At 72.8% G+C, this 49027-nt stretch carries 40 protein-coding genes; 24 read left to right on the top strand and 16 right to left on the bottom strand.

Annotated elements, in window-relative coordinates:
• Together CLV70_RS35850 and CLV70_RS35845 are read left to right on the top strand one after the other, a co-directional pair.
• Positions 1-1520 (top strand): transketolase-like TK C-terminal-containing protein (locus CLV70_RS35850; protein WP_425440269.1); only part of this gene is annotated, 1520 nt, incomplete at its 5' end.
• A gap of 81 nt (positions 1521-1601) precedes the next feature.
• Entirely contained in the window at positions 1602-3725 is a 2124-nt protein-coding gene (locus CLV70_RS35845) for a methyl-accepting chemotaxis protein (protein WP_106131070.1), read from the top strand.
• Between the two features lie 12 nt (positions 3726-3737).
• Here CLV70_RS35845 and CLV70_RS35840 read toward each other — a convergent pair whose 3' ends face one another.
• Together CLV70_RS35840 and CLV70_RS35835 are read right to left on the bottom strand one after the other, a co-directional pair.
• Positions 3738-4271 (bottom strand): dihydrofolate reductase family protein, encoded by a 534-nt coding sequence (locus CLV70_RS35840; RefSeq protein WP_106131069.1) that lies wholly within the window; start codon positions 4269-4271, stop codon positions 3738-3740.
• 61 nt (positions 4272-4332) lie between these two features.
• Positions 4333-5715, bottom strand: a complete 1383-nt coding sequence (locus tag CLV70_RS35835) for a glycosyl hydrolase family 18 protein (protein WP_106131068.1) — start codon at positions 5713-5715, stop codon at positions 4333-4335.
• Positions 5716-5859: 144 nt separating this feature from the next.
• On the opposite strand from CLV70_RS35835, the gene gltX reads away from it, so the two are divergent.
• Both gltX and CLV70_RS35825 read left to right on the top strand, forming a co-directional pair.
• Positions 5860-7269, top strand: a complete 1410-nt coding sequence (gltX, locus tag CLV70_RS35830) for a glutamate--tRNA ligase (RefSeq protein WP_106131067.1) — start codon at positions 5860-5862, stop codon at positions 7267-7269.
• A 340-nt stretch (positions 7270-7609) separates the two neighbouring features.
• Entirely contained in the window at positions 7610-8320 is a 711-nt protein-coding gene (locus CLV70_RS35825) for a hypothetical protein (protein WP_245908712.1), read from the top strand.
• Positions 8321-8351: 31 nt separating this feature from the next.
• Here the strand turns inward: CLV70_RS35825 and CLV70_RS35820 are convergent, their stop codons facing one another.
• From CLV70_RS35820 to CLV70_RS35805, 4 genes are all read right to left on the bottom strand, one after another.
• Entirely contained in the window at positions 8352-9104 is a 753-nt protein-coding gene (locus tag CLV70_RS35820) for a hypothetical protein (protein ID WP_146164294.1), read from the bottom strand.
• Between the two features lie 8 nt (positions 9105-9112).
• On the bottom strand, positions 9113-9631 hold the full coding sequence (locus CLV70_RS35815; RefSeq protein WP_106131064.1) for a sigma factor-like helix-turn-helix DNA-binding protein: 519 nt from the start codon (positions 9629-9631) through the stop codon (positions 9113-9115).
• Between the two features lie 66 nt (positions 9632-9697).
• The gene (locus tag CLV70_RS35810) at positions 9698-10303 is read right to left on the bottom strand and encodes a TetR/AcrR family transcriptional regulator (RefSeq protein WP_106131063.1); all 606 of its coding nucleotides are present in this window, start codon (positions 10301-10303) and stop codon (positions 9698-9700) included.
• 104 nt (positions 10304-10407) lie between these two features.
• Positions 10408-10647, bottom strand: a complete 240-nt coding sequence (locus tag CLV70_RS35805) for a hypothetical protein (protein ID WP_106131062.1) — start codon at positions 10645-10647, stop codon at positions 10408-10410.
• Positions 10648-11006: 359 nt separating this feature from the next.
• Here CLV70_RS35805 and CLV70_RS35800 point away from each other — a divergent pair, with 359 nt between their 5' ends.
• The 5 genes from CLV70_RS35800 to fabF all read left to right on the top strand — a co-directional run bounded on the left by CLV70_RS35800 (position 11007) and on the right by fabF (position 15799).
• Positions 11007-12203 (top strand): PucR family transcriptional regulator, encoded by a 1197-nt coding sequence (locus CLV70_RS35800; protein ID WP_106131061.1) that lies wholly within the window; start codon positions 11007-11009, stop codon positions 12201-12203.
• 164 nt (positions 12204-12367) lie between these two features.
• Complete coding sequence (locus CLV70_RS35795; RefSeq protein WP_106131060.1) at positions 12368-13291, top strand: ACP S-malonyltransferase; 924 nt, start codon at positions 12368-12370, stop codon at positions 13289-13291.
• Between the two features lie 34 nt (positions 13292-13325).
• Positions 13326-14276 (top strand): beta-ketoacyl-ACP synthase III, encoded by a 951-nt coding sequence (locus tag CLV70_RS35790; RefSeq protein WP_106131059.1) that lies wholly within the window; start codon positions 13326-13328, stop codon positions 14274-14276.
• Positions 14277-14328: 52 nt separating this feature from the next.
• Positions 14329-14571, top strand: a complete 243-nt coding sequence (locus CLV70_RS35785) for an acyl carrier protein (protein WP_023359558.1) — start codon at positions 14329-14331, stop codon at positions 14569-14571.
• Between the two features lies 1 nt (position 14572).
• Entirely contained in the window at positions 14573-15799 is a 1227-nt protein-coding gene (gene fabF, locus CLV70_RS35780; protein WP_106131058.1) for a beta-ketoacyl-ACP synthase II, read from the top strand.
• 52 nt (positions 15800-15851) lie between these two features.
• On the opposite strand, the gene CLV70_RS35775 is transcribed toward fabF, so the two are convergent.
• The 3 genes from CLV70_RS35775 to CLV70_RS35765 all read right to left on the bottom strand — a co-directional run bounded on the left by CLV70_RS35775 (position 15852) and on the right by CLV70_RS35765 (position 19257).
• Positions 15852-17576, bottom strand: a complete 1725-nt coding sequence (locus tag CLV70_RS35775) for a glycoside hydrolase family 3 protein (RefSeq protein WP_106131057.1) — start codon at positions 17574-17576, stop codon at positions 15852-15854.
• Between the two features lie 47 nt (positions 17577-17623).
• Positions 17624-18391, bottom strand: a complete 768-nt coding sequence (locus CLV70_RS35770) for a S1 family peptidase (RefSeq protein WP_106131056.1) — start codon at positions 18389-18391, stop codon at positions 17624-17626.
• Between the two features lie 374 nt (positions 18392-18765).
• The gene (locus CLV70_RS35765) at positions 18766-19257 is read right to left on the bottom strand and encodes a DUF3145 domain-containing protein (protein WP_106131055.1); all 492 of its coding nucleotides are present in this window, start codon (positions 19255-19257) and stop codon (positions 18766-18768) included.
• Between the two features lie 244 nt (positions 19258-19501).
• On the opposite strand from CLV70_RS35765, the gene CLV70_RS35760 reads away from it, so the two are divergent.
• Entirely contained in the window at positions 19502-19831 is a 330-nt protein-coding gene (locus CLV70_RS35760) for a hypothetical protein (protein ID WP_106131054.1), read from the top strand.
• Between the two features lie 222 nt (positions 19832-20053).
• Here CLV70_RS35760 and CLV70_RS35755 read toward each other — a convergent pair whose 3' ends face one another.
• Positions 20054-20635: a carbonic anhydrase gene (locus CLV70_RS35755; protein WP_245908710.1), complete on the bottom strand. Its 582-nt coding sequence runs from the start codon at positions 20633-20635 to the stop codon at positions 20054-20056.
• A 340-nt stretch (positions 20636-20975) separates the two neighbouring features.
• Here CLV70_RS35755 and CLV70_RS35750 point away from each other — a divergent pair, with 340 nt between their 5' ends.
• Both CLV70_RS35750 and CLV70_RS35745 read left to right on the top strand, forming a co-directional pair.
• On the top strand, positions 20976-21923 hold the full coding sequence (locus tag CLV70_RS35750; protein WP_106131053.1) for an alpha/beta fold hydrolase: 948 nt from the start codon (positions 20976-20978) through the stop codon (positions 21921-21923).
• Between the two features lie 198 nt (positions 21924-22121).
• Positions 22122-24272 (top strand): HelD family protein, encoded by a 2151-nt coding sequence (locus CLV70_RS35745; protein ID WP_106131072.1) that lies wholly within the window; start codon positions 22122-22124, stop codon positions 24270-24272.
• Here CLV70_RS35745 and CLV70_RS35740 read toward each other — a convergent pair.
• Positions 24242-25177 (bottom strand): SMP-30/gluconolactonase/LRE family protein, encoded by a 936-nt coding sequence (locus CLV70_RS35740; RefSeq protein ID WP_106131052.1) that lies wholly within the window; start codon positions 25175-25177, stop codon positions 24242-24244. The two genes, CLV70_RS35745 and CLV70_RS35740, sit on opposite strands and share 31 nt — an antisense overlap.
• 130 nt (positions 25178-25307) lie before the next feature.
• Between CLV70_RS35740 and CLV70_RS35735 the strand changes: the two genes are divergently transcribed.
• The 5 genes from CLV70_RS35735 (at position 25308) to surE (ending at position 29783) form a co-directional block, all read left to right on the top strand.
• Positions 25308-26225, top strand: a complete 918-nt coding sequence (locus CLV70_RS35735) for a cation diffusion facilitator family transporter (RefSeq protein WP_106131051.1) — start codon at positions 25308-25310, stop codon at positions 26223-26225.
• 112 nt (positions 26226-26337) lie between these two features.
• Positions 26338-26661, top strand: coding sequence for a hypothetical protein (locus CLV70_RS35730; protein ID WP_106131050.1), 324 nt, complete (start codon positions 26338-26340; stop codon positions 26659-26661).
• Between the two features lie 154 nt (positions 26662-26815).
• Complete coding sequence (locus tag CLV70_RS35725; RefSeq protein ID WP_106131071.1) at positions 26816-27832, top strand: methyltransferase; 1017 nt, start codon at positions 26816-26818, stop codon at positions 27830-27832.
• Between the two features lie 48 nt (positions 27833-27880).
• Positions 27881-28819: a 1-phosphofructokinase family hexose kinase gene (locus CLV70_RS35720; protein WP_245908708.1), complete on the top strand. Its 939-nt coding sequence runs from the start codon at positions 27881-27883 to the stop codon at positions 28817-28819.
• Positions 28820-28940: 121 nt separating this feature from the next.
• Positions 28941-29783: a 5'/3'-nucleotidase SurE gene (gene surE, locus CLV70_RS35715; protein ID WP_106131048.1), complete on the top strand. Its 843-nt coding sequence runs from the start codon at positions 28941-28943 to the stop codon at positions 29781-29783.
• A gap of 340 nt (positions 29784-30123) precedes the next feature.
• Here the strand turns inward: surE and CLV70_RS35710 are convergent, their stop codons facing one another.
• Positions 30124-31083, bottom strand: a complete 960-nt coding sequence (locus CLV70_RS35710; RefSeq protein ID WP_146164293.1) for a serine/threonine-protein kinase — start codon at positions 31081-31083, stop codon at positions 30124-30126.
• Positions 31084-31406: 323 nt separating this feature from the next.
• On the bottom strand, positions 31407-31775 hold the full coding sequence (locus CLV70_RS35705; protein ID WP_106131046.1) for an STAS domain-containing protein: 369 nt from the start codon (positions 31773-31775) through the stop codon (positions 31407-31409).
• Between the two features lie 454 nt (positions 31776-32229).
• On the opposite strand from CLV70_RS35705, the gene CLV70_RS35700 reads away from it, so the two are divergent.
• The 5 genes from CLV70_RS35700 to CLV70_RS35675 all read left to right on the top strand — a co-directional run bounded on the left by CLV70_RS35700 (position 32230) and on the right by CLV70_RS35675 (position 38497).
• Positions 32230-32781: a hypothetical protein gene (locus CLV70_RS35700; RefSeq protein ID WP_106131045.1), complete on the top strand. Its 552-nt coding sequence runs from the start codon at positions 32230-32232 to the stop codon at positions 32779-32781.
• A gap of 315 nt (positions 32782-33096) precedes the next feature.
• The gene (locus tag CLV70_RS35695; RefSeq protein ID WP_106131044.1) at positions 33097-33672 is read left to right on the top strand and encodes a YdeI/OmpD-associated family protein; all 576 of its coding nucleotides are present in this window, start codon (positions 33097-33099) and stop codon (positions 33670-33672) included.
• A gap of 553 nt (positions 33673-34225) precedes the next feature.
• Positions 34226-35728, top strand: a complete 1503-nt coding sequence (locus CLV70_RS35685) for a serine/threonine-protein kinase (protein ID WP_106131042.1) — start codon at positions 34226-34228, stop codon at positions 35726-35728.
• A gap of 166 nt (positions 35729-35894) precedes the next feature.
• Positions 35895-36737: a MerR family transcriptional regulator gene (locus CLV70_RS35680; RefSeq protein ID WP_106131041.1), complete on the top strand. Its 843-nt coding sequence runs from the start codon at positions 35895-35897 to the stop codon at positions 36735-36737.
• Positions 36738-37363: 626 nt separating this feature from the next.
• Entirely contained in the window at positions 37364-38497 is a 1134-nt protein-coding gene (locus CLV70_RS35675) for a hypothetical protein (protein ID WP_106131040.1), read from the top strand.
• 178 nt (positions 38498-38675) lie between these two features.
• On the opposite strand, the gene CLV70_RS35670 is transcribed toward CLV70_RS35675, so the two are convergent.
• The 3 genes from CLV70_RS35670 to CLV70_RS35660 form a co-directional block, all read right to left on the bottom strand.
• Positions 38676-40469: a bifunctional metallophosphatase/5'-nucleotidase gene (locus CLV70_RS35670; protein WP_106131039.1), complete on the bottom strand. Its 1794-nt coding sequence runs from the start codon at positions 40467-40469 to the stop codon at positions 38676-38678.
• An 88-nt stretch (positions 40470-40557) separates the two neighbouring features.
• The gene (locus tag CLV70_RS35665; protein WP_106131038.1) at positions 40558-44526 is read right to left on the bottom strand and encodes a trypsin-like peptidase domain-containing protein; all 3969 of its coding nucleotides are present in this window, start codon (positions 44524-44526) and stop codon (positions 40558-40560) included.
• A 14-nt stretch (positions 44527-44540) separates the two neighbouring features.
• Complete coding sequence (locus tag CLV70_RS35660; protein ID WP_106131037.1) at positions 44541-44855, bottom strand: CU044_2847 family protein; 315 nt, start codon at positions 44853-44855, stop codon at positions 44541-44543.
• 300 nt (positions 44856-45155) lie between these two features.
• Between CLV70_RS35660 and CLV70_RS35655 the strand changes: the two genes are divergently transcribed.
• Together CLV70_RS35655 and CLV70_RS35650 are read left to right on the top strand one after the other, a co-directional pair.
• Positions 45156-45803 (top strand): hypothetical protein, encoded by a 648-nt coding sequence (locus CLV70_RS35655; RefSeq protein ID WP_106131036.1) that lies wholly within the window; start codon positions 45156-45158, stop codon positions 45801-45803.
• Positions 45800-48898 carry a helicase HerA domain-containing protein gene (locus CLV70_RS35650; RefSeq protein WP_106131035.1) on the top strand — a complete coding sequence of 1033 codons (3099 nt, stop codon included), beginning with the start codon at positions 45800-45802 and terminating at the stop codon, positions 48896-48898. Before CLV70_RS35655 ends, CLV70_RS35650 begins: the two co-directional genes overlap by 4 nt.
• The last annotated feature ends 129 nt before the right edge of the window (positions 48899-49027 follow it).

Below are 49027 nucleotides of genomic sequence, written 5' to 3'. Positions count from 1 at the left end.
GCTGGACGCTGGGTTCGCACTTCGAGGCCCGCAACGCCACGCACCAGATGAAGAAGCTGACCCTGGACGACCTGAAGGGCTTCCGGGACCGCCTCTACCTGGACATTCCGGACAAGCAGCTCGAGGACAACCCGTACCTCCCGCCGTACTTCCACCCCGGCGAGAAGTCCGACGAGATCGCGTACCTGCAGGAGCGGCGCAAGGAGCTCGGCGGTTACCTGCCCTCCCGGCGGACCACCACGATCCCGCTGAACATTCCCGACTCGGCCAGGTTCGGCGACGTCAAGCGCGGCTCGGGCAAGCAGAAGGTGGCCACCACGATGGCCTTCGTCCGCCTGCTCAAGGACATCATGAAGGACAAGGAGTTCGGCGCCCGCTGGGTGCCGATCATCCCGGACGAGGCCCGTACGTTCGGCATGGACTCGTTGTTCCCGACCAAGAAGATCTACTCGCCGCACGGCCAGACGTACACCTCGGTGGACCGCGAGCTGTTCCTGTCCTACAAGGAAGCCACCAACGGGCAGATCCTGCACGAGGGCATCAACGAGGCCGGCTCGACCGCCAGCTTCATCGCCGCGGGTACGTCGTACGCGACGCACGCCGAGCCGATGATCCCGTTGTACATCTTCTACTCGATGTTCGGCTTCCAGCGCACCGCGGACGAGCTGTGGGCGGCGGGCGACCAGATGGCGCGCGGCTTCCTGCTCGGGGCGACCGCCGGGCGGACCACGCTCAACGGTGAGGGCCTGCAGCACGAGGACGGCCACTCGCTGCTGATCGCGGCGACGAACCCGGCCGTGGTGGCGTACGACCCGGCGTTCGCGTTCGAGATCGCGCACATCGTGGAGAACGGCCTGCACCGCATGTACGGCGAGCAGCAGGAGAACATCTTCTACTACCTGACGGTCTACAACGAGCCGATCGTGCAGCCCGCCGAGCCGTCCGGGGTGGACGTCGAGGGCCTGCTCAAGGGCATCTACCGGTATTCGCCGGCACCGCAGGCCACGGGTCCGAAGGCGCAGCTGCTCGCCTCCGGCACGGGCATGCAGTGGGCGCTCAAGGCCCAGCAGCTGCTCGCCCAGGACTGGGGGGTCGCGGCGGACGTGTGGTCGGTCACCTCGTGGACCGAGCTGCGCCGGGACGCGGTCGAGGCCGAGGAGCACAACCTGCTCAACCCGGGCGACCAGCCGCGCAAGCCGTACATCCAGACCAAGCTGGAGGACACCGAGGGCCCGGTGGTCGCGGTCAGCGACTGGATGCGTGCGGTGCCCGACCTGGTCAGCCGCTGGGTGCCGAACGACTACACGTCGCTGGGCACCGACGGCTACGGCATGAGCGACACCCGGCACGCGCTGCGCCGCCATTTCCATGTGGACGCGGAGTCGGTGACGGTGGCGACGCTGCGCCAGCTCGCGCTGCGCGGCAAGGTGCCGTCGCACGTGCCCGCCGAGGCGGCCAAGAAGTACGCCATCGACGACGTGAACGCCGCACCCGTGGGCGAGACCGGCGGCGACAGCTGAGCCGGTGACCGGCTGACCGAGGGATGCGCCCTGTTGTGGCGCATCCCTCAGTTATTTCCCGTTCCGGCCGACATGGCTGGCATGGCGAATGTCCAGATCAGTCACAAGCTGCTCGCCCTGGGGCTCGGCGGCGTCCTCAGCACGGCGGCCGTCCTCGTCGGCGTGGGTGCCTGGCAGAGCGATGCATTCGCCGACCGGACCCGGGCGCAGGTGGAGCGGCTGGCGAGCGAGGACCTGGACCGCACCACCGGCGACGTGACCCGGCTGGTCAGCTCGGTCGGCGACGAGATCCAGCGGGCCGTCAACGGCGACATGACCGCCGCCGGCCGGATGCTCGAGCAGCGCGGCGGGGCCCGGCTGGACGACGGCACCGCCACCTGGACCGCGACGAACCAGCTCACCCAGGACAAGCAGTCGGTGACCCTGCCCCGGCTGACCGTGGGCGGCCGGTGGCTGGGCCAGAACACCGACCTGGAGAAGCGGACCCCGTTCATCGACGACGTGGTGTCCCTGCTCGGCGGCACGGTGACGGTCTTCCAGCGGATGAACGACGCCGGCGACCTGCTCCGCGTGGGCACCAACGTCCGGGCCAAGACGGGCAAGCGGGCCATCGGCACGTTCATCCCGGCGCTGACGCCCGAGGGCACGCCCAACGCCGTGGCCGCGGCGATCAAGGACGGCAAGTCGTACCGGGGCGTCGCGCTCGTGGTCGACTCCTGGTACATCACCGCGTACGACCCGGTGAAGGACGCCTCCGGCAAGGTCATCGGCGCGTTGTACGTGGGCGTGCCGCAGTCCGAGGCGCTCAAGGAGCTGACCGACGCGATCGCCGGCAGCAGGGTACGGGAGAACGGCTGGGTCACCGTCTACAGCACCGCGAAGGCGGACGCCGGGCGGATCATCGCCTCCAGCCTGTCCGGGGCGGTCGGCCGTACCGACCTCGACGCCGCCGACCAGGCGGGCACCAAGTACGTCCAGCAGATCGTGACCGAGGCGCCCAAGCTCACCGGCGGTGCCACCTGGCGGGCCACGTACCGGCTGCCGGGCGCCGCGGGAGCGCCCGCCGGGGACACGTCGACGACGGTGGCGTCCTACCCGCCGTACTCGTGGGCCATCGCCGTGGGCGGCTACGACGCCGACACCGCGGGCGCCGTACGGGCGGTGCAGGACGGCCGCCGGGACATGCTCATCGCCTTCCTCGTCGCCGCCCTGCTGCTGGCCGTGGCCGGCGGCATCATCGCCGCCTGGCAGGCCCGCCGGATCTCGGGCCGGCTGAGCGCCCTCACCGCGGCGCTCACCCGGCTGGCCCGGCGCGACCTGACGGTGACCGTGCCGGCCGGCGGCCAGGACGAGATCGGCCGCGCGGGGGCGGCACTCACCACCGCGGCCGGCGAACTCCGCGGCGTCATGGTGGAGGTGACCGAGGCCTCGCGGGGCGTGTCCCGCTCCGCCGGCCGGGTGGCCGGCACCGGCGGCGAGCTCACCGCCTCGGCGGAGGCGGCGTCGGCGCAGGCCGGCGCGGCGGGCCGGGCCGCCGAGGAGATCTCCACCGTGGTGCAGACGGTCGCGGCCGGCGCCGAGGAGATGGGCGCCTCGATCGGCGAGATCTCCGGCAACGCCCAGGAGGCGGCGCGGGCCGGGCGCGAGGGCGTGGACCTGACCGCCACCGCGACCGGGGTCATCGACGAACTGCGGCTCTCCACGGGCAAGATCGCCGACGTGGTCCGGCTGATCGCGGGGATCGCGGAGCAGACCAACCTGCTGGCCCTGAACGCCACGATCGAGGCGGCCCGCGCCGGCGACGCCGGGAAGGGCTTCGCCGTGGTCGCCGGCGAGGTGAAGGACCTCGCCCAGGAGACCGCCAAGGCGACCGGGGACGTCACCGCCCGGGTGACCGCGATCGAGGGCGACACCGCCAAGGCGGTCGAGGCGATCACCGCGATCACCGCCGCGATCGGCCGGGTCAACGACTACCAGCACGCCATCGCGGCGGCGGTGGAGCAGCAGGCCGCGACGACCGCGGAGATGTCGCGCAACATCACCGAGGTGGCCGGCGGCAGCCGGGAGATCGCCGGGAACATCGGCGAGGTCAGCGGCGCGGTGAACAGCACCCGCTCGGCGGCGGCCGACTCGCACCACGCGGCCGACGAGTTGGAGGCCACCGCGCGGCGGCTGACCGAGCTGGTCGACCGGTTCACCGTGTGACCCCGGCCCCGGTCAGGCCGGGACGTACGTGACGACCTCTACCCCGGTGGTGGTCGTCCACGTGCCCGTGTGCCGCAGCGCGACCTTGGTGCCCTCGTGCCACAGCCTGCGGCCCTCGCCCACCACGACCGGGTAGACCATGATCCGGTACTCGTCGACCAGGTTGTGCCGGGTCAGGTAGTTGAGCAGCTCGGCGCTGCCGTTGAGCAGCAGGGAGCCGGGCCCGGCCTTCAGCTCCGCGACGGCGCCGGCCACTTCACCCCGGAGGAAGGTCGCGTTCCACTCCGGCTCGGCGAGCGTGGTCGTGGCGACGTACTTGGGCATGGTGTTCATCCGCTTGCCGAAGTCGCCGGTCGAGGCCTCCATCTGCGGCCAGGCGGCCTTGAAGCCCTCGTACGTCCTGCGCCCCAGCAGCAGGGCGTCCGCCTCCCGGAGGTTGCCGTCCTGCCAGGCGCCCAGCTCGTCGTTGAAGTAGGGACCGCTCCAGGCGGGTTCCTCGAAGACCCCGTCGAGGGTCACGTACGAGACCGCTACCAGCTTTCCCATGTGCCTCAGGGTAGGCCATGGATCCGCGCGGGGCCGCAGCCCCGCGCGGACCGGCGGGGTGTTACGGCAGGGTCCAGCGCTGGTTCGCGCCGGCGGAGCAGTCCCAGATCTGCAGCCGGGTGCCGTTGGCGGAGCTGTTGTTCGACGCGTCGAGGCAGCGGCCGCTGGCCGGGTTCCGCAGGGTTCCGTCGCCCTGACCCTGCCACGTCTGTGCGCCCGTACCGTTGCAGTCGTAGATCTGGACGAGCGAACCGTTGGCGGTCCCGGCAGCCGCGACGTCCAGGCATTTGCCCAGCGCACGCACCGTGCCGTCGGTGGCGACCGTCCAGGTCTGGGCCGCCGTGCCGTTGCAGTCGTAGAGCTGCACCGCGGTGCCGTTGGCCGGCGAGGCCGCGGCGATGTCGACGCACTTGCCGGCGATGCCGGTGATCCGCCCGGTGCGCCCGGACGGCGGGTCGGTCGGCGGCGTGGTGCCGCCGGTCGCCGTGGCGTAGATGGCGCTGACCAGCGAGTTGGCGCCGGTCGCGTCCTGGGAGAGCTCCCAGTTCATGATGCCGCCGGCGTTGGCCATGGCCCACTGGGTCTTGCGCCGGATCGTCGGCAGGCCGTTGTAGCACTCGTTGACGCCGCTGATCGTGGCGCAGTCCTGGTTGGCGAAGGCCGGGTTGGCCGCCACGATCTGCGCGAACGTCCGGTAGCCGGGGCGGCTGTAGAACGGCACGCCCAGGACCGCCTTCGAGGCGGGGAGGCCGCGGCCCTTCCAGAAGTTCACGCTGTTGATCGACCAGTCGTAGTTGGCGTGCGGGCTGCCGCCGTCGTACGCCATGATGTTCAGCCAGTCGACCACGCCGAACACCGCGGGCTGCACGCCGTTCGCGGTGCCGCCCTCGGAGACGACGGCCGCGGTCAGCAGCTTGCCCTGGTTGTGCAGGGCGGTGCCGAGCTGCTGCATCAGCGCGGTGTAGTTGTTGCCGGACGCGCCCGGGTCGGGGTATTCCCAGTCGATGTCGATGCCGTCGAGGCCGTACTGGCCGACGACGCTCATGACGCTGTTGATGAACGTCGTGCGGCTGCCGGAGCCGGCCGCGAGGGACTCGAAGGCGGAGTCGTTGCCGTCGTTCCAGCCGCCGATGGCCAGCGACACCTTGACGTTGTTCTGGTGACCGAGCGAGACCAGCTGGGACAGCTTGGCGGTGTTCTCGATCGGCTGCAGCGTGCCGTTCGCGTTGGGGAGCGCGAAGGCGTAGTTGATGTGGGTCAGCTTGCTGTACTGGATGCTCGTCACGTTGCCGGCCCAGGACGGCATGTAGCCGACGCTCCTGAAGTTGTTCGGCAGGACGGCCGCCTCGGAGGTGCCCGGGACGGCGAGCGCGGCGACGAGGCCGCCGCCGGCGGCGGTGAGCAGGGCGGCTGCCGCGGAGGCGAGCCTTCTTCTGGTGGGCATGGGGTGGGGACCTTTCCGTCCGGCCCGGGGGAGCCGTGGGGGACCTGGCCGCCAGATCTTAAGAAGGCTTACTAATAGTCGTCAATATAAGACCTGATAAAAGGTGCCCGACAATGGGCTCGACGGGCGCCGTACGCTGGGTCCGTGACTGTACGAGTACGCTTCGCCCCTTCTCCGACCGGAATGTTCCATGTCGGCGGTGCCCGCTCGGCGCTGCAGAACTGGATCGTCGCCCAGCAGACCGGCGGCGCCTTCGTCCTGCGCATCGAGGACACCGACGCGGCCCGCAACCGCCCGGAATGGACCGAGGGGATCATCTCGGCGCTCGACTGGATCGGCATCGAGCGCGGCACCTACGAAGGGCCCTACTTCCAGTCCTCCTACGCGAGCGAGCACACCGCCGCCGCCACCCGCCTCTACGGCGAAGGACGGGCCTACTACTGCGACTGCACCCGCGACGACGTGACCGCACGCAGGGGAAACACCCACACCGGCTACGACGGATTCTGCCGGGAGCGCGGGCTCGGGCCGGGTGAGGGCAGGGCACTTCGCTTCCGTACGCCGGACGAGGGCGCGACCGTGGTCGCCGACCTGGTCCGCGGCGAGCCGACGTTCGAGAACAAGCTGATCGAGGACTTCATCATCGCCCGCAGCGACGGCACGGCGGTGTTCCTGCTCGCCAACGTCGTCGACGACATGACCATGGGCATCACCCACGTCATCCGGGCCGAGGAGCACCTGCCCAACACCCCCAAGCAGCAGCTGCTCTGGGAGGCGCTCGGGGTCAAGCCGCCGGTCTGGGCGCACGTGCCGGTCATCGTCAACGAGAAGCGCCAGAAGCTGTCCAAGCGCCGCGACAAGGTGGCCCTGGAGTCGTACCGCGACGAGGGCTACCTCGCCGCCGCCATGCGCAACTACCTGCTGCTGCTCGGCTGGGCGCCGAGCGGCGACCGCGAGATCGTGCCGTGGCAGGTCATCGAGGACGAGTTCCGCCTCGAGGACGTCAATCACTCCCCCGCGTTCTTCGACGTCAAGAAGCTCCGCGCGTTCAACGGCGAGTACATCCGCGCGCTGTCGGCGGAGGACTTCGCGGCGGTGTGCGCGCCCTGGCTCGGCGGCACCGCCACGATCCCCGCGCCGCCGTGGGACCCGGCCAAGTTCGACTCCGAGGTGTTCGCGGCCGTCGCGCCGCTCGCCCAGACCCGCATCGCGGTGCTCAGCGAGATCGTCGACTACGTGGACTTCCTCTTCCTCGACGAGCCGGTCGCCGACGAGCAGTCCTGGAACAAGGCGATGAAGGAGGGCGCCGCCGAGATCCTCGACGCGGCCGCGGCCGCCTTCGGCGCCCTCGAGCAGTGGACCGCCGAGCCGTTGAAGGCGGCGCTGGAGCGGGTCGGCGAGGAGCGCGGGCTCAAGCTCGGCAAGACCCAGGCTCCGGTACGGGTCGCGGCCACCGGGCGTACGGTCGGGCTGCCGCTGTTCGAGTCGCTCGAGATGCTGGGGCGGGAGCGGACGCTGAGCCGGCTCGCGACGGCTCGGGCGAAGCTCGGCTGATCCGGGACCCCGCCCGCCGGGTTTCGTAACCATTTCGGTATGCGCGCGCCGGGATTTCGGCGCGCGCCTGCCGGACGAAGCAACGCGCAGGTCAGGGCGTTGCGTCAGTAGGGGTATGAGCGTCAGCTGCACGGGTGACGCGGTGATCCGCGGCTTGCACCTGCTGGGTACTATTCGCGCGCTGATCAGCGTTCGTCGTACACCCTCACCACCGATTCCGGATAGCTCCAAAGGTCCTCGTCCCGGGATGCGCCGGGACCGGGTTCCGTGGAGGCTGTGGGTACGCGCACAGCGGAGCAGTGTCCATGACGTAGGCGGGGGAGGCCGGACGGTGGCTCGAGTGAGGTTCAGACGGCTGATGGTGGCGGCGGGCGCGCTGGCCGCCGCGGTGGCGCTCGGCGCCGGGCTCGCACCGGCGGCGCAGGCCGCGCCGTCAGGTCGGGTCCCGGCTGCTTCTCCGGTGCTCCGTGAGGATTCGACGGTGGCGGCGCCGAAGGCTCCGGCCAAGGCGACCGCCGTGCAGATCTCCGGCAAGTTCCCCGGCGGCAAGATCGTCGTCCAGCAGACCGAGCGGCCGGAGCTGTTCCAGCGCCTGCTGAGCGAGGTCGGCTGGCTGTCCAGCACCCAGCCGACGACCACCCGGCCCAAGGCGGACAAGCTCGGCGCCAAGTTCACGGTCACCGTGCTGGCCAAGGACAAGTCCACCCAGGTGTACGACCTCTACCCGCTCGCCGCCGGCGGCCCCCGGGCGTACCGGCCGGCGAAGCAGCCGACGGGCAAGAAGACGCCCGGCTGGTTCTACGGCCGCCTCACCATGTCGGAGTCGCTGCGCCTCAGCGGCGTCCCGCTCAAGGAGAAGCCGGATGTGGTCAGCGGCGGCATCGGCGGAGGCGTCGGCGAGGACGTCGGCCGGGAGGAGCTCGACCCGCTCGCGGTCGGCGAGGACGTCCTCAGCCAGATGCGCCAGCTCTTCCTCATCAACGGTGCGGTCCTGGTGATCGTGCTCGCCGGCCTGGCCGGCGTCGCCTACCTGATCCGCCGCCGGGTCTGACCCGCACCGCCGCCCTCCACGGGCGGCGGGGTCAGCCCGCCGGGCGGACCGCGATCTTGAGGATCGGGCAGGACGGGGCCGGGGCGTTGCAGTGCTCCCCCAGCCCGAACGCGTCGATCAGGCGCGGGTTGGTGGCCGCCTGGGCCACCTCGCGGGTCGTCAGCGGCGGGCTGCCCCGGTCGGTGTCGCCCGTGCCCCGCGCGCCCGTGGCCTGGACCGCCACCGTGCGGCCGTCCACCACGCGGCGGGCTATCACCTGGCGGACCTGCCAGTCGACGTCGGCGGTGTCGGCGTAGCGGGCGTACTCGATGCCGGCCCGGGTGCGGTCCGGCTGGGCGCAGGCGGACGGGTCGGCCAGGACCGGGAGGCACAGCCCGGCCGGTGCGTCGAAGACGGCGACCTCGATCATGCCGCGCGGGCGCCCGTCGCGGTCCGTCACCGTGTACTGCCGCCAGCCCGGGCCCGACGACGGCTCGCTCGGGACCACGCGGTAGGCCTTCGCGTCCACCGGCGGGGCGAGCACCGCGAGGACCGGATCGAGGACCGCGGACGGCCGGGGCTGGGCGACGGCCACCGCGGCGGCCGAGCGGGGTTTCGGGCCGGGCAGCAGGACGGTCGTCAGGGCGTACCCGAGAAGGATGACGATCACGACCGCGACCAGACCGGCCAGGATGACGGTGCGCGCGCGGCGGCGGCGCAGCCGGTCCGCCCGCCGGAAGATGTCCTCGACGGCGTCGCCGACGGGCGGCTCGCTCTCGCACGCCCGCTCGAGGACGGCGGTCATCGCCGCGCTCATTGCGCCACCGCCGGGCGGGCGAGGCGGAGCAGACCGTCGAAGGCGGCCAGGCCCTCCGCCTCGTGGTCGGTCACCTTGCTGCCGTCTATGCCGAGGACGTCGGCGGTGTCGTTGACGGACAGGTGGCAGAAGTGGTGCAGCACCAGCACGGCCCGGCACTTTGGGGAGAGGCGGCGCAGCGCGTCGAGGACCAGCACCGTGTAGACGTCGCCGAGGGCGGCATCCGCGTCCGCTGCCCCCTGCGCGAGGCCCTCGGCCTCCTCGTCGGCCGCTCCCCCGGGCCGCACCGTCTCGGGCGGTGCCACGAAGACGTGCTCGCGGCGGCTGTGGGTGGGCTTGAACGCCGCCATCAGGTCGCCGTACGCCCACAGGTCCAGGTCGCCCACGTCCGGATCGGTCAGCGCGCGGGCGAGCGTGGCGCGCGCCAGTTCGCCCGCGCGCACCCAGTCGCCGCACATCAGGAAGGCGGCGCGGCGCAGGTGCACGTACCGCTGGGCCACGTAGTCGTCGGTCATCGCGCCTCCCCGTACCTTTTGCACCTTTATAGGCCACGGAACGGCCTCGGCGACGGGGAACGGCGCTCACGCGACCCGGACGGTGACCTCCACGAGCCGGACGAGGTCGTCCAGGTCGGCATCGAACTCCGCATCGGCCGCGGGATCCGGCTCGACCGGCTGTCCCGCCAGGGGAAGCGGCTCGGCGCCGGGGGCGCCCTCGTCGACGGGGGCCGGCAGGCCTCCCGTGACCTCGCCGGTGGTGTATCCGAGAAGGAAGGCGCAGATCATCCGGGTCAGCCGGGGCACCTCGCCGGCCGGGACACCGGCGTCGTGGAGGGTCGCGCGCAGGGCCGCGGTCAGCCAGGAGTTGCCCGGCGAGGGACGGTTCAGCAGCAGCGGGTACGCACCCGGGTGGCGCCGGGAGAGGGCGCGCACCGCCCGGCCGAGGGCGCGGAGGCGCTGCCGCCAGTCGATGCCGGCCGGGTCGGTGCCGTACGCCGAGCCGAGTTCGAGGTGCAGCAGGTCGACCAGGCCGTCGAGCATCGCGTCCTTGCCACCCACGTACGGGTAGAGCGCCATCGAGGTCAGGCCGACCCGTTCCGCCACCGCGCGCATGGACATGGCACCCAGTCCGCGCTCGTCGACGAGGGCCAGGGCCTGGTCGAGGATGAGCCGTCTCTTGTCGTCCACGTGCCCACGGTGTCGGCACCGGGGTGCAGCCGCGTGCCGGACGCGCCGCAGCAGCACCGTCAGTCACCCCCCAGGGTGAGCCCCGCCCCGGGCGGGCGGGCCGTTCAGCACCAGCGGCCGGGAGGACGGCCCCGGCCTGCGGCGCGACGGCGGGGACGGACCGCGCCGTGCAGGTGGGCGCCGGCCCAGCCGCGGAGTTCCGAGCGGCAGCCCACCCGGTGGGGGAAGTCGTCGCCCGGTTCGTCGCCGGCCGGCACCACGGCGAGGACGGCGGCGTCGGAAGCCGTGGTGTCCTCCGCGGCGTCGTGCTCCGCGTCGGGGCGTACGCCCTCGTGGTCCGTCACTCCTGCCCCCTTCCGCCCTCGTTCCGTACCCGCGTTAATCGGCACCGCCGGGCCCGGCTTGACCCTCCGCCGGGCGGCAACGCTAGGCGACACCATGCCAGGTCACCGACCGGAATCGCGGGGAAGGCGCACCGCTATTATGGACAAATTTCCCAAAACACCCAGCGATGTGCCCGCTCCGACACCGGACCCGGGGAGCTTCGACACGGCGCGGCGGCCGGCTCGGCCGCGACCCGGACATAGTGAGCCGTCCGCCGGGCAACGCGATACCGCCGGGCGATGTGCTCCACGACACCCACCACGAGGCGGCGATCCCGGCCGGGCGCGGCGGGCGGGCGCGGCCCTGACATGCTGGTCGGGTGGCAGAGCAGGGCAAGTCCGGGGGTACGGCGAAGCGCCCGCCCCTCGCCGCCACCCTGCGCCGGGTCGAACGCAGCGCCGGCGCCCTCGCCTCCGCCAGCATCACGCGGATGGACGAGACCCTGCCGTGGTTCCGGGCCCTCCCCGCCGACCAGCGGTCCTGGGTCATGCTCGTGGCCCAGGCCGGCGTCCGGTCGCTGGTCGAGTGGCTGCGGTCGGGCGGCACGGCGGCCGGGACGCAGGAGATCTCCGACGAGGTGTTCGCCGCCGCGCCCCGGGCCCTCGCCCGGTCCATCACGCTGACCCAGACCGTACAGCTGATCAAGGTGACCATCGATGTCGCCGAGTCGGAGGTCGCCAACCTCGCCGCCACCGGCGAGGAGGGCGCCCTGACCGAGGCGATCCTCAAGTTCTCGCGGGAGATCGCCTTCTCCGCCGCCCGGGTGTACGCCCGCGCCGCCGAGTCGCGGGGCGCGTGGGACGCCCGCCTCCAGGCCCTGCTCGTCGACGCGCTGCTGCGCGGGGACTCGTCCGACGTGGTCGCCAGCCGCGCCGCCGCGCTGGGCTGGGCCGACGCGCCGCCGGTGGCCGTGGTCGTGGGGCGCTCCCCCGGCGGCGACCACACCGCCGTGCTGCACACCGTCTACCGGGCCGCGCGGCGGGCGCGGGTGGAGGTCGTCGGGGGCGTGCACGGGGACCGGCTCGTGGTGGTGATGGGCGGCGCCGCGGATCCGATGGCGATCGCCGGGCAGCTCGCCGACGCCTTCGGCGAGGGGCCGATCGTGGTGGGGCCGGCCGTACCGTCGCTGGACCAGGCCACCGAGTCCGCGCGGGCGGCCCTCGCCGGGTTCCGGGCCGCGCCGGCCTGGCCGCAGGCGCCGACCCCGGTGGCCGCCGACGCCCTGCTGCCCGAGCGGGCCCTGGCGGGCGACACCGAGGCACGGCGGACGCTGAAGCATGACGCGTACGGGTCGCTGGCCCGGGCCGGCGGCGGGTTGCTGGAGACCCTGGACGCGTTCTTCGCCACCGGCGGCGTCCTGGAGAGCGCTGCCCGCGAGCTGTACGTCCACCCGAACACCGTCCGGTACCGGCTCAAGCGGATCGCCGAAGTGACCGGTTTGTCCCCCCTGGACGGTCGGGACGCGTTCGCGTTGCGGATGGCCCTGACCATCGGCAGACTGGATCCTGCGAGCTAGATCACGCCAACGACGCGACGGTCCGGGCGTGACGGCAGCTCCGATAAATCCCCTCGTACCGGGTCAAACGCGGGGATGGTTTGTAGGAACTCCACAACGCCGATCGTAGGGTTTGGTCCGCTGCGGCACCCCGGAACGGGCCCGCATCCGGAAGAGTCGGGGACGTGCTCGCCGTACTCTCGCCCGGTCAGGGCTCCCAGAAGCCCGGCTTCCTCTCACCGTGGCTCGCCCTCCCCGGCGCCGAGGACCGGCTCCGGGCGTGGTCCGAGCTGGCCGGGGTCGACCTGATCCACCTCGGCACCGAGGCCGACGCCGACGAGATCAAGGACACCGCGCGTACGCAGCCGCTGCTCGTCGCCGCCGCCCTGCTGGCCGGCGCGGAACTGCCGCTGGAGCAGGTCGGCGTCGTCGCCGGCCACAGCGTCGGAGAGCTCGCCGCCACCGCGCTGGCCGGGGTGTTCACGGCCGAGTCGGCGATCACCCTCGCCGGCGTCCGCGGCCGGGAGATGGCTGCCGCGTGCGCGCTGGAGCCGACCGGCATGAGCGCGGTCCTCGGCGGCGACCCGGACACGGTCGTGGCCGCGATCGAGCAGTACGGGCTCCACCCCGCGAACCGCAACGGCGCGGGCCAGATCGTCGCCGCGGGCGCCCTCGACGCGCTCGCCAAGTTCGCCGCCGATCCGCCGGCCCGGGTCCGCCCGCTGGCCGTCGCCGGGGCGTTCCACACGCCGTACATGGCACCGGCCGAGCGGGCGCTGGGCGCGGTCGCCGAGGGCATCGCCGTCGCCGACCCGCGACGCGTCCTGCTGTCGGACCTGGACGGCGGCGCCGTCGCCGAGGGCGCCGAGATGCTGCGGCGCCTCGTCCGCCAGGTCACCGCGCCGGTGCGCTGGGACCTGGTCATGGCGAACCTGCGGGAGCTCGGCGTCACCGGCGTCGTCGAGCTGCCGCCCGCCGGCACCCTGGCCGGCCTGGTCAAACGCGAGCTCAAGGGCGACGGGGCCCCCGAGATCGTCACCCTGAACACCCCGGACGACCTGCCCGCCGTCCGCGACCTCATCGCCCGCCACGGCGGGCACCCGGCGTGACGACGCCTCCGCTCGCGACCGAAGGAGCAGCACCATGACCGCGGGTTCCCGCATCGTCGCGATGGGCCACTACCAGCCCTCGCGCGTGATCACCAACGACGACCTCGCGAAGATCGTCGACACCAACGACGCGTGGATCCGCGACCGGGTCGGCATCGCCGAGCGCCGCATCGCCGACGCCGAGTCGGTCGCCGACATGGCCACCTCCGCCGCGGAGAAGGCGCTGGCGAGCTCCGGGCTGACCGCCGCCGACATCGACATGGTCGTCGTCGCGACGTGCTCGTCCATCGACCGCTGCCCGAACGTCGCGACCCGGGTCGCCGCCCGGCTCGGGGTCACCGCGCCCGCCGCGTTCGACCTCAACACCGCCTGCTCCGGCTTCTCGTACGCGCTCGCCACCGCCGACCACGCCATGCGCGCCGGGGCGGCCCGCAACGCGATCGTCATCGGGGCCGAGAAGCTCTCCGACGTCGTCGACTGGACCGACCGCACCACGGCCGTGCTCTTCGCCGACGGTGCCGGCGCGGCCGTCGTCTCCGCCGTGGCCGACGGCGAGCAGCCCGGCGTCGGCCCGGTCCTCTGGGGCTCCGCGCCGGAGAAGGGCGACGTGCTGAAGATCGAGGGCTGGCACCCGTACATCAAGCAGGAGGGCCAGGCCGTCTTCCGGTGGGCGACCACCGCGCTCGCGCCCTTCGCCCTGCAGGCGTGCGAGCGGGCCGGCATCCAGCCGTCCGAGCTGGCCGCCTTCGTGCCGCACCAGGCCAACACCCGCATCATCGACGGCATCGTGAAGCGGCTGGGCCTCGGCCCGGACGTGGTCATCGCCAAGGACCTCATCGAGTCCGGCAACACCTCCGCGGCGAGCGTGCCGCTGGCCCTGTCCAAGCTCGTCGAGCGCCGCGAGGTGCCCGCGGGCGCCCCGGTCCTGCTCTTCGGCTTCGGCGGCGGCCTCACCTACGCCGGGCAGGTCGTGCGCTGCCCCTGAGCAGCCCGTCCGCCCGTCGACTTTTCCCCACGATCGAGAGGAACCACCGCACATGGCTACCCGCGCTGAGATCACTTCCGGCCTCGCCGAGATTCTCGAGGAGGTCGCCGGGGTGAACCCGGACGACGTCGCCGAGGAGAAGTCCTTCACCGACGACCTGGACGTCGACTCGCTGTCCATGGTCGAGGTCGTGGTGGCCGCCGAGGAGAAGTTCGGCGTCAAGATCCCCGACAACGAGGTCCAGAACCTCAAGACCGTCGGCGACGCCGTCTCCTTCATCGAGGCGAACCACTGACATGAGCACCACAGACGTCGTCGTCACCGGGCTCGGCGCGACGACCCCGCTCGGCGGGGACGTCGCGTCCACCTGGGACGCCATGCTCGCCGGCCGCTCCGGGGTGGATGCGATCACCCAGGAGTGGGCCGCGCAGCTGCCCGTACGCATCGCCGCCCAGCTCGCCGTCGAACCGTCGGAGGTGCTGGAGCGGGTCCGCCTGCGCAAGCTGGACCGTTCCGAGGCGATCGCGCTCATCGCCGCGCACCAGGCCTGGGCCGACTCGGGCCTGGCCGACGCGGGCCTCGACCGGGAACGGCTCGCCGTCAGCTTCGGCAGCGGCATCGGTGGCGCGCAGACCCTGCTCCACCAGGACGACATCCTGGAGGCCTCCGGGCCGCGCCGGGTCAGCCCGCACACCGTGCCGATGCTCATGCCGAACGGCCCGGCCGCCTGGGTCGGCATCGACCTCGGCGCGCAGGGCGGCGTGCACTCGATGGCCAGCGCCTGCGCGACCGGCGCCGAGGCCCTCTCGCTGGGCCTGGACATCATCCGGTCGGGCCGCGCCGACGTGGTCGTCGCGGGCGGCACCGAAGCGGTGGTCCACCCGCTGCCGATCGCCGGCTTCGCCTCGATGCGCGCCATGTCGACGCGCAACGACGACCCGGAGAAGGCGTCCCGGCCGTGGGACAAGGGCCGCGACGGCTTCGTCCTGGGCGAGGGCGCGGGTGCCCTGGTCCTGGAGCGTGCCGACCACGCCGCCGCGCGCGGCGCGACCGTGTACGCCCGGCTCGCCGGCGCCGGCATCACCTCGGACGGCTACGACATCGTCCAGCCGGACCCGGAGTGCCGCGGCGGCATCCGCGCGATGCGGCGGGCGATCCAGGACGCCGGCCTGACCGGCACCGACATCGTCCACGTCAACGCGCACGCCACGTCCACGCCGGTCGGCGACATGGGCGAGATCAAGGGCATCCGGGCGGCGATCGGCGACCACCCGATCCTGACCTCGACCAAGTCGATGTCGGGTCACCTGCTCGGCGCGGCCGGCGCGCTCGAGTCGATCGCGACCATCCTCGCCATCCGGGACGGCGTCGTGCCGCCGACGATCAACCTCGACGACCCGGACGACCGCCTGGACCTCGAGGTGGCGGCCCACAAGGCCCGCCCGCTCGACATCCCGGCGGCGATGAACAACTCGTTCGGCTTCGGCGGGCACAACGTGGCGCTGGTCTTCACCCGCGCCTGACGGTTCTTCCGGACGGGGCACCGCAGATCCTGCGGTGCCCCGTCCGTGGCGTTCACGCCTTGCAGGCGGTCCGGGGCAGGCCGGGGACGGCGACCGGGGAGCGGCCCGGCGCCTTCGCTTTCCCGGCGATCACCGCGGCCAGCGCCGTCAGCGACAGCTTGCTCGACGAGTACGTTGCCACGAGCGTCGGCGACCGCGCGGCGCCCAGCAGCTGCGGCGTGTCCATCGCGACCGTCACCGCCGCGCCGGGGCTCAGGTCCGTGCGCTTGTCCCCGTACCCGACGAGGTGAACGACCGTGCCCCCCGCGGCCTGGACCGGCACGCCTGCCTGCTGCAGAGCCTCCACCAGCACGGTACGTGCGGTGTCCCGGTCACCCGACGCGGTGACGGTGACCGGACCGGTGACCAGCGGCCCGGAGCAGCTGCCCTTGAGGATCGTGATCGACGCGGCGTCGGCCGCGGCGACCGCCGCGTGATGATCCGCGGAATCCACGGCGGTGAGCGGCGGCTGCGCCTTGCCCGCCTTGCGGAACCGCAGGGTGAGCACGCGCGTGGCCGCCTCCACGAGCCGCGCCCGCTTCAGGCTGCCGCCGCGCAGGCCGGCCACGATGCCGTCGCGCGCCCCGGCGATGTCCGGCGGCATCAGCAGCAGGTCGTTGCCGGCGTTCAGGGCGCGGACCGCCGCCTCCCCCGCCGGCCACTTCATCGCCGGCGCCATGTTCATCGCGTCGGTGACGGCGACCCCGGCGAACTTCATCCGCCCGCGCAGGACGTCGGTCATCACCTTGCGCGAGAACGTGGCGGCGACGCCCTTGTCGAGCGCCTGCACGTCGAGGTGGCCGGACATGACCAGGCCCGCCCCGGCGTCGATGCCCGCGTCGAACGGCGGCCGGTCCTGCTTCTCCCAGTCCCCCTTGACGACGGGCAGCCCGTTGTGGCTGTCGCCGGTCGTGTGCCCGTGCCCCGGGAAATGCTTGAGCGCGGCGGAGACCCCGGCGGCCTGGAGCCCTCGCACGGCGGCACGCACCTGCCTGCCGTTCGCGGCGGGATCGGAGCCGTACGAGCGGGAGCCGATGACCGAGCTGCCCGCCGCCCCCAGCGTGTCGGCGACCGGGGCGAAGTCGACGTTGACCCCCATCGCGGCGAGTTCCCGGCCGGCGGCGTGCCACGCGGCCTCGGTGAGCGCGGGCTTGCCGGCCGCCCCGAATGCCATCGCGGACGGCAGCTGCGTAGCACCGGTCCGGATCCGCGTCACGACCCCGAACTCCTGATCGGTGCCGACGAGCAGCGGCGCGCCGCCCGGCAACCGGCCCGCGGCGGCCTGCAACCCGTCGGTGAGCGCCCGCACCTGCTGCGGGCTGTCGACGTTGGTCGCCGGGTTCGTCGCCCCGGTCGGATCATCGGGCGCGAACCCGACCAGGATGAGCCCGCCCAGCCGGAACTTCGTGACCAGCTCGGCGGGGGTGTTCACCCCGGCGAGCCGCTGGTTCCCCGCCGCGGCGGCGGCATCGACCTGATCGGCGGCGGCGCCGTAGGCGTACGGCATCAGCACCTGCCCGGCCAGGTCCTCGTCGCTCATCGCCCGGGCCACCTCCCGCGCCCGCGCGACGGGATCGCCGACGGGCGGGGCGGCGGGCGGCGGGCTGGGCGCGACGACGGTGGGCGCGACGCGGGCGGTCGCTTCCGGCCGGGTGGGCGCGTCACTGCCGCAGGCGGCAAGAACGAGCCCCATGGGTACGGCCAGAGCAACGCGGAACGCCCTATTCACGCGGGCCATTGGATCAGCTCCACCCGGTCCGCCACAAACCGGCGTACCACCGTCGCTCACCTGGCCCCGGCGAGCAGCTGCTCCGCCGCGCGCCGAATGTCCGCGCCGAAGTAGGCGACGTCGGTGTAGTTCGGCCTCGGCTCCTCGCCGATCTCCCAGTCGCAGTCGGAGCCGCCGCTCACGATCCCGACCTGCTCCCACACCCCGTCCGGAAGACGGTGCAGCGCGGGCCCGCCGGAGTCCCCGCCGCAGTGGCTCTTCCGGTCCACCGACCTGCCGCAGATCATCGCCCGCGGATACTCGGGGTGATCCGCCCACCACGGATCATCGAAACACTGGTCGTCCGCGAGGTACGGCAGCTCCACCTTGCGCAGGAAACGCTCCTGGGCGCCGCCCCACTGCTGCCTGCCCCAGCCCGCCACGGTGAACGTCCGCAACGGCCCGGCCACGCCGGCCAACCGCACCGTGGGCAGGTCGAGCGGCCGCTCCAGCTTGATCACCGCCCAGTCCGGCCCGTTCCACCACTCGGCCCCGCCGACGACGGCCGTGGACCCGGTGACGGTCCGCTGCGGGTCCGCGAGATCCACGACCCCGGAGACGACGGTGAAGCTGTCACCGGGCTGCTCGTCGACGCAGTGCTGCGCGGTCAGCACCAGCTGCGGGTGAATGAGGGTCCCGCCGCACCCGGCGGGCAGAATCCGGACCATCCAGGGGAACTCACCGGGGGCGGCCGTCTCACCGCCGCTGATGGCGGCTGCCGGGGAGGCCGTGGCCAGCGCGGCCAGAACCGCCAGGCCGGCGGTCAGGAATCGCTTGAAGCGCATCGAGCATCCTTCGCAATGGGCTACAGGTGCGCAGATAAGACGGAGGCCGCGGAATGCTCCGTGGCAATCCGGACACGTCCGAGTCTTACAGCCCTCTCGAGATGCCCTGCCGCACCCGGAACGCCGCGGCCTCGCCGGGCTCAGCCCGGTGCAGGTCCATGCGGCGTCCGCGCGGCGTCCGCGCCCCAAGCGCAGCCCACGCGGCGGTCCATGCCTCCGGTGCAGGTGCGCGCGGGGCCTACGCGCCTCCGGTGCAGGTCTGCACGGGCGTCCGCGCCTCCGGTGCAGGTCCGCGCGGCGTGCGCGCCTCCAGTGCAGGTCCGCGCGGGCGTGCGCGTCGAGCGGCCCGGCCGGGGTCTGCGCGGGTGGGTGGGTCAGCCGACGCGGGTGAGAAGGGTGACCGGGGCGCCGTCGCCGGCGTAGCGGTACGGCTCCAGTTCGGCGTCCCAGGCGGTGCCGAGCGCCTTCTCGAGGGCGTGCGACAACGCCTCCGGGGCCCGCGCCGAGGCCATGATCGAGCGGAGCCGGTCCTCACCGATCTGGATGTCGCCGGAGGCGCCGATCGTGCCGCGGAACAACCCACGGCCCGGCACGTGCATGAAGCGATCCCCGTCGACGCCGGGGCTCGGCTCCTCGGTGACCTCAAAACGGATCATGGGCCACTGTCGGAGGGCAGCAGCCAGCTCGGCACCAGTGCCGGGCCTTCCGGTCCAGCTGCACTCCGACCGCCGCATGCCGGGATCGACCGGCTGCGCAGTCCAATGCAAGGTGACCGGCGCGGTCAAGACGCGCGCGATCGCCCACTCGACGTGCTGGCACACGGCGAGTGGGGTCGAGTGGACGTATACGACGCCACACGTTGGCACGGTGACCTCCCGGAGACCGAGGTGCGTCTTCCCCTACGACCTCGACCGCGGTTGATCGTGCTCCATGATGCCGGGTGGTACGGATGGTGCGCCAGAGAAACCGCAATATCGACATGTGAATGGCCGTAGTGGCACACCCGGCCTAACGGACCAGGCCACTCCCGCGGTGCGGCCCTGCGCAGGCCGTGTAGGATTGCTCCGGCGTTTTATGCCGACAACCCGTTCTTTCCCAAGGAGTACCGCCGTGGCGAGCAACACCTCGAAGACCGCCCGCGCATCCGTCCGCGCCGGCCAGGCAGGCCAGGGTGGCGCCCTCAGCGTGCTCGGTGAGTTCAAGTACCTCATCCCGCTGGCGAACGGCCGTTTCGCGTACGTGCGCAACCTGACCAACGGCAAGACCAACCACCTGAAGACGGACTCGGACGCGTTCGTCGAGGAGATCCGCACCCTCGCCGCGGCCGGCCACGGCGCCAAGATCCGCGCCGAGCTGAACACCCTCGACGCGACCTTCCCCCAGCACGGCTGGGCCGCGACCGAGAAGCGCCTCGCCGAGGCGGGCGTCTTCGAGGGCTGAGCTCCCCCACCGCAGCACAGAGGCGCTCCCGGGCATTCATGCCCGGGAGCGCCTTTTCGCACCCACCGAAGATCACGACAAGATGATCAGCCCGCCGGGCCGCCAGGCAGGACGAACGCCAGGCCGGCGAGCTGCCGGTCCGGCGGGCCTGCTAGCGCGAACGCCGACGGAGTTCCCACCGCCGGGTCGGCGGGTGGGTTGGCCGGGTCGGCGGGTGGGTTGTCAGGTGAGGAGGTCGACGAGGCCGGTGTCCAGGTCGTAGACCGCTCCCGCGATGGCGACCGTTCCCGCGGCCACCGAGTCCGGCACGCCGGCCACGTCGCGCATGCGGCGTACCGTGCGGGTGACGTGGGCGCGCATCGCCTTGGCCGCCACGTCCGGGTCGTCCAGGCCGATGCTCTCGACCGCCGGGGCGATCTCGTCCACCAGGTAGCCCACGTCACCGTCCGGGCGGTCGCCGGTGCGCAGGGCCTGGACGGTCGCGTCGACGGCGCCGCAGCGGACGTGGCCCAGCACCATGATCAGCGGGACCTTCAAGGCCGCCACCGCGAAGCCGACCGAGCCGAGCACCGCGCGGTCGACGACGTGGCCGCCGGAGCGGATCACGCAGATCGAGCCGAAGGTCTGGTCGAAGATGGCCTCGAGCGGCACCCGGGAGTCGATGCAGCCGACCACCACGGCGTGCGGGAGCTGCCCGCCGGACGCGGCGGCCGCGGCCGACACGTCGTGCCCGTGCTCGGGCCGGCCGCTCACGAACCGCCGGTTGCCCGCGAGCAACTCCGCCAGCGCGTCGGCCGGCCGCACGATCCGAGTCCCGGACGCCGCGCCCGGGGTGGCGGGCGCATCGGCCGGTGCGGCGACGGCCGCGTTCGAGGATGCATCGGACGGCCCGGCCGGAGCCGGCAGAACCGTCGAAGATGCCGAGGTGGGGGCAGGTGTCGGACCCGTCATGGGACTGATTCTCTACGAGCCGCCGCTTCGGGGCAGCCCGTGCGAGACACATCACCTTTCGCCGCGACCCGTTGCGCTATCGGGCCCCGGCCGTTCGGCGCGAGATCGTCGAAAGATCTGGCATTTCCGGTGATCGCGCGTGATGCTTATTACCCGTGGGTACAACGGGGCCGTGCGATACACGGAGGTGCCCATGTCCGAGCGCTCGGAGATCACCCTTGCCGACGGCGTACGGCTGCACGTCGAGACGTCCGGTCCGGCCGACGCCGAGGTGACGGTCGTCTTCCTGCACGGGTGGTGCCTGGACCGGCGGACGTGGCATCACCAGGTCAGGGCGTTGCGGGACACCGGCGCGCGGGTGGTCGCGTACGACGCCCGGGGGCACGGGCGGTCGGGCAGCATGCGGTTGCGGTCGGCGACGCTGGCCCAGCTCGGTGAGGACCTGGCCGAGGTGCTCGACGCGTACGCCCCCAGCGGCCCGGTCGTGCTGGCCGGCCACTCGCTGGGCGGCATGACGATCATGGAGTACGCCGAGTCCTACCCCGAGGTGTTCGCGGAGCGGGTCGGCGGCCTGCTCTTCGTGTCCACCACCGCCGAGGGCGCCACCCATACGTGTTACGGCCTGCCCACGCCGCTGACGCCGTTCCTGCGCGCGGCGGAGCAGACGGGGGCCGGGGTGCTCGCCCGGCTCGGGGCGTGGCGCCCGCACCGCGCCGTGCTGCCCGCGCTGCGGCCCGGGGTGCGCTGGCTGCTCTTCGGCGACGGCTACGCGGCCGGAGACCTCGAGGTCACCATGTCCGCGGTGGGCCGGGCGTCGCTGCGGTCGATCGGCGGCTTCCGCGCCTCGGTCGGCGCCCAGCACCGGGTGGACACGCTGGCCGCGCTCGGTGACGTGCCCGCGGCGGCGCTGGTCGGCGACCGGGACCGGCTGACGCCGCCGGCCTGCGCGGAGTCGATCGCCGACGCCCTGCACGGCACCGAGCTGACGGTCTGCGAGGGCGCCGGTCACATGCTGATGATGGAACGCCCCGACGAGGTGACCGCGGCCCTCACGACGATCATCGACCGGGCCGCCGCGAACGCCGGCCCACGCCGGCGGACCCTCCCGGCCGCCCGCGAGCAATACGGCCAGGCCGCCTGAGAACGCAAAACGCATGCGGCACGGCCGGACCGCCCGGGAACGGAAGAAGGCCGGGACGAGGAAGAAGACGAGGGAGAAGAGGCCCGGCCCGCGGGTCCGGGCGCGCCGCGATCGACGCAGGGCCCCCGGCAGGAGTAAGTTCGATTGCCCCCTTCGGGGCGGCAGCCAGCTGATCCACAAGCGGGGAGCATGACCGACTTGAGCGACGCCCACGTCCTGCAGCAGGAGATCGCCGTCGAGCAGGAGCACGTCGACCGGGTGTACGCCCGGCTCGCCGAGCTTCGCCGGGAGGCGTCCCGCGCCGAGAAGGAGGGCTACCAGCTCGCCGGGGTCGGCACGTTCGGCGCCCTGGTCGAGCGGGACGCCATGGTGTTCCACGCCGCCCGGCGCCGGCACGCGCTGGACACCGAGTACGAGGGCCTGGTCTTCGGCCGGCTGGACCTGAACACCGGCGCCCGGCACTACGTGGGCCGGATGGGCATCCGCGACGAGGACTCCCAGTCGCTGGTGGTCGACTGGCGGGCGCCGGCCGCCGCCGCCTTCTACCGTGCCACCCCCGCCGACCCGCTGGGCGTGGTCCGGCGCCGGATGATCCAGTCGTCCCGGGAGCGGGTCACCGGCATCGAGGACGACCTGCTGGACCCGGAGGCCGCCCCGGCGGACATGCGGATCGTCGGCGACGGCGCGCTGCTGGCCAGCCTCTCGAAGGCCACCGGCCGCGGCATGCGCGACATCGTGGCGACCATCCAGCGCGAGCAGGACGAGGCGATCCGCTCCCCCGCCGGCGGGGTCACGATCGTCACCGGCGGCCCGGGCACCGGCAAGACCGCCGTGGCGCTGCACCGCGCGGCGTACCTGCTGTATTCCGACCGCAGCCGCTTCGCCGGCGGCGGGATTCTCGTCGTCGGGCCGTCCGGGGTGTTCGTCGGCTACATCGCGACAGTGCTGCCGTCGCTCGGCGAGGAGACGGCCACGCTGCGGTCGCTGGGTTCGCTGGTGCCGGGCTACGACGCCGCCCGGGTCGATCCCACGGCGGTGGCGGCGGTGAAGGGCTCGCTGCGGATGCGCCGGGTGCTGGAGCGGGCGTCGCACGACGCCGTGCCGGGTGCCCCGACGGAGTTGCGCCTGCTCTACCGCGGTTCGCTGCTGCGCCTGGACGCCGCCGAGCTGGACCGGGTCCGGCGCAAGGCGCTGCCCCGCGGGGCGCGGCGCAACGAGGTGCGCGGGCACGGCTTCGACCGGATCTTCGACGCGCTGTGGGCGCAGGCCCGGCAGACGATCCGCAACCTGCCCGAGAAGCAGGAGTTCGAGGCGGAGCTCGCCGACCGTACGGACTTCCGCGACTTCCTCAAGGCGTGGTGGCCGCGGTTCACGCCGATGCGGGTGCTGCGGTGGCTGGCGGAGCCCGCGCGGCTGCGGGCGTACGCGAACGGCTTGTTGTCGAAGGAAGAGATCGCGCTGTTGCAGGGGTCGTTCGACGGGCTCGCCGAGCACGGCCCCACGATCGCCGACGTGGCGCTGCTGGACGAGCTGGACGAGCTGATGGGCCGTCCCCGCAGGGCGCAGCAGAAGTCGAAGAACCCGTTCCACGTCCGCGACGGGGTGCAGGAGGTCAGCACCTTCTCCGACCGTCAGGCCGCCGCGCGCGCCCAGGCCGTGCAGCGCGACGAGGACTACCGCGACTACGCGCACGTGGTGGTGGACGAGGCGCAGGACGTGTCCCCGATGCAGTGGCGCATGATCGGCCGGCGGGGGGCGTACGCGTCCTGGACGATCGTCGGCGACCCGGCGCAGACGGCCTGGTCGGGCGACGCCGCCGAGCTGGAGCGGGCCCGGGAGCGGGCCCTCGGCTCGCGCAAGCGCAACACGTACGCGCTGACCACGAACTACCGCAACTCGTCGGAGATCTTCGCGGTCGCCGCCGGGGTGATCCGCACGATCATGCCGGACCTGCCGCTGCCCCGGGCCGTGCGCAGCACCGGCGTCGAGCCGGTCGACCAGCGCGCCGGCGCGGCCGACCTGCCGGCGGTGACCAAGGACGCGGTCGAGAAGCACCTGGCCGACGTCGACGGCACGATCGGCGTGATCACGCCGGTGCCGCGCCGCGACGAGATGGCCGCCTGGGTGGCCGGGCTTCCCGAACGCGTCCAGGTGGTCACCGCGCTGGAGGCCAAGGGCATGGAGTACGACGCGGTGGTCCTGGTCGAGCCGGCCGAGATCGCCACGGACGCCAGCGGGGTGCGCACGCTCTACGTCGCTCTCTCCCGGGCCACCCAGCGCCTGACCACGGTCGGGACGAAACCGTGGAACGGCCACCCTCAGGGGCGCGGCACCGCCACGGCCGTGTAGGGCGTGGTCGGCGTCGGCGTGGTGGTGAAGCGGGCGTTCGGCAGGTAGAAGCGCTTGCCGTACTCGGCGATGGTGGTCGGGACGTCGAAGTCGGGGCTGGTCGTGCGGCTGACCACGGTCCCCCGCGTCGCGTGCCGGTCCAGCCGGATCCGGGCGATCACGTTGAGGCGGTTCTGCACCACGTACAGGGTGGTGCCGCGCAGCCACAGGCCGTCGCCGTTGGGGACGGATTCGCCGCCGAGGTCGATCTCGGCGGTGCTGCCCGCGTACGTGGTCCGGAAAAGCTTTCCGGTGCCGGACTGCACGACGATCAGCCCGCGCCCGTCCGGGGTGGCCGTGATGCCGTTGGCGTTGATGCCCGAGGTGTAGACCAGGTCGCCGGTGAGCGGCACCCGCACGGCCTCGGCGGGCAGCCGGCCGTGACGGCCCAGCGGCAGCTTGAACAGCACCGGGTTGGTGGAGTCGGTGAACCACGCGGCGCCGCCGGTCAGCACCACGTCGTTGATGAACGCGGGGACGGTCTGCAGCCGGTACGACCGCAGCACCGTGCCGTTGCCCGCGTCGATGACCCGCGCGTCGCCGCCGGAGCCGCCGGCGACGAAGAGCCGGCCGCGGCCGTCGAGCTTGAGGCCCAGCGACGGGGTGCCGGGGCCCTGGCTGATCACCCTGCCCCGGCCGGTGAGCAGGCCGGCGCGGTAGATGTCGCCGTCGGCGCGGGAGCCGAAGTACGCGTACGGGAGCTTGCCGATCGCGATGCCCTCGGGCTGGAACCCGTCGGGCAGGTCGAGGACGACCGGGCCGGGGCCGGCCCGGTGCGCGGCCGGGGCCGCGGAGGCCGCGGACGGCGCGGCGGCTGGGACGGCGAGCGCGGTCAGGGCAACAATCGCGAGGGTACGTCTGGACACGGGCGGAATCCCTCCGGGCGGGGTCGGTTGTCGAGTACATACCCCGGCGATGACAATCGGGTTCAACTTGCATACATAGCGATGTGAACATACATTGGCGCAGCGGGACGCCGCGACGGAAGGTGGACACATGGGGGCCGGGCACGACCACGGAGGCCAGGCGCTGCGCGCCGGCGAGCGGCACAAGCCGCGGCTCTGGCTCGCCGCCGGGCTGCTGGCCGCGTTCATGGTCGTCGAGGCGGTCGCCGCCCTGCTCACCGGCTCGCTGGCGCTGCTCTCCGACGCCGGCCACATGTTCACCGACGTGCTCGGCATCGCGATGGCCCTCGCCGCCATCCACGCCGCGGGCCGCGCGGCCACCGACTCCCAGCGCACGTTCGGCCTCTACCGCCTCGAGGTCCTCGCCGCCCTGGCCAACGCCCTGCTGCTCACCGGCGTCGCGATCTTCGTGCTGGTCGAGGCGGCGCGCCGCTTCACCGAGCCGCCGTCGGTGCCGGCCACCCCGATGCTGATCGTGGCGGTGGGCGGCCTGATCGTGAACCTGATCGCCTTCGCGCTGCTGCGGTCCGGCGCGCAGGAGAGCATCAACGTGCGCGGGGCGTACCTCGAGGTGGTCGGCGACCTGCTCGGCTCGGCGGGGGTCATCGTCGCGGCCGGGATCATCGCCACCACCGGCTGGTCGTACGCGGACCCGATCGTGGCGGTGATCGTCGCCCTGATGATCCTCCCGCGGACCTTCGCGCTCGGCCGGTCCGCGGTCCGGATCCTGGTCCAGGCCGCCCCGGCCCACCTCGACATGGCCCGGGTGCGCGACCGGCTCGCCGCCGTGCCGGGCGTCTGCGACGTCCACGACCTGCACGTCTGGACGCTGACCTCGGGCATGGACGTGGCCTCGGCGCACCTGAGCCTCGAGCCGGCCGCCGAGCTGGGCGCGGTCCTGGCCTCCGCCCGCGAGGCCCTGCACGAGGACTTCCACATCGACCACGCGACGCTGCAGGCCGAGCCGGTCGCCGCCGGTGGCCGATCCTGTACGCCCGCGGGCTGGTGATTTCGGGCCTCACGGCGCACCCTGATCACACAGGTCACGAGTCCGCCCACTCCCCGCCCGCAGCACCCCCATTTACCTACACTTGGTGACTACCCAACTGCGGAGGGACACCATGAGCCAGTCGGTCATCCACCAGCCGCGGGTCGCCTGGGACGCCGCGCGGGCCTTCGTCCGGGCGGCCGGCGGACCGGGCTACGAGGCCTTCGCCGGTCGCATCCTCAGCCGCCTCGGCACCGACCTGTACGGCGAGCTCGCCAACACCCGCCAGCGCCTGCTCACCGCGTCGGTGGAGAGCAGCGACAGCGACCGTTTCGCGGTGGACGTCGAGGCGAGCAAGTGGCGGGTACGCCTCGAGGACCTGCTGCGCAACCGCCCGGACCTGGTCACCGCGGTCCGCGAGCTCACCGAGGCCGCCGGGGCTGGATCAGGACGCTAGATCCGGGCGCTAGATCCGGGCGCTCGTTCCGGGCCTCGCCGGCGACGGCGCCGGGTCGCGCCCGGGGCTCGCCCGGCGCCGGCTCCAGGGCTCGCCCGGCGCGCCGGACCTCCGGTGGGTGAGCAGGGGCGACACCTTTGCCATGATCTGCGGCATGCTGACGCCGACGCCCCTGATGGACCTCGTGACCGGTTTCTGGAGCTTCAAGACCTTCGCCGCCGCCGTGGAGCTCGACCTGTTCAGCCGGCTGGCGGGCGGACGCACCCTGACGGTGGCCGACGCGGAACGCGAACTGGGCCTGCCCGAACGCCCCGCCGACCTGCTGTTCACCGCCTGCGCGTCGCTGGGCCTGCTCGAACGCGCGGGCGAGGGCTACCGCAACTCCCCGCTCGCCGAGGAGTTCCTGGTGCGCGGGCGGCCGTACTACTTCGGCGGGCAGGTCAGCTACTGCGACCGGCGCACGTACCTGCCGTGGCACCGGGTGGGCGAGGCGCTGCGCGACGATCGGCCGCTGACCTGGGACCCGGCGACCCAGGAGTCGATGTTCACCACCGAGGACCCGCAGCTGCTGGCGACGTTCTGGGAGGCGATGTACTCCACGTCGATCTTCACCGCCCGGGCGCTCGGCGAGAGTGTCGAACTGGGGCCGTACACTCGGCTGCTGGACGTCGGGGGCGGCTCGGGGGCGTACCCGATCGAGCTCTGCGGCCGTTTCCCCGGGCTGAGCGCGACCGTCCTGGACCTGCCGCACGTGTGCGAGATGGCCACGGGCAAGATCGCGGCCGCCGGGCTGAGCGACCGCATCGCCACCACGCCCGGTAACTTCCTCACGGACGCGGCCCTGCCGGGCGGGCACGACGTGCTGCTGCTCAGCATGATCCTGCACGACTGGGACGAGGCGACGAACCGCGAACTGCTGGCCAAGGCGTACGCGGCGCTCCCGGCCGGCGGGCTCGTGATCATCTCGGAACTGCTGCTCGACGCGGACCGCACCGGACCGGCTCCTGCCGCGCTGATGGGCATGAACATGCTGGTGGAGACGGTGGGTGGGCGCAACTACTCGGACGTGGAGTACGCCGACTGGCTGGGCGCGGCGGGGTTCACGGACGTGCGCACCGTGCGGTTCGACGCCCCCGGAGCGAACGGCGCGGTCCTCGGCCGCAAGCCGTAAATCGGCGATCACGCCCGCATTTCTGGGCAATGGCGTCAGACTGGGCCCATGGGTAACAGAGGCGTCATGGTGTTCGTGCCTGCGCCCCAGCTCACCGTGACCATCGAGCAGCAGCACGACAAGGCGGAGCTGCACGTGCACCCCGGTGGGCAGGGAGTCTGGCAGGCCCGGATGATCACGCTGCTGGGCGCGCCGGTCACCCTGTGCGCGGCCGCGGGAGGCGAGGTCGGCCGGGTGCTGGAGCCGCTGCTCAAGTTCCACGGCATCACCCTCAAGACCATCAAACGCGACTCGGGTACGGGCTGGTACGTGCACGACCGCCGCAGCGGCAAACGCGAGGAACTCGCCGAGGACCCGGGTCAGCCGCTCTCCCGCCACGACCTCGACGAGCTGTACAGCGTCGCGCTCGCCGAGGGCCTCCGGGCGGGAATCGCGGTGCTCAGCGGCCCGGCCCACCCGTCCGTGGTGCCCGCCGAGGTGTACCGCCGGCTCGCCACCGACCTCGGCGCCAACGGCTGCAAGGTCATCATCGACCTCTCCGCCGCCCACCTGGCCGCGGCCCTGGAGGCGCGCCCGCACGTGGTCAAGGTCAGCCACGAGGAACTCCTGCGCGACGGCATGATCCCGGACGCCACCCTCCAGTCGATCACCAAGGCGCTGTTCAAGCTCCGCGACGACGGCGCCGAGATGGCCCTGGTCTCCCGCGCCGACGAGGGCGCCCTCGCCCTGATCGAGGACACGGTCTACGAGGTCGACATGCCCCGCATGGTGGCCGCCGAGTCCCGCGGCGCCGGCGACTCCATGACCGCGGGGGTGGCCGCCGTACTGGCCCAGGGCGGGACGCTGTGTGACGCTGTCCGTACGGGAGCCGCGGCCGGGGCTTTGAACGTCACCCGGCACGGCCTCGGCACGGGCCGCATCGACGCGGTTCAGGTCCTGACCGAGCGGGTACGCCTCACCCCCGTCGACGCGAAGGTTTCCGCATGACCGGCCCGCTCCCGGCCCGGCTCGCGCCGGCCCCACCCACCCGCGGCCGGGTGCCGGGCTGGTGCGGCGGGTCGCGGGTCCGGTCGGCGGGCGGACGGGCGGTTCGGCAGGAGGGCGCAGCGTGACCCCACGGATTCTGATCACCAACGACGACGGCATCGACGCGCCGGGGCTCCGGTGGCTGGCCCGCGCGGCCAGGCGGCAGGGCTTCGACGTGGTGGTCGCCGCGCCGCTGACCGAGGCGAGCGGCACCAGCGCGGCCATGACCGCGGTGGAGAAGAACGGCAAGATCCACGTCCAGCCGCGCGAACTGCCGGGCGTCAAGAACGTCCCCGCGTACGCGGTGGCCGCCTCCCCCGCGTTCATCGTCCTGCTGGCCATCCGCGGAGCCTTCGGCGCGCCCCCCGACCTGGTCCTGTCGGGCATCAACCGAGGCGCCAACGCCGGCGCGGCGGTCGTCCACTCCGGCACCGTGGGAGCGACCCTGACCGCCTCCCACGCCGGCCTGCACGGCCTGGCAGTTTCGCTGGACGTCCTCTCCCCCGCCAACGGCACGGCGGCCAGCGGCGGCCAGGCGATCGCCGACCTGGACAAAACGGACGACGAGCAGCGCCACTGGACCAGCGCGGCCGACCTGGCGGTGAAGCTCCTGCCCACCCTCACCCACACCCCGCCCGGCACGATCCTCAACCTCAACGTGCCCGACCTCCACGTCGACGGCATCCGAGGCCTGCGCCGGGCCCGCCTGGCCCGCTTCGGCCAGGTCCAGATGAGCATCGCCGAAGCCGGCGAGGGCTTCGTCCGCACGGCCGTCCAGGCGGCCGACGAACCCCTCGAACCCGGCACCGACCTGGCAGCCCTGGCCGAGGGCTACGCGGTGGTCACCCCCATCCGGGCACCGGGCGAGGCCACCGACGTGAAGATCAACCTGGAGAACATTGTGGTGCAGACGCCGGCCTTCTGACCGGGGTGGGCGGTCGGCGCTGGTCGGTGGTCGGGCTGGGTGCGGGGACCGATCGAGGGTGGTTCGGCCTGGCTGGGTGCGATCCGGAAGGGCGTCGGACCGGCTCAGCGTCGCGCGGGTCGGCTCGGTCGGCTCGGTCCGGTCCGGTCAGGTCCGGTCAGCGCGGCACCGCGCGGGCGGCGGGGCGGCGGGGTTCCGTGACGGCGCGGCGCGGGCGGGTTGAAGCATCCTAGGGGGCTGGGAACGCGGGCCTTGGGTCGGTCGGGTTCGCGGGCTGTCAGAGGGCGGGGTGGCGTGTCCGGCGTCGGGGAGCCGTCCACGACGGGGCGTCCTCGGCGGGTCAGGTGGGTGTGGGGGCGGGGTGGGCCGCGGCGTGGATGTGGTGGAGGGTGTGGGCGACTTCGGGGCTGCGGGGGCGGGATTCGGGGCGTTTTGCCATGCAGGCTCGGACGAGGTCGCGCAGGTCCGGAGGTAGGCCGGGGATGGCGAGTACCGGGGTGGGCGCCAGGCGGCCCGCGCGGCCGGCGGTCAGGATGGTGGCGGCCATCGCGGGTGGGTAGGGCGAGCGGCCGGTCAGCATTTCGTACAGGAGGACGCCGAGGGTGTAGACGTCGTCGGCGGGCTGGGCGAACGCTGTCTTCGGGTGCGACGGGGGCGGGAGGTGCCCGGCCGGCCGAAGGGCGCGGAAGTAGGACGGTTCGGGGGCGGCGGCGGGCGGGCGTGGGCGAGCCGTGACGTTGCCGGCCACGGAGTTCGCGGGTGCGGGTGGCGCCGTACGAAATCCTGGGTTGTCGGTTTTGTCGGCCGACGCCGTGGCCAGGCCGAAGTCGATGATCTTGACGCCGTCGGCGGTGACCATGACGTTGCGGGCGGTGAGATCGCGGTGGACGACGCCGCGCCGGTGGGCGACGGCGAGCACGTCGGCGACGGTCGCGGCGATGCGGACGGCCTCGGGCCACTCCAGGCGGCCGCGGGCCAGGAGCTCGGTCAGGGGTACGCCGTCGAGCAGCTCGAGGACCACGTAGGGGACGACCGTGCCGTCCGGGAGGGGCGCGTCGCCGTATGCGAAGACGCGGGGCACACTCGGGTGGCGGAGACGGTCCGTGATGATGGCCTCACGGCGGGCGTCCTCGCGGGCCCCCGGGTCGTCGGCGAGCAGGGGCGCCAGGATCTTGACGGCGAGCTTCCGGCCGCGCCGGGCGTCGACCGCCGCATAGACGGTGGACACCCCACCCTGCCCGATGGCGCGCGTCAGCACGTAGCGCCGCAGGATGGCGGTGCCGATCGGAAGTCGCGCCACGAGGGCACTATTCCGCAGCGGACACGGGCGGTACAAGTTGGCACAGCAAGGCTTAACGCGAGGATCACTCCCGGTCAGGTGAGCGATACGGGCTGGTGGCGGTTCCGGCCGGGAAGGGGCGGTATGCCCGGGTCGGGCGGGGCGATGGTCGTGCTCGAGACGAGTCGGTGCTGCCGTCGGTGATCACCGCAGCCCGGCGGGGCCGAACCGGACATTCGTTGCGCCAGCGGGACGAGTGGACATTTGGCGCGCTACGGCGGGCCGGGGCGGGACTGGATGGGCCAGCGGGCGCGGTGGGCCAGCGGGCGCGGTGGGCCGGCGGGTCAGGCTCCGGAGACGAGGGGGCGGTGGGCCGGGTCGCCGCAGTCGGTGCAGGGCTCCGGGGCGCCGAAGAGGCCCAGGAGACCGGTCACCCAGAGTTGGCGGTGGGCGAAGCGGCTGGGGCGCGTCACGACGAGCTTGACGCCGCTCACGCTGGCGAGCTGGAAGGCGGCCACGAGGGCCGAGATGCCCACGGAGTCGATGAAGGTGACGCCGTGCATGTCGAGCTCGATGCGCTCCGGCATGCCGGTCGCGAGCTGCTCGGCTACGGCGTCCTTGATCTCGTACGCGTTCTCGACGTCGATCTCGCCCATGGGTGAGACCTCCACCACGCCGCTGGGCTTGGTCGACGTCGTTATCGACAGCGTCACGCCTTTACCTCCACCCGCTCGGGATGCCCCGGGCGTCTTCTCCTCGGTACGAGGGTCCGCCTACCTGCGGATTCGCCCTCGCCAGGGGCGGCGTTGACTACCCCCGTCGGGTCCGGTGAAACCGCACCGAACTCTAGTGCGCCAACCTGGCAGCTGGCTGTGTGCCGTGTGTGAACCGGAGCAAGCGTACCCACCGATGTCCATCCGTTATTGGGTACGGGGGTGTCTACATCCGACACATCCGTGGCTGTTCAACGGACGTTTTCCCGCGTACAAGTGGGGAATTGGGCAGTGTCCGCTGCTCACGACGCTTGGGTGACCCGGCCGGGGGGTCATGCCGCCGAGGCCGGACCGACGGCTGCTGTTCAACGCACGTTTGCGTTTTCTGCGGGCTGGGCACGTCGGCAGGCAAGCAACGAGCGCCGGCAGCGGCGATCGCAGGAGGTACGAGACGATGTTCTCTCGCAAGAGCACGGCCGAGCGGACCGCCGCCGAGGCCTGGGACTACCTGTCGTCGGCCATGGCTTCCGCCGGCGAGAGCGCCAAGGATGCCGGCAAGATCACCGCGGGCTTCGCCGGCGCGAAGGTCACCGAGCTGGCCGGCAAGGCCGCCAAGCAGCGGCACAAGGCGGCCAAACAGGGCAACAAGCTCGCCGGCAAGGCCGGTGAGCAGGGCCACAGCCTGGCCGGCAAGGCCGGTGAGCAGGGCCACAGGCTGGCCGGCAAGGCCGGCGAGCAGGGCCAGAAGCTGGCCGGCAAGGCGGGTGCCCGGGTGAGCGCGGTCACGGACGAGGCCTGGGCGCGCGCCAACCTGGCGGCGAACGCCCTCGCGGGCCGCAGGCCCGGGCTGCCCTGGGGGCTGATCCTCGGCGCGAGCCTGGTCGGCGTGGCACTGGGCTGGGCCGCGGCGACGACCGCGCGGGCCGCCGCGGAGCGCCGGGCCGAGAACGAGGAGCTGGAGATGGCGGAGACTGCGATCGTCGTCACTCCCACGTACGACAACTGACCTGTCGTGGCTGCCGGACGGGGCCCTTCGCCGCCCGGTGGCCACGGCTGATCGCGGCTCGACCCGGCGGCCACGGCTGATCGCGGCTCGACGCGGCGGCCACGGCCGATCGCGGCTCGACGCGGCGGCCACGGCCGATCGCGACTCGGCTTGGCGGCCACGGCTGATCGCGGCTCGGCCCGGTGTCCTCCGCCGCGGGTGTGGTCGATGCCTCAGGGGCCATGCCGTCGGGCCGTGAGCGCTGGTCAGGTGATCATTGTGCGACGCGGGCCGGCGGGGGGCTAAATGTCGTACCCGGGATCTAGGGTCCTCGGCATGGAACCCGTCTTCTTCGCCTCCGAGGCCGAGTTGCGCGCGTGGTTCGAGCAGCACCACGCCGACGCGCCGGAGCTGTTCGTCGGCTACTACAAGAAGCACACCGGCCGGCCGAGCGTGAAGCACACCGAGGCGATCGCCCAGGCGCTGTGCTTCGGGTGGATCGACAGCATCGGGCGCCGCATCGACGAGGACCGCTACCAGGTCCGCTTCACGCCGCGCCGCAGGGGCAGCGTGTGGAGCACCGTCAACATCGCCAAGATCGCGGAGCTGACCGCGGCGGGGCTGATGCATCCGGCCGGCCTCGAGGCCTTCGAGAACCGAAAACCCGACAAGATCGCCCCCTATTCGTACGAGCAGCCCGCCGACGCCGTTCTCGACGACGAGCAGACCGCCCGGTTCCGCAGCGAGGAGAAGGCATGGGCCTGGTTCACAGCACAGTCGCCGTCCTATCGCCGCGCCGCGATCCACTGGGTGGTGAGCGCGAAGCGCGCCGAGACCCGCGAGCGCCGGTTCGCCCAGCTCGTGGCCGACTCGGCCGCCGGCCGGACCGTGCCACCGCTGACCCGCCGATGACCCGGCGGCCCGGCTCGGCCGATGATGGTGCGCCGGGCGGTGGGCCGCGGCCCGACGACGAGCTCGAGCTGCACGGAGGACCGACGCTGCGCGGAGAGCGGGCGCTGCACGGGAAGCGGGCGCTACGCGGAGAGCGGGCGCTACGCGGAGAGCGGGCGCTACGCGGAGAGCGGGCGCTACGCGGAGAGCGGGCGCTACGCGGAGGAGCGAGCCCGCGCGGAGGGCGGGCGCTGCGCAGTAGGCCGAGGGCGAGCGGAGACCTGAGGGTCGGCGGTGGGGCCCCTTGGGGTGGTGGCTGGACTCGGGGTGCCGCGGGGATGCGGGGGCTCTTGGATGCGGGGCGTCACGCGGTGGATCCGGTGGGTGGCGGGGGCGTCCGTTCGGCGGCAATTTCCGGTTGTTCGCCTGGTTGGTGGGCTCCTTCGGCGTGCTCGTTCCGCAACCGACCGACCTCGCCGTGGGAGGTGGGGAATCTGTATCGTTGTGCGCGGCTCGCGCCCTGGCGAGTTCTTGCGTTCCGGCCGTGGCTTCACCCGAGTAGATAGGTCCGCTGGTGCTCAGTTCGGGAAGTCTCCTGGACAACCGCTACCGGTTGGACGAGCGAATCGCCACCGGTGGCATGGGTGACGTGTGGCGGGGCACCGATGTGGTGCTCGGCCGTACGATCGCTGTCAAGGTGTTGCGCAGCGCCATGCTGACCGACCCGGAGTTCGCCGCCCGGTTCTACGGCGAGGCCCGGATGATGGCCGCGTTCCGGCACCCCGGGGTGGTCGAGGTCTACGACTACAGCGCCGGGAACGCCGACGACGAGGACCAATGTGCATACCTGGTCATGGCGTTCGTCGACGGGGAGCCGCTCTCCGCCCGGCTCAAGGAGCAGGGCCGGCTAGCGGTCGGCGAGACCATGTCGATCGTGGCGCAGGCGGCCGACGCGTTGCACGCCGCGCACGAGAACGGCACCGTCCACCGTGACGTCAAGCCGGGCAACCTCATCGTCAAGCCCAACGGCACGGTGATCCTGGTCGACTTCGGCGTCGCCCGGTCGGCCGCCGTGACCAGTGTCACCGGGCTCAACGCCATCGTCGGCACCGCTCTCTACATGGCTCCCGAGCAGGTGGCGAAGGGCAACGTGAGTCCCGCCACGGACATCTATGCGCTGGGCGCTGTGGCGTACCACTGCATTGCCGGGGTTCCGCCCTTCGACGGCGACAACGCGCTGCAGGTGGCGCTGCGTCACCTCGAGGACGATCCCGACCCGCTGCCGGAGAACCTCGCCCCGCCGGAGGTGCACGAGCTGATCAGCCGTGCGATGGCGAAGAATCCGGCGGACCGGTTCGCCAGTGCCGCGGAGTTCGCCGAGGCCGCGCTGGCCGCGGCGGGGGCCCTGGACTGGCGGGCCCAGACGGGCACGGGCATGACGCGTACGGCGATGGTCCGGCCGGCCGTGACCGGCACCTCGCTGAGCGGGGCCGCGGTGACCGGCGCCCGGATGAACGGGCAGTCGCTGACCGGCACGGCGCTGACCCGGCCGATGAGCCCCGGTGCCCCCGGCCGCACCATGCCCGTCCAGCGCAACCTGCTGGAGGCAGCTCCCCCGCCCGCCCCGGTCCGGCCCCGGCAGTCGAAGAGCCAGCTCGCCGTCCTGATCACGGTGATCCTGCTGTTCCTGCTGGCCGGCGGTCTGGGCGTGGCGATCTACATGTCCAGCGGGGACGCGAAGGACAAGCAGTCCCCCGGCCCTGCGGTGGTGCCCACCGAGTCGGAGGCGGCCGTTCCCTCGGACGAGCCGACCGAGACCGAGGAGGAGCAGCCGACCCGGGCCCCGGAACGCCCGAACGGCTCGACGCCCCGGCAGACCACGACCACGAAGCCCTCGAAGCCGACCGCCCCGACCGCGCCGACGACCGGCACCTCGACGCCGACACCGACGAGGCCGACCACCACGCCACCGGCGACCGAGCCGACGACCACACCGCCCACGACCACGCCGACCACCACGCCCACCGAAGAGGGCGGCGGCGGAGACGGTGGCGGCGGAGACACCGTCACCAACTGACGCGGCCGGGCGGCGGCGCGCAGACTGGGCGGTAACGCGCGGCCCGGGCGGTGGCCACGCGGACCGGGCGGTGGCACGCGGACCGGGCGGTGGCGCGGGCCTGGGTGGTTGCGGGGACGTGGGGGCTTGACTCTGACACTGTGTCAGGGCCGAGGGTGGAGGAACCATGTTCAGTATCGGAGATTTCGCCGCCCTGGGCCGGGTGTCCGTCCGGATGCTGCGGCACTACGACGCCATCGGGCTGGTTCGGCCCGCTCGGGTTGATCCGGTCAGTGGGTACCGGTATTACGCCGCCGGTCAGCTGCCGGTGCTCAACCGGGTGCTCGCGCTCAAGGATCTTGGGTTCTCGTTGCAGCAGGTGCAGGCCATGCTCGACGAGAAGGTCGAGGCCGGCGAGCTGCGCGGCATGTTGCGGCTGCGACGGGCGCAGCTGGCCGCGGAGATCGACGCGTCCGCCGCGCGGCTGGCCCGGGTCGACGCGCGTCTCCGAATGATCGAGACCGAGGGACATATGGACACCGGGGACGTCATTCTCAAGAGCATCCCGCCGCTGCGGGTCGCCGAACTGTCCGCGCCCGCCTCCAGCTACGACGGGGCCGACATCACCGAGGCGCTCACGCCGCTCTACCCGCAGCTCCAGCAGCGGCTCGCGGCCCTGGGCATCACGCCGGTCGCCCCGCCGCTGGCGTACTACCTGCCGGACCCGCACGGTCCTTCCGACGAGTCGATCACCGTGCACGCGGCCTTCCCGATCGGCGGCGCGGTGCCCGCGGACGCCGGCTTCGACGTGGTCGAGCTTCCCCCGATCCCGTACGCCGCCACGCTCGTGCACCACGGCCCCATGGCAGAAGCGTTCCGTACGGGCCAGCTCATCGCCACCTGGATCGACGCGAACGACTACCGCACGGTGGCACCCGGGTACGCCCGCGAGGTGTACCTCGACTGCCCGCCCGACCAGCGGAAGTGGGTGACCGAGATGCAGGTCGCGGTGAACCCGGCCGGCGCCTGACGCACCACCAGCCCCGCGCTCACCGGCCCCGCGCTCGCCGGCCCCGCGCTCGCCCGCGGCCACCACCGGCCCCGCGCGCACCCGCGGCCACCACCAGCACCGCGCGCACCCGCGGCCACCACCAGCCCCGCGCGCACCCGCGACCACCACCAGCACCGCGCGCACCCGCGACCACCACCAGCCCCGCGCTCACCCGCGACCACCACCAGCCCCGCGGTCGCCCGTGGCCACGACCGGCCGCGGGCGAGTTGCCTGACGACGCGCGCGGGCCGGGTCGACTCGGCCGGACGCGGCCGGACGCGCGGTTGCCCGGGAGACGGCGGCAGCGAGGCGGAGAACGATCAATTCGCGATCGCGGGGAGGAAGAACCCTGCGGATCCGGCCGAAACATGCTGCTCGGTTCGGCGGCGACGTGGGGCGGCGGCCGGCCGGGACGTGGGGCGGCCGGCCGGGACGTGGGGCGGCCGGCCGGGACGTGGGGCGGTGGCCGGCAGCGTGAGCGCGGAGCCGGTGCCGCGGGTGCGCGGTTTCGGAGCCGGGGTGTCCTCAAGTAGCGGGTGAGCCGGCCGATGGAGGGGACTCTGGCACGGCGCTGCACCCGAGCCGCTACCGGAAAGGCCCCCCGCATGACCACGCAGATCCCGTACGGCCCGGCGAGCGCGGACTATCCGCAGTTCGCCGCGGGCCACGCGCAGTATCCGCCGGCCGGCTATCAGGTTCCCGTGCAACCCGGGGTGCCGGCGCAGGCAGGGGCGGAGCATCACGTGCCCGGCCATGGACAGCAGGATCAGCAGGTCTACGGACAGCACCACGGCGCCGGTCACCAGGCGGCGGCCGGCTACGGGCACCAGGCCCCGGCCGCCTACGACCACCAGGCCGGCTATCAAGCCGGACCGGCGGCCGGGTATCAAGCCGGACCGGCGGCCGGGTATCAAGCCGGACCGGCGGCCGGGTATCAGGCCGAGGCCGGGTACCACACCTCGGCCCAGGCGGGGCAGCAGGCCGGCTATCAGGCTGGGCAGCAGGCGGGGCACCAGGCCGGGCAGCAGGCGCCGGACGGCTACGGGCAGTACCCGGGGGGCGGGGGTGGCTACGGCGATCATGAGGTCGTCGGGTACCCGGGGCATGACGCGTCGGGGCAGGTCGCGGTCAGTCCGCCGTCCGCCTATCCGACCGCGCCTCCGTGGGTGACGCAGAGTCCCGCCCCGGACCCGCCGCCCGCCGACGAGGGTCCGGCCGCGGCTGTCGCGCCGTACGGTTCGGTGCCTCAGGTGGGGGGTCTGCTCGTACCGTACCCGGAGGAAATGCGGAATGCGGCCCGGGCGCAGGCGCCGAAAGTCTGGCCTGTTGCCGTTTTTACGCTGTTCTTCAATGTTCTGGGGGTTTTCTCCGCGGTTCGGCGGGCGGGGCAGGCGCGCCGGGGGCGGAACAGCACCGCGCCCTACTGGCTGACGTTCGTCGTGTCGGCGCTGGTCAGCTCGTTCCTCATGATGACCGCGGTGGTGTCGGTGGGGATTCCGGTGTACGTGCAGCTCCGCGAGGGCGCCACGGTCAAGGCGCTCGAGGACAACGTGTTGCACGACGGGCAGCTGGCCAAGGCGAACATCAGCCCGACCAAGGCCGAGTGCCGGGCCGCGGGCGAGTGGGCCGGGGAGAAGCGCGACTACCTGTGCGAGCTGACGCTGAGTGGGGGGCGGACCGGGCGGGTGCTCGTGAGCTCCGACGCGCAGGGCAACTGGAAACCCCTCGGGAGCCGATGACCGGCGCGGGCCACGAAGGCCGGCGCGGCAGCCAGAAGGGCGCGAGCCACGAAAGCCGGCGCGGCAGCCAGAAGGGCGCGAGCCGCGAAGGCCGGCGCGGGCCACGGTGACCGGCGTGGCGCACCCCTGCCGGGACCGGGGTGCGCCACGAAGGATCAGGCCGGGAAGGCGCGAAGGATCAGGCCGGGAAGACCGGCACGCCCTCGCGGACCAGGCGCCAGTTCGGCACGAAGAAGTCCGCCGGGTCGATGGCGCCCTTCGCCTGGGCCCAGTCGATCAGCAGCTGGCGGATCTCCTGCTGGGCGTTGTACACCTGCTCCTTGACGATGCCCGGGAAGTTGCCGCCGCCGCTGCGGCGGTAGTTGTTCACGGCGACCACGAAGCGGGCGTCCGCGGCGACCGGGGTGCCGGCGATCGACAGGGCGGTGATGCGGGAGCCCACCGGCCTGCTGATGTCGATGTCGTAGTCGATGCCCGAGAACACGTCGTAGTTGTAGTCCGGCACCTGCGGGTCGCTGATGGTGGCCGGGTCCGGGGTGGCACCGGGCGGGAGCGTGACGAAGTACTTGGCCGAGTATTCGAGGTAGGCGCGCACCTCGGCACCGGTCAGGACGACGGCCTCTAGGGTGTTGTCGTAGATGTAGAGGCCGGCCACGTCCTTGATCTTGACGTCGCCCTTCGGGAACACCGCGGTGCGGCTGAACGGCGCCGCGATCGAGAGCACGGGCAGGTCCGCGTACGCCCCGCCGGCCAGCGCCGCGGTCACCGTGTCGGTCTGCACCCTGTTGATGTAGTCCAGGATCGGCGTGTCCTTGTAGCGGGATTCGGCCGCGGACAGCTCCTGCGTGGACGTGGCGACGACCTGGTTCACGTACGCGACGGTCTTGGCATGCTGGGACCGCACCGCCGCGAGCACCTTCGGGTCCTCGGCCACCGTGTTGGTGTTCAGCGAGTCGGCCTTCCGGCCGGTGATCGTCCATCGGCCTCGGTCACGGACCAGGGTGAAGTCCATCCGGGTGAGGCGCTGGCCCCACTTCGACGGCTCGGAGAGCAGCACCTGCGTGCCGGTCTTCGTGTTCGTCACGAACCGCTGCGGCACGTTGTTGTGCGCGTGCCCGAACAGGATCGCGTCGATGCCGGGGACCTGCTCGGCGATCAGCGCGCTCGGGTTCTCGTTGGGGAGTTCGGGGCCGTAGCTGCTGGTGCCGCTGTCGCCGCCGTGTGCGGAGATCAGCACGAGGTCGGCGCCGCGGGCGCGCATGATCGGCACCCACTTCGCCGCGGTCGCGATCATGTCCTTGAAGACCAGCTTGCCCTCGACGTTGGCCCGGTCCCAGATCGCCACGCCCGGATTGGTCAGGCCCAGAATCCCGACCCGCAGCGTCGGTGCGCCCTTGCCGAGGGAGACCTTCTTGATCACGTACGGCGTGAAGGCCGGCCGGCCCGTCCGCGCGTCGACGGCGTTGGCGGCGAGCGCCGGGAAGCCCAGCTGGCGGATCCAGAGGTGCAGCAGCGGCAGACCGTAGTTGAACTCGTGATTGCCCAGCGTGACCGCGTCGTAGTGCAGCACGTTCATGGCCCGCGCCATCGGGTGCCGCTCGCCGGTCTCGGTGATCGGCTCCTGCTTGGCGTAGTAGGTGGCCAGCGGCGTGCCCTGGATGGTGTCGCCGGCGTCGAGCACCAGCGTGGCCTTGCCCCGCCGCTCCGCACGGATCTGATTCACCAGCGCGGCGAGCTTCGCGACCCCGACATCGTTGTGCGCGCTGTCGTCGTACTCGAGATCCTTGTAGTAGTCCCAGTTGTAGACATTGCCGTGCGTGTCGGAGGTGCCGAGCACGGTCAGGTCGTACGTCCTGGCGCCGTGACCGCCGGGGTGCGCCTCGGCGGCGCCGGAGACAATGACGGGAGCGGCGACGCCGGCGGCGGTAGCGGCCAGCACACTGCGCCGCGAAACGCCTGCGGGAAGGGTCATACCGAACCTTTCGAAGGGAATGTCCGGGCGCCTCGTGGGCTCCCATCGACGCACCATAACCCCTGCGCATCGACGTGCAACCCCGGCATCACCGCATGCCGAGCGCGAGCAGACCCCGATCCAGCCCGACAACCAGAACACCCCCGGCGTACGCACAAGCCAGCGCCCGATGATGCACCGGGATGATCCGGACGAGCCGGCCGCTCTCGACGTCCCAGATGCGCACGGTGCGGTCGAGGCTTGTGGACACCAGCGCGGTGCGTCCGGCGTACGGCATCGCGCACACCCCGGTGACGGGGGCGGTGTGCCCGTGGAGCACGCCGCGCGGGGCGAGCTCCGGCAGCGTCCACAGCCGGACCGTCCGGTCGGCGCCGGCCGAGACCAGCAGGTCGCGCCCGGCGAGCGGGAACGCGGCCACCGCGTGCACGGCGTCGTGGTGGCCCTGCCGTTCGGTGAGCAGTTCGCCGCCGGGATGCCAGAGCCGCAGCATGCCGCTCTCGTCGGCGGAGACGAGCAGCCGGCCGTCGTCGCCGGCCACCGCCGCGAGCGCGGTCACCCAGGTGGCGTGGCCGAGCAGCGGCCGGTTGACGTCCTTGTGCAGGTCCCAGAGCCGCACGATCAGGTCGTCGGCGCCGGACGCCAGCCGGGTGCCGACGGCGCAGACGGCGTTCACCCGCTCGTGGTGGCCCTTGAACTCCGTGAACAGCTGGCCGTGGTCGGCGTCCCAGACCCGTACCACGCGGTCCTCGCTGGACACGGCGACCAGGTGCCGGTCGTCGTCGGCGAGGGCGGCGACGTCCGTCACCGTGGTCCCGTACGCGACCAGGGCGTGCCGTTCCTCCCCGGTGGACGGTTCCCACAGCCGTACGGTGCCGTCGCCGCCGGTGAAGGCCACCAGCTCGCCGTCGCGGGCCGGCACCGCGGCCACCGCGCCGACGGCACCCAGCCGGCCACCGTCCATCACGGTCTCGGCCAGCCCCGTCGCCGGGTCCCAGAGCCGGACGGTGCCGTCGTCGCCGGCGGTGGCCAGCAGGTTCCGGCCGCCGACGGGCAGCTCGCAGATCGCCCGGATCCAGCTGGCGTAGCCCCGGATCGGCCGCTCCTCCCGGCCCTTGGTCATGTTCCAGAGCCGGATGACACCGTCCTCCGCCGTCGCGGCGAGCAGCAGCACGCCGTCGAGGCCGACCGTGCACAGGTCCGTGATCGGCCCGGCTTCCGGGTCGAACCGGGCGACCTCCTCCCGGTACCGCGCGTCCCAGAGCCGGATCGTGCCGTCGTAGCCGGCCGAGGCGACCATGCCCCGCACCGGGTAGAGCGTGCTCACCCAGCCCTCATGGCCGGCGAAGACCGCGACCGGCTCGCCGGTGACGGGGTTCCAGAGCCGGACCGTGCCGTCGAGCCCGGTCGACGCCACCAGCGCACCGGCCCGGCACACCGCGGTCACCCAGCCGGTGTGGCCCTCGAGGGTCCGGACGGCCTCGCCGGTCTCCGGGTCCCAGATCCGGACCGTACGGTCGTCGCTGCCCGACACCAGCAGTTCACGGCCGTCGGGTGCGGGCACCGTGCAGAGGTTGCGAACCCAGTCGCGGTGGCCGCTGAGGGTGCGGACGAGCTGACACGTACGCGGGTCCCACAGCTTGATCACGTGGTCGTGGCCGCCCGTCGCCAGCAGGTGCACCTCGCCGGCGCGTACGGCCGCCAGGCCCCGGATGCAGTCGTCGTGGCAGTCGAGGACGTGTTCGGTCTGACTGGTCAGCGGGTTCCAGAGCCGGACGGTGCCGTCCTCGTCCGCGGAGGCGAGCAGGTTGCGCCCGTCGACGGGGATCGACGCGACGTCGTGGACCGCGTCCGAGTGTCCCTCCAGCACGGTCCGTTCGAGGCGTCTCGGAGTGCGGGCCCAGCGGGCCTCGTACGGCGCCGCGGCGGCGGGGCGCAGGCGGGTGGGCAGCCCGTCGAGCTTCTCCACCACGGAGAAGAGGGCGGCCCGCTCCGACGCCGGCGCGTGCAGGGCCTGCGGCGTGCGCTGGAGCAGTTGCGCGCGGGCAGCGCCGAGCTCGGTGCGCGCGGCGTCCGCCGCCGGCATCAGCCGGTCGAGGTGGGCGTGCAGGAGGTAGTCGTCGTCGGTCAGCAGCTCGTCGACGAGCCCGGTGCGGACCGCGTGCTGGGGCAGGGAGCGCAGCAGGTAATCCGGCGCCGCGCTCCACCCGGCCCGCCGGGCCGCGCCGAGCCACGCCGTGACCAGGCGCTTCTCCGCCTCCCGGCGGCCGGCGAGCAGGGCCTCGTTGAGCGCCTGGTGGAACAGCCGGTAGGTGGGCGTCTCGGCGGCGCCGCTCTCGACCAGGAAGTTGGCAGCCGACGTACGCGCGAAGAAGGTCAGCTCCTCCTCCGTGACCCGCCCGCCCAGCGCCTCCACGGCGGTGCGCCACAGCGAGATCGGCAGGCCGGGCGTCTCGGCGTACGCGAGGGCGGTCAGCGCCAGCCGGGCCGGGGATCCGCCGGCCGCGGGCAGGCCGTCGACGTAGCGGTCCAGGGCGTCGGCCACGGTGGCCTCGAAGGACACCTCCGCCGGGTCGGCCGGGCTGTCGTCGCGCAGCCCACGGGCCCGGGCGACGAGGCCGGCGACCAGGAAGTTGCCCCGCGACAGGGTGGCGATGCGGCGGGCGACCGGCTCGGCGACCCGCTGGTCGGCGTACGGGTTGCCGGGGCGCTCGGTGCCGGCCAGGGTGGCCAGCGCGTAGCCGGCCAGGTCGGACTCGGCGAAGTATGCGGCGGTGTCCAGGTCGACGACCTCCGCCGCGCCGCCGAACTCGGCGACGAGGTCGCCCCGATCGTCCGTCCGCCGGGTGCCCACGATCACCTGCACGCCGAGGTGGCAGAGGTGCCGGGTCAGCGGAAGCACCACGTCACGGATCAGGCGGCGGGCCTGGCCGGGCGTGGCCGCCTCGTCGAGGGCGTCGATGACGAGGTTGAACCGGGCCGCGCGGCGACCGAGCCGGCCCCGCAGCGCCGGCAGGAGGTCAGCCGGATCGGCGGGCAGGCCGACGGACGCGGCGCGGGCGATCTCGGTCGCGATCTCCAGTGCGGTCTTGCCCTTGGCGTGCACCGCGCAGGACACCGAGCCGACCGTCGCGGCCTCGGCGGTGTCGCCGGCCGGGAGCGCCTGCCGGACGCCGGCGTCCGCGGTCGTGACGATCCGGCCCAGCACCGCCGACTTCCCCACCCCCGGTGAGCCGGTCACCACCAGGACCCGGCCCGGCGCCACCGGCGCGTCCAGCCAGGAGCGGATGGTCCGCAGCGCCGCGGCGCGGCCCCGGAACCGGGACCCGCGTTCGGTGTGGACGGCGACCCCGCGGGCCCGGGGCAGCCAGTGCCGGCGGGCCTCGTCGTCGCCGCCGAGCTCCCATCCCCAGGCCGCGAGGGCCGCATCGTCGGCGTCCCCCGCCTGCCACTCCGCGAGGACCGACAGCTTCAGCTCCGGCACCTGCTCGTCGGCGTGGTGCAGCGTCAGGGCGTAGCCGTCGCCGTCGCCCGCCGCCACCACCAGGCCGACGACCGCGTCGTACTCGTACGACCACAGTGCCCCGCCGCTGAAGCCCTGCTTGAGCCCGGGTGCCGCGGAGCTGGTGAGGTGGATCCGGCCGTACGTGAGCGGGTCGCCGACCGAGCCCTCGGCCGATCCGCCGTGCTCGGCGCCGCCGGGAAACCCGAAGGCCCACCAGGATCTGCCGCTGAGCTCCTGCGGGGCGGCGCACCTCAGGCGGGCGGGCCGTACCGACGGCGGCACGGGTTCGGCCAGTTCCAGCAGGGCGATGTCGACGTGCCGGTGCGCCTCGCCGTCGTGGGCGAGCCGCGCCCGGCGGCGTTCGCCGTAACCGACGCCGGGAGCCTTCGGGAACGCGAGCCAGATCTCGGACAGCGGCTCGCCGTCCACCCGCAGCACGTGGGCGCAGGTCAGCACCTGGTTGCGGTCGATCACGACACCGGTGCCGAGCGGGCTGGCATCGGTGGGTGTGGCGTGCACCGCCACGGTCCAGGAATCCGCGGGCGCCTTGGACATGGCGCGGCTCCGCCTCAGCCCCGCCCGGGCGGACCGTCCGGCTTCCAGATCATCGTGACCTCGAAGTTGGCCTCCGTGGCGGCCTTGGCCAGGACCCAGTTGGCGGTGCCGGTCACCTTGATGCCGAACTTGACCTGGACCGAGTCCGGAGCCGCCTGGCGTACCTCGTCCAGCAGCACCCGGGCGGCGGCCACCACCGGCGCGGCCGACTCCTTGACCGTTCCGGCCAGGTCGGCGGCGCCCGCCGGGCGGAAGCCGGCCACCGGTTCGATCTCGATCTGGGCGACCGTGTCGGCATCGACGCGATACCGGACGACCTCTGACGACATCGGCGCCTGCCTCCGCGGATAAAGATCATGAATGGTGCCGGGAACGGCGCCGCATGGCAATGTCGCATGCCCCGGCGATCGGGGCAATAGTCCTTTCAGGAGATCTACCACGGGACCCTCGTCCGGCATTTCCCGCACCGCCCCGACCTCGATTACCTAAGATCGTCGATCATGGACGGTGTCGGATTTCTGAATCATCACAGTGGACCTTGCGGCGGACCGCTTCGCTCGGCAGAATCGGCCCGTTGCCCGCGGATCCAATGATCTTCGGGGTCGTCGGAATGCCGGAGGAGCGCCGAGATGTCGGACGAAAAGCTCAAGCTCGTCGATACGTGTGCGCTGCTGGTCCTGCTGGGCGAGGCGCAGGAGATAGCCAATGCGGACCTGAAGAATCTGCGCGGATTCGAGCTCAAGACCGAAGATCGAAATCGGCTCGAGAAAGCGGGCCTGGTCGATGTCAGACGGGAGGGGCGGCGGGTCTTCCTCGGCGTGAGCGACCACGGCTGGCGGCATGCCCTCGACCTCATCGGCACCGAGCCGCCGAAGGGCTCCGGCTACAAGGGCGCCGCCATATACGCACAGGTCGCCGCACTGCGCAATTATCTCGGCACGGCGGGACTCGCGCTCTCCGACTATTTCGTGCCGCGACCGGAGGCCCGGCCGGCCGGCCCGGCGCCGGAGCCGGCGGGCGGGGACGTCACCGCGCTGATCCGGGCCGCCTATGCGAGGGTCGCCCGGCAGCCGGGTGACGCGGTCGGGCTCGCCGAGATCCGCACCGCCCTGCCGGGGATCGACCGGGACGAGGTCGACGAGGCGCTGCGGGCCCTCAACCGCGAGCCGGGGGTGCGCGTCTTCGGGGAGGACAACCAGAAGACCCTCACGGCCGCGGACCGGGCCGCCGCGGTCAGCATCGGCAACCAGGACAAGCATCTGCTCGTCATCAAATGATCGGCGAGGACGAGCGCAGGGCCCTGTCGGCGCTGCGCTTCAACTGGGCGCCGACCGCCGACGACGTCTGGCGGCCACCCCCCTTCCACGTCGCGGCCCTGCACGAGGTGGCCACCGGGATGGTGCTGCAGGGCTTCGCCGAGGCGCGTGAGCAGCGGGAGTCGAGCCCGGTCGGCGTCGCGTTGCTCGGCGAGCGGGGCACCGGCAAGACCCATCTCCTGGGGGCCGTCCGCGAACAGGTGCAGGCCCAGGACGGGTACTTCTTCCTGATCAGCCTGCTCGATGCCAGCGCCTTCTGGAGCAGCGCGGCGCTGTCGGTCGTCGAGGGTCTCACCCGGGTGCCCGGCGACGGGGCGAGTCAGCTGACGATCTTCCTGCGCCGGCTCGCCGATCTCTGCGGGGCGACCCGGGGCGTCCGCCGCGCGGTCAGCGGCGACACGTCGCTGACCCGGGCCACGCTCGACGCCTTCGTGGACTCGCTGCGCAAGCACAACCGGCAGGTCGGGGTCGAGGCCCAGGACACGGCGCGGGCCCTGGCGCTGCACGCCGCCGAGGACCCGCAGGCGCAGGACATCGGCTACGAGTTCCTCTGCTCGAACGACGAGGTCGAGCCCGGTGAGCGGGCGCGCTGGGGCATGCGCCGGGGACGACGCTCGGCCCAGGAGGTGGTCCGCGACATCTCCCGCCTCCTCGCCCTCACCGGACCGACGGTGATCGCCGTCGACCAGATCGACCCCCTCGTGCACCAGTCCGCCGCGTCCAGCAGGTCGAGCGAGCGGCCGGACTGGAGCGGTTCCCTGCTGCTGGAACACATCGCGGGCGGGCTGATGGCCCTGCGCGAGACGACCCGGCGCACCCTGTCGGTGGTCAGTTGCACCCCGGCGGTGTGGGAGCTGGTCAAGACCACCGCGACCAGCACGGTGCAGGACCGCTTCCGCGAGGCCGCCGACCTCAAGCTGATCCCGACCGCGGAGATCGGCCGCGACCTGGTGGCGAAGCGCTTCACCGCGAAGTTCGCCGAGGCCGGTTTCACACCGCCGTACCCGACGTGGCCGGTGCTCGGGTCCGCCTTCGCCGAGGCGGTCGACTTCACGCCGCGCGAGCTCCTGCGCACCGTCGACAACCACGTGCGCGAGTGCCTGCGCGAGGAAGAGGTGCGCGAGCTCGACCATCTGCTGCTCCGCAAGGGCACCACGCCTCCCCCACCGGAACGGGTCAGCATCTCCGAGGGGGAACGGGCCACCTTCGACACCCGGTACGCCGAGCTGATCAAGGCCGCCGACCCGGGCCCGGCGCTCCGCCAGGCGACCGAGGACGAGCTCGTGCCGGCCCTGCTCCGGGCCGGGCTGACCGCCTGGATCGGCGAACGCGACGACCCGGAGGACGCCTTCGGCATCGACGCCGCGCCGGGGACGAAGCCGCCGCTGCACGGCCGGTTGCGGCGCAGCCTCGACGAGGAGACCGAGGACGAGGCGCACTGGGCGTTCCGGGCCATCAGCTCGCCGCACCACATCGCCGTCCTCAACCGGATCCGCAACGCGCACACCGCGGCGGGCCTGGTCGAGGGCCAGACGAAGCGCCGGCTCATCCTGCTGCGCAACGCCGGCTGGGCGAAGGGCCCGCGGACCCAGGAGGTCCTGCACACGCTGAAATCCGCCGGCGGGTCCTGGACGGCCTTCCCCGAGTCGGACGTGGCCCAGCTGATGGCGCTTCGCGACCTCATCGAGGAGTACGGGCCCGAGAAGCTCCGGCCCTGGTTCCGCGAGCGCCGGCCCACGGCGTCGATCGAGTGTCTGCAGCACGCCCTCGGCGAGATGCCGGCCGCGACCCCGGTGACCGCTGCGCCGGAAAAGGCCGCGGCTGTCGATGGTTCGCTGGTGCTCGGGGTGGCGGTCGACGGCGGGCGGCCGGTGGGGATCGAGCTGGCCGCGCTGCGGAAGCACACCGCGATCTTCGCCGGGTCCGGGTCCGGGAAGACCGTGCTGATCCGGCGGCTGGTCGAGGAGTGTGCGCTGCGGGGCGTGTCGGCGATCGTGCTCGATCCGAACAACGATCTGTCGCGGCTGGGTGATCCGTGGCCCGAGGCGCCGCCGGGGTGGGACGAGGCCGACACGGCTCGGTCGGCCGAGTATCTGCGGACCACCGAGGTGGTGGTGTGGACGCCTCGGCGGGAGAGTGGGCGGCCGCTCAGTTTTCAGCCGTTGCCCGATTTCGCCGAGATGCTCGACGATCCGGACGTCTTCGCCGCCGGCATCGACTCGGCGGTGGCCGCGCTCGCCCCTCGGGCCAAGGTCGACGGGTCCACCGGGAAGGCGCAGCTCGGGCAGGCGGTGCTGCGCGAGGCGCTGGTCGGCTATGCGCGTACGGGGGCCAGCGATCTGAAGGCCTTCATCGGGTTGCTCAACGACCTGCCGGAGGGCACCAGCCAGATCGACGACGCGCCGAAGATCGCGAATCAGATGGCGCAGCTGCTGATGGCCACCACCGTCAACGATCCGCTGTTCGGGGGGCGGGGCGCGCCGACCGATCCGGGGCTGCTGCTGACGCCGCGGGAGGGGTACCGGGCCCGGGTCTCGGTGGTGAACTTCGTGGGGCTGACCGATGACGGGCAGCGGCAGAGCTTCGTCAACCAGTTGCAGCTGGCGCTGTTCGCGTGGATCAAGCAGAACCCGGCCGGCGACCGGCCGCTCGGCGGGCTCTTCGTGATGGACGAGGCCCAGACGCTCGCGCCGTCCGGGCCGATGACCGCGTGCACGCACAGCACCCTCGCCCTCGCCTCGCAGGCCCGCAAGTACGGCCTCGGCCTGGTGTTCGCCACCCAGGCGCCGAAGGGGCTGCACAACCGCATCCCGGGCAACGCCGCCACGCAGTTCTTCGGGCTGCTCAACCATCCGACCCAGATCGCCGCCGCGCGGGAGCTGGCCCGGGCCAAGGGCAGCGACGTCTCGGACATCGCCCGGCTGCGGGTGGGCCAGTTCTACGCGGCGGTCGAGGGCGGGCGCTTCGTCAAGATGCAGGCGCCGTGGTCGCTCTCGTACCACCCGCAGAGCCCGCCCACCACCGAGGAGGTCATGGAGCGCGCCAGGGCTGACTGAGCGACGGCAGTGGCCCGGGCGGTGGCGGGATCGCCTAGACGAGTAGTTCCGATGTCAGGGGTCGATGTCTTGGGTACGAAGGGAGGGTGTCCAAGATCGTGTTGTGACGCAAGACCTGGACACCCTCTT

Origin of the sequence: Pseudosporangium ferrugineum (assembly GCF_003002065.1) — a bacterium.
Lineage (GTDB): Bacteria > Actinomycetota > Actinomycetes > Mycobacteriales > Micromonosporaceae > Actinoplanes > Actinoplanes ferrugineus_A.
The sequence above is the reverse complement of the archived record's forward strand: the minus strand, read 5'-3'. Positions and strand labels throughout refer to the sequence as shown.

Excerpts from the sequence above, each read along its gene's own strand:
- CLV70_RS35845 (WP_106131070.1), top strand. The coding sequence starts at position 1,602 with ATGGCGAATGTCCAGATCAGTCACAAGCTGCTCGCCCTGGGGCTCGGC.
- CLV70_RS35840 (WP_106131069.1), bottom strand. The coding sequence starts at position 4,271 with ATGGGAAAGCTGGTAGCGGTCTCGTACGTGACCCTCGACGGGGTCTTC.
- CLV70_RS35835 (WP_106131068.1), bottom strand. The coding sequence starts at position 5,715 with ATGCCCACCAGAAGAAGGCTCGCCTCCGCGGCAGCCGCCCTGCTCACC.
- CLV70_RS35820 (WP_146164294.1), bottom strand. The coding sequence starts at position 9,104 with ATGACCGCCGTCCTCGAGCGGGCGTGCGAGAGCGAGCCGCCCGTCGGC.
- CLV70_RS35815 (WP_106131064.1), bottom strand. The coding sequence starts at position 9,631 with ATGACCGACGACTACGTGGCCCAGCGGTACGTGCACCTGCGCCGCGCC.
- CLV70_RS35790 (WP_106131059.1), top strand. The coding sequence starts at position 13,326 with ATGACCGCGGGTTCCCGCATCGTCGCGATGGGCCACTACCAGCCCTCG.
- CLV70_RS35785 (WP_023359558.1), top strand. The coding sequence starts at position 14,329 with ATGGCTACCCGCGCTGAGATCACTTCCGGCCTCGCCGAGATTCTCGAG.
- fabF (WP_106131058.1), top strand. The coding sequence starts at position 14,573 with ATGAGCACCACAGACGTCGTCGTCACCGGGCTCGGCGCGACGACCCCG.
- CLV70_RS35775 (WP_106131057.1), bottom strand. The coding sequence starts at position 17,576 with ATGGCCCGCGTGAATAGGGCGTTCCGCGTTGCTCTGGCCGTACCCATG.
- CLV70_RS35770 (WP_106131056.1), bottom strand. The coding sequence starts at position 18,391 with ATGCGCTTCAAGCGATTCCTGACCGCCGGCCTGGCGGTTCTGGCCGCG.
- CLV70_RS35750 (WP_106131053.1), top strand. The coding sequence starts at position 20,976 with ATGTCCGAGCGCTCGGAGATCACCCTTGCCGACGGCGTACGGCTGCAC.
- CLV70_RS35735 (WP_106131051.1), top strand. The coding sequence starts at position 25,308 with ATGGGGGCCGGGCACGACCACGGAGGCCAGGCGCTGCGCGCCGGCGAG.
- CLV70_RS35730 (WP_106131050.1), top strand. The coding sequence starts at position 26,338 with ATGAGCCAGTCGGTCATCCACCAGCCGCGGGTCGCCTGGGACGCCGCG.
- CLV70_RS35725 (WP_106131071.1), top strand. The coding sequence starts at position 26,816 with ATGCTGACGCCGACGCCCCTGATGGACCTCGTGACCGGTTTCTGGAGC.
- CLV70_RS35720 (WP_245908708.1), top strand. The coding sequence starts at position 27,881 with ATGGGTAACAGAGGCGTCATGGTGTTCGTGCCTGCGCCCCAGCTCACC.
- CLV70_RS35700 (WP_106131045.1), top strand. The coding sequence starts at position 32,230 with ATGTTCTCTCGCAAGAGCACGGCCGAGCGGACCGCCGCCGAGGCCTGG.
- CLV70_RS35695 (WP_106131044.1), top strand. The coding sequence starts at position 33,097 with ATGGAACCCGTCTTCTTCGCCTCCGAGGCCGAGTTGCGCGCGTGGTTC.
- CLV70_RS35680 (WP_106131041.1), top strand. The coding sequence starts at position 35,895 with ATGTTCAGTATCGGAGATTTCGCCGCCCTGGGCCGGGTGTCCGTCCGG.
- CLV70_RS35675 (WP_106131040.1), top strand. The coding sequence starts at position 37,364 with ATGACCACGCAGATCCCGTACGGCCCGGCGAGCGCGGACTATCCGCAG.
- CLV70_RS35670 (WP_106131039.1), bottom strand. The coding sequence starts at position 40,469 with ATGACCCTTCCCGCAGGCGTTTCGCGGCGCAGTGTGCTGGCCGCTACC.
- CLV70_RS35665 (WP_106131038.1), bottom strand. The coding sequence starts at position 44,526 with ATGTCCAAGGCGCCCGCGGATTCCTGGACCGTGGCGGTGCACGCCACA.
- CLV70_RS35660 (WP_106131037.1), bottom strand. The coding sequence starts at position 44,855 with ATGTCGTCAGAGGTCGTCCGGTATCGCGTCGATGCCGACACGGTCGCC.
- CLV70_RS35655 (WP_106131036.1), top strand. The coding sequence starts at position 45,156 with ATGTCGGACGAAAAGCTCAAGCTCGTCGATACGTGTGCGCTGCTGGTC.
- CLV70_RS35650 (WP_106131035.1), top strand. The coding sequence starts at position 45,800 with ATGATCGGCGAGGACGAGCGCAGGGCCCTGTCGGCGCTGCGCTTCAAC.